The following is a 57,671-nucleotide window of genomic DNA, read 5'->3' on the forward strand; positions in this document are numbered from 1 at the left end:
ATCGCTTTTTCTACATGGGAACGTGCGATTTTTTTATTTTTTTGTTCCTTTGCCATAAAATCAGCTTCGATTGTGATGTCTTTAATCAGACTAAATCGAGTTGTTAACTTATCTTGGTCATCAACAATGCGGCTGCCAAATTCGACAATGGCGGCAATGCCACTCTCATCAAAAGGTAACAGATTTTCGACTTTTGTGCGGGTCGAAATAAATTCAACATAATTGTCAATTGTTTTTTGAGAGCGATCCATTTGTGCATCAAAATCAGCTTTAATTTTAAATATTTTATTAAAATCTTCATCATGCTGATATAGCATGCGATAAATCCAATCCGATCCAATTAAAATGATTTTTACATTGAGAGGAATAGGTTCGGGGCGCAGTCCGCTAGTCGCTAAAATACTGTATTGCTCTCCTAAATCTTCAATAAATAATTTTTGATTTTTCATGACGCGTTTTAAGGTATCCCAAACTTGGGGTGCGCGAAGAATATCAAGAGCATTGAGAACAAGGTAACCACCATTAGCACGAGCTAAGGAGCCTGCTTTGATCATTTTAAAATCAGTTGTGTAAACACCATATTCAATATTTTTTTCAATTTTTCCAAATAAATTATAAAAAGTAGGATTATTTTCGATAATAATGGGAGCGCCTTTTATTTCTGTATTATCGACAAAAACATTAATACGATAAGGTAAATGAGGATCACCTTTTTTCAAATGATATGATGAGGGTGTTACGGAGTCTTCGCCTTCCCCTTCCACATCCTCTTCATCAGGTAAAAAGTCATTTAAATTTTCAAGAAGATGTTTCTTAACTTCATCTAAATATTCAAGCACATTTTTTTGTGATTCATATTCTTTTAAAAACGGAATAAGTGCTTGGCTGACAACATAATCACCTAATTCCGATTGTAATTCTTCTAATTTATTTTTAGTATCATTTTCAATGGAACGCACTTTTCTGGCAAAGTCTAATACCTCAGGTTCAAGTAAATTGCGTTCCGCTTCTATTTTTTCTTTTTGTTCATCACTTAATTCGGAATAGTCTTTTTCACTTAAAGGTTTTCCTTCGACAATAGGAACAGTAACAATTCCCATTCTTGTCGATTTAACGCCGAAGTTTTTTGTTTTTGCTGTTTTTTCCAGTTCGCTGAATAATTTTGCTTTTTTTTCATTACTCGCATTTACGGTCGAATTGACATTGGTTTCATATTCTTCTGATTGAAAAGCATCGACCAGTTCAACTGTGAGCTGCTCCATGAGTTCATCCATTTGCTTTTTAAAACGCTTGGCAATGCCTGTTTTCAGCTCCATGGCATGGGGCGATTCTGGATTTTTAAAATTATAGACGTAAATCCAATCCCCAGGAGTGGGGCAAGTTTCGGCTGTTTTTTTAAGAAAAGATCGAATGACGCTGGTTTTGCCTGTGCCTTGAACACCTGCGACATAAATATTATATCCTGGTTTTTGTATTCCTAAACCGAGATTAATGGCTCTTACAGCTCGGACTTGCGAAATAATGTCGTAATTAGGTTCACTTCTTTTGTGCTTATCTAATTCGACAAGTTTTTGTTCGCAGGTGCGGTAGACTTCTTCGGTATTGAGTCGCCGAAAACGAAGGGCACTTCTTTTTATTTTTAAATTAACAGGAAAGTGTTCGTCTCTTTGCTCAAGGATTTTTTGAGTGAGAGAGGTTGTGGTCGCAGTTGATTTAGTTTTTTTCATTCCATCCTCTTTCTAATACAAATATCACATTGCATGCAACGCCAAATGTTTTTTGTAGCGCCTTGAATAGCACGAGAAGCAAAAAATTCGAAACTGGCTGCAAGTCTACATGTTGTCGATTTAGACAACTTCTCAAGTTCGCGCAAGCTTGCGTGAAAATGATTTCGTGCTGAAATATATTTGGGTATTTCTTTTTGTAAATATATGTAACCATTTTTCAAGATAACTCCATTTTTTGCATCTTCATGACTTATTTTAGCAAAAGAAATATTTTTTTGATCTTGGTAGTGCAAAAAAACTTGTTCACAGCTTTCTGCACCGAGTTCACAAGCATCTTGTAACATTTTTAAAGGAACAGTAATTTGAGCCCCTTTCAATGATAACCATGACTTTTCAACCAGATTGACAATTCCTTCTAAAACTTTGCGTCGTTTTGTTAAGCCTACGGGAAGTTGCCCCAATAAGTCCACAAAACTTTTATTTATTGATAGTCTGATAGAATAATATGTTTCTCCTGCCCGTGTGTCTTCTAGAGCACTGCATATTCTTAAAACAGCAAACATATTTTCAAGTTTGCGAAGTCTGTTTTCAGATTTATTTATTTTTGTTGTGTTTAATAAATCTTGTTTTAATACGAAGCAGCTTTCACCAAAAGAATTTGGCATAAATTTCATATATTGTGCGCATTGTTCTAAAAATAAGGAGGGTTCTGGAAATGTGGCTTTAAATTGATATTCGCGGCGAATGGGATCGGCTCCCGTCCAAAGTAACAAGCCCCGTGAGGATTCCCCCCCGCGTCCGGCGCGTCCTAACATTTGAAAAAACTCTTCTATATTTCCAGGAAATCCAAAGACAACAACCAATTGAATGCCTTGAATGTCTACACCCATTCCAAATGCGGTTGTCGCACAAATAACCGTTTTTTGTGTTGCCTCCTGAACATATTGCTCCGTATTTTTACGTTCATTTTTAGGAAGACCCGCATGATAAACCACAGAATGAATTTTAATTTTTTTTAATTTTCGAGCAGATTCTTCACAAAGTGTTCTCGTTTGAAAATAGACAAGAGTTTTTTTAGATTTGGTTTCTTGGAGAGTTTCAACAAGTTTATCCCATTGTTCCTGATTTGAAAAAACACGGTGACTTTCCACAATAATATTTTCACCTAGAGGATTCGATGTGTATTCATATACATTTGTGTTTTCAGGAAATACTTTTTTTATAATATCCAGGCGGCTATTGCGACTTGCTGTTGCCGTAATTGCTAAAATACGCGGGGGTTGTAACTGTGATAAAAATTTTCCAATTTCAGCATATTCTGGTCTAAAATGATGTCCCCAAGACACGACACAGTGAGCTTCATCAACAACAGCCATACTTAAATTTACTTTAGAAATGGCATTTAAAAAAGAAGGGAGCACAAATCGTTCTGGAGAAGCAAAGATCAATTTTGCTTCTCCCGATTTTAATTTTTTCCAAGCTTGTTTTCTTTCCTCTTCGTTTTGTTCCGAGGTAAAAACGGCGCAGGGAATTTGTGCATTTTCCATGCGACGTTCTTGATCGCGCATGAGAGAAATGAGCGGACTGATTACAAGCACCGGATTGTCGCTAAAAAATAAGGCGGGTAAAGAGTAGAGAAGTGTTTTGCCGCCACCTGTAGGCAAGGTAGCAAGGACAAATTTTTTATTAAAAATTTGGGTTAAAACTTCTTTTTGAGCGGGGCGTAATCCCGATAAAGTAAAGTTTTTTTTGGCATATTCTTCACATTTTAAGACAAAATCAGTTTCCATAAGCTCCACTCTTCATATTCAAAACTTGTTTACGATGGTTTTGCGAAGGAGTACAGTAGCAGAGGAAGATGATTTAAATATTCCAAGGAATCATTTGAGAAATGAAAATTTTTTATAAAATATTTGTTTTTGTTGCCATAGGATCTATTTTAGGAGGTCTTTTTGTCTATTTTATAGCGCAAGGTGCCTCTAAAGTTTCACCGTCCGAAGTGCAAAATTCTAGCAAATTATTGGAAGTGGAATGGTCACAATTACAGACTTTCAATCTGACAACCGGCAATATTCCGAATAATTTGCGTGCGTTTAATGGAGCAAATATAAAAATTCCTGGATTTATAATTCCATTGGAAGACAATCAAGACTTTGTCGATGAATTTTTATTTGTCCCTACACCTATGGCATGTATACACGTTCCTCCTCCCCCTCCTAATCAAATTATTCATGTCAAAATGGCATCGGGTAAGAAGGCAAAAATGTCTTATGGCCCTGTTTGGTTATTTGGAAAATTTGTAATTTCTGAAAATGCTGGCAAAAAAATTAAGACTTCTTTCGAATTACTTGGTTCTTACACAAAACCATACCAATAGTGTATGTGATAATTAATTTCAAAATTATTAAAAAAAAGCGTCATTATTATTAAATATTTTCCGAATGTTTATCATAGAAGGGGTTTAAAAGTGTTTAATAATAAAGGTATAAAATATAAAATTATTCTGAGTAGCCTATTCTCGGTAATGATATTTTCAGTATTCCTAATTTGGCTTTTAAATTTTTATTGGAATCTATTGATTGATGCGAAAAAAGAAAAACTTCAGAGTATTGTGGATGTCGGTGCGACACTTGTAGCGAGTTATATCGACCTTGCTCAAAAAGGCATTTTAAGTAAAGAAGAAGCTCAAAAACGCGCAAAAGAAAATTTAAATGCAATTAGATATTCTGGAAATGAATATATTTTTCTTACCAATTCAAAAGCATATCAGGTGCTTAATCCTGTAAAACCAGAATTGAGTGGGAAAGACATGTCTAATTTTAAAGATCCCACGGGTCTTAAATTATACGTTGAAATTGCACGCGTAGCTACAACATCCGGCAAAGGTTATGTGGAATACATGTTTCCTAAAGCGGGTTCATCTACTCCTATTAAAAAAATTTCTTGCATTAAATATTTTCCTGAATGGGATTGGATTGTTGGTACTGGTTTATACATTGATGATGTAAATAATTCAATGATAAAGTTTATAGAGATATTATTATTTGCTTGTCTATTTTGTATTGTTACCTTTATAGGCGTTGGTATTTACTTTGCAAATTCAGTTGTAAATCCATTAGTAGAAGTTTGTAAATCTCTGCTAAATTCTTCTGATTCTCTTTTACATAAAAGCAATCAGCTAAAAGATTCCAGCAGTAGTGTAAAAAAATATTCCAATGATCAGGCGGCTTCTATTCAAACAACGGCGGCTTCTATTTCCGAAATCACAAGTATGATTGGCAAAACAACCGAGTTAACATCAACGTCAGCAAAATTAGCAAATGACATTTCATCAAAAGCAGCTGATGGTGAAGTGTCTATGAAAAATATGATTTCATCAATGCAAAGTATTCATGAAGCAAGCTCTAAATTAAAAGATATTGAAAGTATTATTACTGAAATAGAAACAAAAACTCAGGTTATTAATAAAATTGTTTCTAAAACAGAGTTATTATCCCTGAATGCATCTATTGAAGCCGCGCGTGCGGGAATGCATGGCAAAGGGTTTGCTGTTGTTGCTGAAGAAGTAGGAAATTTAGCAAGCACCAGTGGGAAATCTTCTAAAGAAATAAATACATTATTACAAAAAAGCCGTGAAGAAATTCAACGAATTTTAGTACAAACAGTTGCAAAAGTAGAAGAAGGTCAAAGTAGAACTCTAAAAGTATCTGAAGCTTTTACAGAAATTGTTGTAGGGATTAAAGAAATTAACAATCAAATGATGCAGGTATCTGATGCGACTAAAGAGCAAGAAATTGGCGTAAAACAAATTGCAACAGCCATGGGGCAGTTAGATCAATTGGCAATTAAAAATACAGGTGAGTCAGAAAATTCTTTAAAAGTAACAGCCGATATATCCTCTGAAAGTAACAATTTAAAAGAAATTGTAAGTAAGACAGAAAAAGTTGTATTCGGTCTGAAAAAATTAAAATCATAGTCAAATCAAATTTAAAAAATAAAATAAATTGAAATTATTGAATATTATTGAATATTATTGAATATTATTGATTAATTTATAAATAGTTGAAAAGAATTACTCTCTTTAAATGCTTCAATTGAGGCAAAAAGTAGTTTAAATTATTTTGAAACTAAAATAGTATAAAAAAATGTAGCAAAAATTAAATCAAGATGAGTGATAATTCCAATAAATAAACTGCGCTCTGAAAGTTCAAACATGGTTCTAAACATGACGAGTCTGACAAAGGGGTTCACAGCATCGCTTCTTTGTGCTCCGATATCTCGCCAAATGCGTGCATTTTCGAATTTAAACAAGTGATCTCTATGATAGCTCGCTGGATAATATTCTTTTTGCATATTTAGCTTTGCAATGAGTCCTTCATTCCAAATGCGGAGGATTTTATTTAAAAACATAAATAAAAAGATGAATACTGCTAAATTATAGCGAGAATAATCATGTCCAATATAATAATGAGTTATAAAAAAGAAAAAAACACAAAAGAGTAAAGCAAAAATACGAATCCAAAATTGCCCAAAAAATTCAGATGGTTTTTCTTGAAAGTTTTCTACAAAAGAGTGTGGTTTGTGATGTAAGTAATAATTCCACATTAAGGCATCGAAAGAGCACCAGGCAATTAAAAAAAATGAAATTAAATCAAGTCTTTGTAAGTGATTTCCATTTTGATATAAATGTTCTCCTACAAAAAGAAGAGATAAAGCAACGTAACATCTAAAGTCAGCTTTAGATATTTCAAATTTATTATTTTGGTTCGGGCGTGCGAGTTTATCAAAAATATTTTTGTCTTGGTTGAAAGTAAATTTAGGATTATTATACAATAGTCCTAATTCAAGCCGCCATTTTTTAATCTTTGGTATTGTCGCTCTCCAGTCATAGGTGGAAGCCAGTCGTGCAATGCCAAAGAAAAATGTTAAAATCCCCGTATAAAATGAGGGCAAATTAAATTTTTCAACAAAAACAAGACTTAAAGTGATGAAAGGGATTTTGTCCGCACCCATTCTCAGTAAATAGAGTATTTTATTTACAAAGTTAACTTGGTAAGGAAAAATAAGTGAGCGCCAATGAAAATAATTAAATAAATAGGCGCTCATAAATGAAATTTTTCCTGAGAAATACACAGCAAAAAGGCATAGTATGATTACGCCAAGAAAGGATTCTAAAAAAAAATTAAGTACTAAATTTGCAATCATAAATAATGTGCTCTGATCCGTCAGGGCTTTTTATAAGGTTTTCATCGCGTGCAAGAACGACGGGAGGGTGATTCGGTTCACTAAAAAGAACCACTCCACAATGAGGACATTTAATTTCAACATTTGTATTATTTTGAGCCCCAGTTTCATAGACTAAGTGAAATCTTCTGCGGCACGTGGCATTATCAATTAAAACTTTTTCATATTTCATGTTGTCTACACTTTTCTCCATAAATTCCTCCTACCAAAAAGGCTATCAGCCGCTTGTTTGTAACGCAAGATGCAAGTAGGCTCAAGATTCGGCGAATTTGTTTTTCGCATTTGAACTTGGGGGAAGAAATGAATAACGCAAAAATTCTTGCGGGCAAACGCGGTATTGTATTTGGCGTCGCAAACAACAAATCTATTGCTTGGGCTTGTGCTCAAATGTGTGCAGAGCAAGGTGCCGAGCTTGCCTTTAACTTTTTAGGTGATGCGCAAGAGAAAAGAGTGCGTGAACTCGTTAAAGATTTACCAAATGCGATCGTCATGCCTTGTGATGTGACAAAAGATGAGCAAATTGAGGCTTTTTATACAGAAATTCAAAAACAATGGGATATGGTTGATTTTATTATACATTCCGTTGCTTTTACAGAAAAAGAAAACTTAAAAGATAAGTTCATGGTTGTGACACGGGAATCTTTTGCATCGACAATGGATATTTCGGCCTATTCTCTTTTGGCAGTCACCAGAGCAGCTCTTCCTCTCATGAAAAAGGGCGGTAGTGTGATTACCATGTCATATTACGGAGCGGAGAAGGTTGTGCCTCGTTATAATGTGATGGGTGTTGCCAAAGCCGCTTTAGAGTCTTGTGCTAAATATTTAGCTTATGATTTGGGTGAAATCGGCATCCGCGTCAATGCCATTAGTGCGGGGCCTATTCGCACGTTATCTTCGAGTGCTATTCCTGGAATTAAAGAAATGCTTGAAAACTCTCAAAAACATTCTCCATTAAAGAGAAATGTGACCACGGAAGATGTGGCACGATCGGCACTCTATTTGCTTTCTGACTTGGGTTCAGGGGTGACAGGGGAAGTGCTTCATGTGGATTGTGGTTATAATACCCTTGGAATGTTTTCATCAGTAGAGTCGTGAATGGCCATTTTGCAAAAATTAGATCGATTGATGGCGAGTGAAATTATATCTTTGACATTTGTTATCACAGCAAGCCTCAGCTCTGTGATGATGATGGCAAAGCTTCCTCGTTATGCTGATTTATTATTTTCAGCACCAGATAGTTCTATCACATTTTTAATGTTGTTATTGTTTATTTTTCCATCAATCATTAAATTTACTGTACCTATTTCCTTACTTTTGGCTTCGTCTATTGTCACCATTCGCATGGCCGCTGATAGGGAGTTGGAAGCTTGGATGGCCAGTGGGGTGAGCATTCTTCGTTTTGCCTTCATGCCTACGTGTATTGGTATTTTTGTGATGCTGATATCACTATTTAGTGCGCTGTTTTTTGAACCCTATTCAAATCGTCAGTTTGATAAATTTAAGTGGTTGCAATCGAGAAGTATTGTTGAAGCTTTTATAAAAAATACTGTTCGTGAAAAATCATTTATTTATGACACGATTCCCGCATCTGATCAGGTCAGTTTGTCTATGTATATGCAAACTGTTTCCAGTGATCGCAGTGAATTTGAGAATGTTTTTTTAGCGCTCAAACCCACCTCCGAAAATTATTTTTCAACAATTGTTTCAAATACGGGGAGTTTAAAAAAATTATCAAATGAGGGATTTCCTGACTATATTTATTCTTTGTATAAGGGAACAGTTTATTCTGGGAAAGTTTCTGAAAACAAGTTACCTTACTACATAGATCAAAATCCGAAAAATTTTATTTTAACCAAAAAAGATCTTTCTACTAAGGATTTACTATTATATCCAACTCCTGTCGATTGGTCTTTAACGCAATTTACGGAAATGAATATTTCTTTAATAAATACCTTTAAAAGTAATTTCAAAGTTGATTCTCTTCAAGACGGTAAAGATTATCAACTTTATCCTAAAGACTATTTTGCTATGCTTCAAAAAGAAAAAGAGAATAATCCAGAATGGCAAAATGATGTTAAAATTATTGAAAAATTAATTTTTATATTTAAGCAAATTTCAGTTCCCATATCTACTATTTTTTTACCAATTATTGGAGTTTGTCTGGGCATTCAAGATCCCAGAAAAAAGCAATTTGGAGTTTATTTAGGTATTGGAATCATTATTTTTGCATTGTATACATCCATATCTTTAGTCCAGCAACTTTCCTTAAACTTTGTTATTTCCCCTTATGTAATGATAGTAGCAACACCATTAACACTTATTCTTATCATTGCACTACTTTTGCGTTGGCGCTTAAGGCATCCTCCTTCTACAGGCTTTATTGCGTTTGTTAGAGATGATTTATTTAAAATAAAAATCTTCTCCAAAAAAGGTTAAAATATGAGAGTATGGTGGTATATTGCTTCGCAATATTTAAAAACGACATTAAGTATTTTATTATTTTCTGTTAGTATTTATTTTATTTTGACTTATATGGAAGACAGTCAACATTATTTTGATGGCCGGGAAGTTACAAGTAAAACTCTGTTTCTTTATTACTTTTGGCAATTGCCTGCGGTAACGATTCAGTTTATGCCATTTACAGTGTTGATTGGGGGAATTATCACAAATTGGCTCCTTGCTAAGCATGGGGAAATTGCGGCCTTACGAGCCGCGGGTTTGTCCATGATGAAAATAGCTATACCACTTATATATGTAGGGATGTTTTTTACGGCAGGGCAATTTTTTATAAGTGAGTTTATCTTACCAACGAGTTCGACGCATTTTTATAAAATACGCCGTGTGGAAGTTGAAGGAAAAAAAAATGAAAACGTTTTTACAGAAAGCACTTGGCTAAAGTCTAAAGGTACGGTATTACATTTTGAGAAATACGATGAACAAAAAGAAGAATTGTTTGGAATTGAATACTTTAAATCAGAGAATGCATCAAGTTTAAAACAGATAGTACATGCAAACTCGGGTTACTTTGATGAAAATATTGGAAACTGGGTACTGCGAGCCGCTGTCGTGACAAATCTCGACACCTCCTCTCAAATTACCAAAACAGAAATTAAGCCCTTATTTGTCACAAATATTGATTTTGCTCCGCCTAAGGTTTTAAAACAAACCAGTGATTCAAATCAACTGAGTTATTGGCAACTTAAAAAAATAATTGAAGATGCTGAAATGGCGGGGACAAATGTATCAGATAGAATTGTTGATCTCTATATTAAGATCAGTAGCCCTTTTGCAAATTTGCTATTTGTTTTTTTAACGATCCCTTTTGCCTTAAGGAAGGAAAGACAGGAAGAGAAATATATCGGCATCATTATTTGCCTTGTCACGGCTCTTATTTATTGTTTTGGAAATATGGCATTAAGAAGTTTTGCTATAAAAGGAAGTATCCATCCTTTGTTTGCAGCTTGGGTTATGAATATATTAGTTGCGTTGTTAAGTTATATGCTTATTCGGAAATTGGATAAAGGACAGTAATTTATGGTTGAATTGGAATCCATCCTAGAGTCAGTCTCGAAAGGAAAAATGAATGTTGAAAAAGCAAAAACATGGATTGAAAAAAATTATGTTTTAAAAAAACAGAAAAAAAATATTTTTCCTGAAAATGTTGCTACTCATTTTCAAAATCAAAAAGAAGAAACTCAGGAAGGTTTGAAAAATGCTTTCGAAAAAATTAAAAAAAGTGTGAATATTGAAGAACTCTTAAAAATCTCAAGTAATATTGTGCATCAAATATCTGAAAACATGCCACAAATTGATAAAATTCAAGAAAATTTATCAAATAATTTTCAACCTATCGGATTTTCTCCAAATATTTCGGGACTTGATTCCAAATTATCTGTTTTTCGTGCTTTTCACGTCAGTGCCGACAGTAATATAAAAGACAATCAAGTTGTCGGCTCTCAATGGTTTGGTGTTGAGTTTACAGAAAGCGCTGAAGTTAAAAATAATAAATTTGCGGCCGTACAATTTTCCGAACTTGCTGTTGTTCGTTCCGATTTTTGTTCATCACATTTTAGTTTGGCGCGTTTAAGCAACGTAACACTCCAAGAAGCACGATTAGAAAATAATAAATTTTCACGAGCAACATTATCTGATGTGAACATTTCTGAGTCCGATTTTACAGAAAATCAAGTTTTAAAAACAGACTTTTCCGAAACAACAATTCGTGGAAGCCGTTTAAACAGAATGTCTTTTACAAATGTTGATTTTCAAGATTGTGAGTTTGAAGATTGTGATATCCAGGGCGTTGAATTTGAAAATTGTAAATTTAAAGAATGTGTTTTTACGAAATTACATCTCATTTTAAAAGAACCTATTAAAATTTCAGGATGCCAGTGTACGGGCAAAAATATTTCAGGATGTCATACCGCACAAGAATTATTAGAAATTTTAAATGAACCTCATCACGACTCTCACAATTAATCCTTGCACAACACATCGTTTTCTCAGATAAATAGTTTGACTTTGAAGTGGCTCTCTTTTTTACAAATGTAATAAGAGGAGCGGCTTTTAAGCCTTTCTTAATATTTTGGAGGTTTCTCATGACGATTAAGGTTGGTATCAATGGATTTGGCCGTATTGGCCGTTGTGTCTTAAGAGCATTAAAAAATGAGCGTGATATTGAAGTGACTCTCATTAATGATTTGACCGATGCAAAAACATTAGCGCATCTTTATAAATACGATTCTGTTCATGGTAAAGCGCAGCAACATGTGGAGTCTAAGGATAATGCGCTTATTCTAGATGGGAAACCCATTCAAATATCAGCAATTCGCAATCCTGCAGAAATTCCTTGGTCTACTCATGGTGTCGATATTGTATTAGAATGTACGGGCTTGTTCACTGAGGGCGAAAAAGCGGCTGCGCATTTAAAAGCGGGCGCTAAAAAAGTTATTCTAAGTGCTCCTGGCAAAGCAATTGATAAAACAATTGTTATTGGTGTGAATGATTCTGAATATGATATTTCTAAACATCAAATTATTAGCAATGGTTCCTGTACAACAAATTGCTTAGCGCCCCTTACAAAAGTCATTCATGAAAAATTTGGAATTCGTAAAGGTTTAATGACGACAATTCACTCCTATACAAATGATCAAAATATATTGGATCTTCCTCATAAAGATTTACGTCGTGCGCGTGCCGCCGCTTTGAGTATGATTCCAACTTCCACAGGTGCCGCAAAAGCAATTTCAGAAGTGATTCCTTCTCTTGCAGGAAAATTAAATGGCTTTGCCGTTCGCGTGCCTACGCCGAACGTTTCTCTTGTTGATGTTACTTTTGAATTAGAAAAATCAGTCACTGTTGATGATATCAATTCCGCATTAAAATCCGCTTCCGAAGGATATTTAAAAGGTATTTTAGGATATTCAGAAGAGCAACTCGTAAGTTCAGATTATAATGGATCTCCCTATAGTTCCACTATAGATGCGGAATACACATCAGTGATTGGTGGAAATATGGTAAAAGTTCTTTCGTGGTATGATAACGAGTGGGGATTTAGTAACAGAATGGTTCAATTGACTCGTCTTGTAGCGACAGGAAAGTTTTAATTCCTTCATTTTATTTATTTTTTAAAAAATCCTGAAAGCATATTTTGCTTTTAGGATTTTTTATTTTTGTATTCTCGATTTTCCATACCAGAGATTTCTGGAATTCGAACGTGATAATGCAGATTCTGCAAGAATGGTAAATAATTCTTGATAATCAATTTCAATATGTTTCGCCATAAGTGGTAAAGGACTGTAATGGTAGGAAAGTCCTGCAAGTGTATTTGCTTCTAAAAAAAAGACGTTGCCTTTTTTATCACATCTCCAATCCATTCTAACAAAATCTTTTAATTTTAGAAAATCAAATAGTTTTACCGTACCATTTCGAATTATATTTTCATTCTTTTTCGAAAGTTTTGGAAAAGTTACTTTTTCACCCATAAATTCTTTTGATTTATTTGAAAGTCCATAAACACCATCAATAACTTCAATTTGCGCAATTGGTAAAAATATTGGTGGTGTCCCAATAATTGCTGAGGTATATTCTTTTCCATCAATAAATTTTTCTATCAGAACACCATCAGGGTATTTTTCTAGAAGTGATTGGGTAATTTTTTCAGTATTCTTTTTTGAATTAGAAATGGAATAGGAAGCATCTATTCCCATGCCAGATCCTTCGCCATCTGGTTTTATAAAATGTGTTTCGTTAAAAAAAACTCTTGGAATATTAGTAAGCTCTTCGATATTTTTGATTATGTAAAATGGAAGAGTTGGAATTTTTAGATGTTGACATAATAATTTGATTTGCGTTTTGCTCATACAAATCGATTGTGCAAATGGCTCAGAGCCAATAAAAGGAATGCCAGATAATTCACATAAAGATGGAATCCAACTTTCACGCGCGAGTGAACCCCAACCTTCAACTAATGAATGAATAATGGAACAGCTCGAACTCAATTCATTCCATTTCTTTAGAAATGTCGAATCAAGCGGAAAAAGAATTACGGAAAACCCAAGTTGTTTCCATGTTTCGATAATCGTGTCAATTGTTTTTTGTGACTCCCACTCTGCATTTGCATCATCAGGAAAAAAGATTTTGTCGGAATTTTCTAGTTTCGTTGGTAAATCATATACAAGACCTAGTATTTGATTTTTAAATTTACTTTCAAAATTTTGTCTCACGATTTTGATCCTTCTTTAAATTCGGAGAAATGGTGTGTTGCGACTTTGACGACAAAGATTCTTGAGAAAAGATATCCTTGTCTTATAAGGCTAAATAAATTCGTAATAAAAATATATAAAAAATGGTATTGCCTCTACCATTTTTTTTGGCATGAGTTAAATTAAGATTGAACCGAGGATGTAAAACCGGTTTACTGATTTTATTATTTGAAAGGAGAATGTTTTATGGCTGAAACTAAGCGTAAGAAAGCTGGATCAAAAAAAGCGGTAGCAAAAAAAGGAACAAAGAAGGTTGCAAAAAAAACTGCTACTAAGAAAAAGAAAGTTGGTACAAAGAAGCCAGTTAAAAAAACTGCTGCTAAGAAAAAAGCTGGAAGAAAGCCAGCAAAAAAAGTAGTAAAAAAGAAAACAGCTAAGAAAACTGTAGGCAAGAAAAAAACGGCAAAACGTGGTCGTCCTGCAAAATCTTCAACAAAGAAACGTGGTCGTCCTGCAAAATCTTCAACAAAGAAACGTGGTCGTCCAAAGAAGGCTGTCGTTAAAACTCCAAAGAAACGCGGTCGTCCTAGCAAACTTGATAAATTAAAACAATCAATGAGACGCGGTCGTCCAAGGAAATCATCTGCAGATAAAGCGTCATCTTCTAGCGAAGTCATGCATGAAGAGGGAGCACTATAATAAACACAAAATAAGCAAAAGCTTTTTTTGTGTTTATTTTTCTTTATGAGCCAATTTTCTCAAGATTTATTAGCTTGGTATAATATTAATAAAAGACACTTTCCTTGGCGTGAGAATATTAACATATATCATACTTGGATTTGTGAGATTATGAGCCAACAGACAGTAATTTCTGTTGTGCTACCGCGATTTAAGGAATTTATTGCGGAATTGCCTGATATACAATCGTTAGCAAATTGCTCAGATGAAAAATTAAGAAAATTATGGGCTGGTCTAGGTTATTATGCGCGTGCTCGTAATTTGCGAAATGGTGCAAAATATATCATAGATGAATTAAATTCTGTTTTTCCAAACAATAAAAATGATTGGTTAAAAGTACCTGGATGTGGTCCTTATACTGCTTCCATTATTTCAAGTATTTGTTTTCACGAGCCTGTAGCATGTGTTGATGGTAATGTCATACGCGTTGTCAGTCGTTTACTTAATTTGCAATCGGGTGTTTGGGAGAAGTCGGGGCAGGATAAAATATCTTGTTACGTTAATGGTGTCATTTCAAATGAAAATCCCGGTGATTTCAATCAGGCAATGATGGATTTGGGTTCTATAGTTTGTAAAAAGCAAAATCCAAATTGCACATTATGTCCTGTTCAAAATTATTGTACTGCTTTTAAAAATAATTCTGTTGAAATGTGTCCTCCTGTAAAACCGCGCAAGAATTTTCAAAACGAAGATGTCTTTGCACTTATTTTTTTAAAAAAGAAATCAGATGAATTTTTTTTGGTAGAGAGAAATAAAGGTTTTTTAAACAAAACAATAGGATTCCCTCTGCTACGTGCGGAAGAAGCTGTTTCGTTAAGTATTTTAATTTCTGAAATTAAAAAATTTGGGTATAACACGAAATATTTACAAGGAAATTTTCGTCACAGTATCACTCATCATAAAATCACAGGGCACACAATTTTAATTGAAACTCCTCATCATGATGATCATTTTTTGAAAATGCTGCGTTTCTTTTCTTTTTCAGAAAAAAATCAGTGGATTTCAAAAACACATTTAAAACAGAATTTGTCATCTTCCCTTGACCATAAGGTATTAAAAATCCTATCCTCAATATAAGTGTTCGCAACGCTTTCTTGAGGGGATTTTTTATGTCTTTGAATTTAAATCTCATTCCTCCTTATATCAACGGTCATTTTCATCCTACGAATAAGTCAGAACGCATTTTTACCGTGAATAATCCTGCCAATCCTTCTGATATTTTAGCTACCGCGGGTTGGAGCAAGGAGCTTGTCGATCCTGTTTTGCAAGGTATGCGTACAGCTCAAAAAAAATTTCGTATGACTTCGCTAGAAGATCGTTTGGGCTATATTAAAAAATTAATTGGATTTTTAAAAGAGAACGCAGAAGAAATTAAAAGTAACATGATGTTAGAGCTGGCTCGCTCCCGAGTTGCCGTGGAAGAAGAATGGGGTCTTTGCGAAAAATTATTTTTTTCATTGCCTGAGTTTTGCAAGCAAGCACTTTCGGTAAAGCGCGATGAAGAGGGGTGGGAATGGCAATATGCACCCTTAGGCCTTGTTTTAGTCTCTTCAAACATAGCCTTGCCCGTTTACACATTGCTATGCAGTGTTTTGCCTTCTTTAGCGGCAGGGAATGCGGTTTGTATGCGCCCCTCTTCCCATTGTTTGTTGTCTGGCTCTCTATTGGCAAGTGGTTTTCATCAGGCTTCCTTTCCTCCCGGGGTTGTGCAAATTGTTTATGGGGATTTTGAAGTATTTCGTCGCTTGGTTTTAACTCATCAATTTGACACAATCCTTTATACCGGTGGCGAAGAAAGCTTGGAGCAAATCCGTCGTGATACTTCGACACAACAAAATGCACGTCTTGTTTTATGCGGTGGCGGAAAAAATGCGGCTTATGTCACAGAGTCGGCAAATATCAATGCGGCCATTTCAAATATTATTTATGGAGCCTGTCTTGATGCAGGACAACGATTAGAATCTACTAATTTGGCATTTATTGACGACAAAATTTTTTCTGAATTCCAAGATAAATTTGTCACCGCCATAAAAGCTATGCCTATTGGGGCACGTGAAGATCTTTCCAAACCTGATGTGCACGTGATGGAGCCTCTTTGCAGTTCCAATTCTTGGGAACGTTTTTTGCGGTTTCAAGGCATTGCGGCTCGCGAATCCGATGAGACGTTACGTTGGGGTAAGCCTATCGATAATCCAGGAAATGGATATTTTGTATCGCCTGGTGTGCATCTTATGAAACCAGAAAAAGTATTAAAGAGCATTTATGCATCCAATGCTTTTTTTGGCCCCGATATTTGTCTTATTCCCATTCAAAACCGTGAGGACATGATTTCTATTCTCGATGATTTGGGGGCAACTCGTTGCTTAGGTGTTCATTCTCAATTTGTCGAAGAGGTTCATGAAATTCGCAAGCGTTCTGGGGTGCCCTCTATTTTATGGAACACATCGACCATTGAGTTGAATCCTTTGTTACCTAGCATCGGACGTGGCAAAGCGGGAAATAGCTACATAACAGGAGTGCGCTTTTTATTGTCTACTGTTTATCCGCAGGTGTTGAATCTTTCAATTCCTTTTGCGGCCGCTGAGAGTGATATTAAAAAAATAAAAAAGACTCAGAATAAATCAAATTCCAATAATATTTAGATATCTAATTAATAAGGTTACAAAATAGGGGAAAGCTTTGCCATTTCTTATTTTACCGCCTACATTCATGATTACGGAAAATCCTGAAATCAGTGTAGAAGTAAAAAATAATGCTTTAGCCTACCAAAATAGCTTATTGAATCAATTGGGTGTTAATAAATCTCAAGAACAATTTGCATTGACAAAAGATGCTTATAGAGGGACACGAGTTTTTTCTTGGAACAAACCCTACGATGCGTATTTGCCTTCATATTTTTTATTTCCAGCAGGCCAATCTCAATTAAAAGAATTTGTGCATACAGCTTCCCTTGTTCGTTATCAAGATTGTTTGCAAATGGGCTCTGTTTGGAATTTCACTCAAAACGTGGCTCCTTTTGCTATTACAAATTCAACTGAGAGCTTAGAAACCATAGCAAATCGCAAATTTGTTGATTTATCTCCTGTTAAAATCAATTCATTTTATGATTTTCGCACTCAGGATCGTATTAGTAATATATTAGATATTTTTTTGGGTGAAAAATTAGCACAAAAAGGAATATTGAATATTACAAATTTATCCCGTATTGTTTGCAAGGGGAACTATTCTGTAAATTTAAAAAGCCCAACACAGACTTCTTATCCGGCGCGTGCTCATCGTCTTGTTAACGTGCAAATGTTTTCTGAATTAGCGCAAAAAAAAATCACATGGCCTAACGTAACATTTAAATCTTGGCTCGACTCCGGTGTTTTTGCAGAAAAAAATAAAGATTTTTTTGATGAAAAAACTCCTACTCCTTTTCATCCTGAAAAAACGGCCGATCAGATTGTAAATAAATTACTTCCTGAATTGCATGATTTAAAAAATGAAGAGTTTAAAATCATTCGCAGATACCGGGGATGGGTTTACATAAATAGAGGTCGTGCTTTTGGTTTGCAAATGGGAATGCGTTTGATCGGTCCCGCAGAATCGCGATTGCATATCATCCGATTATTACCTGAGGTCAATGGGGAAATAGATTCTTCCATTGCATTTATAAGATATGAAGATGAAAAACGTCCCCTCGTTGTCGGTGATATTTTAAAACTTGATCCTACTCTCTTTCCAAAATCTAGAAATTCAGATAATAAAATGAGTAAGTGATCAACTGCTCATTAGTGAGGAAAGAGAATATGAATCAATGGAAAGAAAAGATTTTATCTCGTCCAAAATCTGTAAAAGTTTTTTTTGGAATTTTATTTTTCTGTTTTCTTGTTGTTGCGATTATAGGGATCTCAACCTACGGTAAAGAAACAACTGATGATTCTCAAGTAACAGGACATATTGTCAGTGTTTCAGCCCGTATTGCGGGACAAGTAGCAAAAATTTATGTTGAAAATAATCAAAATGTAAAAAAAGAGGAGCCCCTTGTTGAGTTAGACAGCGCTCAAGAAAAAGCCGAAGTGGTTTCTGCTCAAGCAGATTACGAAGCTGCGAAAGCGGCGTATGAGCAGGCGCAAGCCCAACACGCTCAAATTGATAAAGGTTACAGTGCTTCCTTGACACAGGCCGAGGGAGGATTGGCTCAGGCTTCCTCAGGTGTTGTGGCCAGTGTGGAAGCGGTTAAGCAAGCGCGTGCGAATTTGTCATCAACTCAGAGCGCCATGGATTTAGCAAAGAAAAATTTAGACCGCTTTATTTACTTAAAAAACCAAGGTGCTGTTACTCAATTCGATTTAGATAATCAGCAAAATCAGTATACCCAAGCCAAAGCGGCTCATGATGTGGCTAAAGCGCAATTGGCCAGTATGATGGCTTCGCAAAAACAATCTTCAGGAAGCCTGCAACAAGCAAAAGGACAAATGCTTTCTGCTAAATCACTTGCCAATCAAGTGAAGGCTTATGAAGCGGCGATTTCTCTAGCCTATGCTAAAATGAAAAAATCAGAAGCCGGTTTAGAACAGGCTAAATTACGTTTGAGTTATACTGTCATTAAAGCTCCTTTTGATGGATTTACTTCAAATAAAATGGTGGAATTAGGGCAAATGGTAGATTCTGCTACGCCTTTATTGTCTATAGTTTCTTTAAATGACACTTGGCTTATTGCTAATTTTAAAGAAGATCAATTACAAAAAATGAAACCGGGTCAGCCCGTTAAAATTAAAGTAGATTCCTATCCCGGGAAATCACTTCGTGGGATTGTCAAAAGTGTTTCCGGTGCTTCGGGAGCAACTTTCGCTTTATTACCTCCTGATAATTCAACAGGTAATTTTGTTAAGGTCACACAAAGATTTCCTGTGGAAATTTCTATTGAACCCCGCCCCCTAGATATCGTTTTACGGCCTGGAATGAGTACCGTTGTTACTGTTGTTACCCGATAATAAGAGGTAAATAAACATTATGGTTACAAGGGAAAAATTCACACCTACTGCGGTGGAAGGTTCGAAATTATTCATTACCATTGCGGCTATGTTGTCCTCATTAATGGCTGTTTTAGATATCAGTATTGTCAATGTGGCCTTGAACGATATTCGAGCCAGTTTTGGTGTGCAGATGGATCAAATTGCTTGGGTCTCAACGGGATATATGATGGCCAATATCGTTGTAATTCCTATGACGGGATGGTTTCAAAGGCGCTTTGGGCTGAAAAATTATTTTCTTTTTTCACTCTGTATATTCACAATTTCTTCACTTCTCTGTGCACTTTCTTGGAATTTAATTTCTCTCGTTTTTTTTAGAATATTGCAAGGTATGGGGGGAGGAGCCATTATACCTACGGCAAGCACTATCATGCTTTCTCGATATCCTAAGGAAGAACAAGGCATGGCGCAGGCCTTTATTGGTTTAGGTGCTATTACGGGGCCTTTATTGGGACCTACTGTGGGTGGTTATTTAATAGATTTTTCTTCTTGGCATTTGATTTTTTTAATTAACTTACCCATTGGTCTTTTATGCTTATTTGTTGCTATGATGAGTATTAAAGTACCAAACTTTATACCATCGCAACAACAATTGGATAGATACGGTTTTCTTTTATTAGCTGTCGGACTGTCTTGTCTGCAATATGTTTTGGAAGAAGGGAACAGAGATGATTGGTTTGAAAGTCATATTATTACTTTTTTAAGCATTATAAGTTTAACATGTTTGGTTACATTGATTTTTCAGCAATTGGAATCAAAGGAACCTATGATTGATTTTCGCGTGTTTATAAACCGAAATTATGCCTTATGTACATTTATTAATTTTATTTTAGGCACCACTCTATTTGGTGGTTCTTTTTTATTTTCACTTTATTGTGGCAATGTCATGAATTATGCCCCTCTCGATATTGGTCTGCTTTTTTTAAAAGGGACATGTATTCAAATTATAATGATGCCTTTGGTTGGTAAACTTGTAAACGTTATAGATAAGAGAATATTAATTGCTTTTGGGGTTATAGTGGTATTTTTTAGTTTATGGAAAAATTCACATTTAACTGCAAATTCTTCTGAAGGAGCTTTAATATTTGTTTTATTTTTACGTGCGTTAGGTTTGGGTTGTTTATTTATTCCTTTATCCATAACAGCAATTGCATTTGTAAAGCCTAAAGAATTAGGAAATGCCTTAGGGTTATTTAATTTGACTCGTGAATTAGGAGGATCTATTGGGTTAGCATGGATGAGCTCACAACTTGTAAATCATGTTAAAGAGTACAATGTTACTTTAGGTTCCCATATCGTAAATGGTTTGCCTGTAGTCGATCAGCAATTAAGATTAATGCAGTTTTTATTTTACGGAAAAACAGAGCATCCGCAGCAAGCCGCTTACCAACTTATGCAAAACCGAATAAATTTACAGGCCACAGTGGAATCTTTTAATAAAGGATTTTTAATTTTATCCCTTGTTTTTTTAACCTCACTCATATTACTGATATTAATTGAGAAACCTAAAAAAGGTGCAACGCCTGTGGAAGGAATGCACTAAGTTAAAAAATGTTTTAATTTATTGCAAATTATTCATTTTTTCTGTTTTGTTTGATGTTCGACTATTTTGATGATTAGATAGAGTTGTGTTTGATACTCAAATTAAGGAGAAATGTATGGCAAAAGAAATTCGCAGCTTTAAACACTTACTCGGTAAGTTAGATGGTATTAGCGATCCTCAATTGGAAGCGCATTTTGGACTTTATGAAGGCTATGTCAAAAAACTAAATGAAATTGAAGAAAAACTTGAAAAGACGGACAAAGGACTGACAAACTATAGTTTTGGTGAATTTTCAGAACTCAAAAGACGCCATTGTGTTCCTTACAATGGGACTTATTTACATGAAATGTATTTTGAAAATTTAATTTCTACGGAAAGTCCTTCCCCCCAATTTGAAAACTTAGCAAAAGCGGCTTTTGGCAGTGTTGATAATTGGAAAGCGGATGTGAAAGCGACAGGACTTGCGGTTCCAGGTTGGGTTGTAACCTGTGTGGAAACCACCACAGGTAAATTAAAAAATGTGCAAATTATGGAACACCATATTGGATTCCCCTTAAATCATGTGCCTGTTTTAGTGATGGATACATGGGAACACGCCTTTTTCCTAGATTTTAAAGCGAATCGTGGAGCTTATATTGATGTTTTCTTTAAAAATATCAATTGGTCTGTTGTGAATGCACGTGTTACTCAATGTGCAAAGTAACATCTCAGACTTTATGAATTGATCGCTTATAAACTTTCTTAAAAATTATAATAAATAAAATAGAATACCCGCATAGCCATAAAAGTGGAATTGCGGAGTTTATTGTGGGATTAATATGTGCTAAAGAGAGCTGAGCCCATTGATATGTAGGAATTAAATTTCTTAATGTACCAAAAATTCCTTCTCCTGGTAAAGCAAAAGAACCAAATAATAATAATAAATTTAAAAGTGTAAAAATACTGCGTGATGATTCTGGATTGGCGGCATATCCTATTGTCATACCCAATAAGGCCATGGGAATGCCCCCAGCTAAGGCAATAAATGCAAAATAGAGCAATTGCGACGTTTCAATCTGAATATTTAAAAGAAATAGAGCAACAAATGTTAAAGAAATTAAATTAATAATTGATAAAAAGAGGGTGTGTAATAATCGCCCAAATATCATAGGCAATATTCCGATGGGCATGGTTCTTAAATATTTAGACCAATCGGAGTTTTTTTCTTGAGTTACCCCCATTCCTAAAAGCATAAGAGCGACCGTTTGAACGGAGTAATTAAAAAATACAATAAGGGCGCCTAATAAATTTTTACCCTCCCACTGATTAGCAAATAATAAAAGCATGAGTGGTGGAAAAATAAGAGTGAAAAATAAGGCAGGAATATTTCTCACAGTGCTTAAAAAAAATACTTTAAAATAAAAAAATGTTAACTTCACAAATTATTTTCCTTTAGATAAATTTAAAAATGCGGATTCTAAATTTTCTCTTATTATTTGTAAATTATGGAAGGGAACATTATTCTGCACGAGTTCATAAATTAGGGCATCGGGGTTGGTTGTCATTAATGTATAATTGTCATTATCATTTTGAAATGATCTCATATTTTTAAATTGTTCCCAATTGATTTTTGAATTGCATTGAAAAGTCACTTTTGTATTTGAAGTATTTGCTAAGGATTTTATGTGTGAAACCGATCCATCCGCAATAATTTTTCCATTTTGTAAAAATAAAATCCGTGTTGCAATTTGTTCAATTTCTTCGAGATAATGAGTCGTTAAAAAGATGCTTTTACCCATTTTAGAATAATCTTGAATCGCATTTAAAAGAATTTTGCGCGATTCTACATCCAGACCTGTTGTGGGCTCATCCAAAAAAATAATTTGAGGATTGCCGATAAACGCTAAAGCAAGAGCCAATCTTCTCTTTTGTCCCCCTGACAGTTTTGAGGCTTTGGCATTTAAAAAGGATTGCAATCCAAATTTTTCAATCATGTTTTCAAGGGGTAGAGGATGGGGATAATGTGCATGTATAAATTGCAAAGTTTCAATAGTTTTTAAACCATCAGGGAATTCTACATTTTGTGGCGTGGATCCTACAGAAACTCGTGATTGGGGATCTTGTGGTTCTTTACCAAAAAGTTTGATCTCTCCCGAGGTTGGCAATTCTTGACCCAGCATTAATTTGATTGTTGTTGTTTTTCCTGCTCCATTCACACCCAAAAGTGCGATGATTTCATTTTGAGTAATGCTAAAGTTTATGTCGCAAACAACTTTTTTATTGCCATAATTTTTACTTACATTCGTAAATTCTAAAATTGGACTTAAACCCATAGTTCTCTCCTCATTCCCATGAACATGTATTTCTTTTTCGCTTTGGGTGCAAGGGTTTGCGAATCGGGGCTTATGTCAAGTATTTAAGTTGTTAAAAAATTTTATCTTGGAGAATGAAAGCTCCATTTTTTTGTCACATGAGAATTTAACAATTGATTGGTTCTATCTTCAATTAGTTTTAATCTATCCTTAGATCTCTTTATTCCTTTTAAAATAATTTTTGTATTGAGGCAAAAATGAGAAAGATTTTTGTAATAACTTCCATATTATTGGTTTTACTTAACATTATATCTATTTTTGTTTTTCCTTGGTTTTTAATTTCTTTAATCATAGTGATTCCTTTTATTACTATTGGCATTCGAGATATGATCCAAACCAGCCAAACTCTTCGCAGAAATTTTCCTATTATTGCTCACTTTCGTTATATCTTTGAGATGATTCGTCCTGAAATCAATCAGTATTTTGTGGAATCGGATACGGATGGAGTGCCCTTCAATAGAGAACAGCGTTCTGTTGTTTACCAAAGAGCTAAGGGAGTGCGCGATTCAGTGCCTTTTGGAACAAAAAAGAATGTCTATCAAGTAGGTTATGAATGGGTCAATCACTCTCTACGGCCAACTCAATTGAATCATCATAATTTACGGGTCATGATTGGAGGAACGGATTGTTTACAGCCATATAGTGCAAATTTATTAAATATTTCTGCAATGAGTTATGGTTCTTTAAGTAAAAATGCGGTTCTTGCTCTCAATGGGGGGGCAAAAGATGGTGGGTTTGCCCATAATACCGGCGAAGGAGGTTTAACACCCTATCATTTGGAAAATGGGGGCGACATTATTTGGCAAATTGGAACAGGCTATTTTGGTTGTCGTAATTTGGATGGCTCTTTTAATGAATTAGAGTTTGTTAAGAAAGCCGCACATACTCCTCAGGTTAAAATGATCGAAATAAAACTTTCTCAAGGAGCAAAGCCAGGTCATGGAGGCATTTTGCCATCAAAAAAAGTGACTCCAGAAATTGCAGCGATTCGTGGTGTTCCTCTTGGTAAAGATGTGATTTCTCCTCCTTCCCATTCCGTTTTTTCCACTCCTACGGAAATGATGTATTTTATTGGTAAATTAAGAAAATTATCGGGTGGAAAACCCATTGGAATTAAAATGTGTCTTGGCAATAAATGGGAGTTTATCGCAATGTGTAAGGCGATGAAACTGACAAATATTACACCAGATTACATATCAGTCGACGGCGCCGAAGGCGGGACGGGTGCCGCTCCCCTTGAGTTTACCAACTCCGTAGGGACTCCCGGTATCGATGCTCTTATGTTTGTTCATAACAGCCTCGTGGGGTTTGGCTTGCGGAAAAGGATCCGTATTATGTCTTCAGGTAAGGTAACAACTGGATTTGAAATGATAAAGCTTATGGCTTTGGGGGCCGATTTAGTTTATTCCGCACGCGGGATGATGATGGCGTTAGGTTGTATTCAGGCCTTAAAATGCAATTCAAATGAATGTCCCACAGGTGTGGCAACACAAGATCCCACATTGATGAATGGTTTGGTTGTCAAAGATAAACGAAAAAGAGTTGCTCATTTTCAAATTGAAACAATAAAAAGTATGGTTGAAATTATCGAAGCTATGGGATTAGAAGGGACTCATGAATTACGGCCGTGGCATGTAATGCGCCGCGTCAGTGATACAGAAAGCAAGAGTTATGCGGACTTATTTGAATATATTCCGGAAGGATCTTTACTCGAAAATAATGTGCCTCTTTCCTTTGAGAGCGCAGTGAAGCTCGCCAGTCCTGAAAGCTTTAAACCCCTGTTTTTTTAAAGAAACATATTTTATAGATAAAATGCAAAGAAAACATATTATTATATATGAATTAACATTCTGTTATTTTTAATTTTTTTTATATGAATGAATAAAAACGAAAAGTTTAATTTTCAATCTTCTCCTTATACTGTATTGTTCAAATTCAACAGTTTTTTGGGAGAGGAATTTAAATGGAATTAAAACGCGGTATATCAACATCAGGCATCCTCTTTGCCTCTGTGAGCGCAACCATTGGTTCAGGTTGGTTGTTTGGCTCACTTTACGCGTCTAAAATGGCAGGCCCTTCTGCCATTCTTGCCTGGCTCATAGGTGCTGCTGCTATTATTATTATTGCACTTTGTTTTTCTGAATTGTCTACCATGTTTCCTGTTTCGGGCGGTATGAGTATTTTCCCTTTATTTACCCATGGTACGGCTGTTTCTTTTATGTTGGGATGGATTTCCTGGCTTGCCTTTATCGTTATTGTCCCCATTGAGGTTTTAGCTGTTATTCAGTATGGAGCTAATTTTTTTCCACATTTGATGGAAAAAGATAAATTAACAGGTTCTGGATATACTGTTGCTGTTATGTTAACTGCTGTATTATTATTAGTTAATGTGGCAAGTGCAAAAATAATGTCTAAAACAAGTTTTTACATTACAATCTGGAAAATATTAATTCCTTGTTTACTTATCGTATTGTTTTTTTATAAATCACATCATTTTGAAAATTTAACATCACATGGATTTGCACCACAAGGTATGCATGGTCTTTTTGCCTCTCTCTCTGTTGGTGGAATTATTCTTGCCTATAATGGGTTTCAACCTGGAGTTGCTTTAGCTGGTGAAACAAAAAATCCACAAAAAAGTATTCCTATTGCTATTATTGGTTCCATGCTGATTTGTATGGTTATTTATTGCTCATTACAAATTGCTTTTATATTGGCACTTCCTCCTGAATCTCTAGCACAAGGTTGGGAAAATTTAAGTTTTGCAGGAGAGGCGGGTCCTTTTGCGGGTCTTGCCACTATCATTGGTTTGGCATGGTTTGGCATGATTCTTTATTCCGATGCTCTTATTTCTCCTTTTGGAAGCGGGATTGTCTTTATGGCGGCTTCTGCGCGCGCTTCCTATTGTATGAGTAAAACAGGTCATATGCCTAAATTTTTTCAAAAACTTTCACAAAGTCGTGTTCCTGTTTTAGGACTCATCGTGAGTTTTGCTGTTTCCTTAGTTCTTTATTTATTTTTAGAAAACTGGCAAGAAATGGCTGCTTTTTATGCGGCCGCTATTTGTTTATGTAATGCTGTTATTCCAGTTACTTTATTTATTATGCGTAAAGATTTCCCAGATTTACAAAGACCCTTTAAAGTTTATTCTTATAAAATTATTTCCATGGTTGCGTTTTATATCAGCAGTATGTTGTTATTCTGGTGCGGTTGGGAAATTATGTGGAAGCTAAGTATTATCATTGCTATTGGTTTTATTGCTTTATTTTCTTTAAAAAGAAATAACGGTGAGTTTTCATTAGATGCGAAGGCATTTACATGGCTCTTATTTTACATGCTCTCATTTGGAGCTGTTTCTTTTCTGGGTTCCTATGGCAATGGCTTAGGCGTCATTCAAAACGGATACGATTTTGCTATAATTGGAGTTATCTGTTTTATATCGGTAATTCTTGCTGATAAATTTAAAATAAGTCGTGAAAAATCCTTAGAATTAATTGAAAATACTTTAAAAACATTGCGTGAAGAACGTGAGAAAAATAGAAATCAACAGGTAGCTTAGTCCTATTCCCTAATACAAATTTTCACTCTTCGCCAAAATTTTATCAGCCGTAATGAATTCATAAAAATAAAATATAAAAGATATAGAAGTATAATTATTATTTTATATTTGAAGGTTTTTCATGCGGCATCTCTTCGTTCTTTTTTTAATTTTCATGCTTATAGGTTGTAACTATATCAATACGGGCTCGTTATCTGTTTCTGTAGAGCATCAGGGACAACCTGTTGCAAACACGTTAGTTACATTATTTTCATTTGAAAATTCTAATAAAAACTGGATAAAGATAGGTGAACAAAAAACAGATCGGTATGGTAAAGTAAAATGGAATTTAAATTTTTATAAGATCCAGAGTATTAAAATTACGGCACAAAATATGGACTTAGAAAATATTTATTTTCCTAGTATTAAATATACTAAAAATCCACAATGGTGGCAGGATCATGAATTAAGCTTAAAAATGAATTTAGAAAAATTTCAAGCAAAACTTAGAGTAAAATCAAAATCTAACATGGAAAACCAAATAGGTGAGCAAAATTCAGGTGCTTTGTTAGACTTTCCAGATGATCCTTTAAGCCAAAGTATTTCTATTGGTCAAATTGAATCTAATTTGCCGCCTGAAAAAAATATTGAAAATAATAAATTTGCATTTCATTTGGCAACTCCCACATTATTAGAAAAATCATTCCTTCCTGATTCCCTGCAAAGTAAAAGTCCCCCCAAGTCTTCTTTGATTACCATAACCGAAAATAAAAATGTTCTTTTTGAAGACAATTTAACTCTTGAAGTCTTTTTTCAAGGAAAACCACAGGACAATGTCCATGTATTTTCAGGACGAAATGCTACTCAATATATTTCATATATTGGCGTAACAGATTCTAAAGGAATCCTTTCCTTTAGTATGCCCCATCAAAGTCGTTCCGATACTCTTATTATTAAAAAAGCCTCTTTCTTAACTCAGGTGAGGCCTTTGACTCCAGGTAGTGGAAAACAAAATTTACGCATCGATTTATTAGAAGGAAAAAGTACCGATTTTATTTTGCAAAGTTATGCTTATGGTGTGGGAAGAGGAATGGATAAAACCGAGTTAAAATCAAACTCTCTTCGCGTTGATATTGCGGGGATGACAGGTTTTGTTACAACTAATAAAGCTTTAGATGAGAAAGTTATTTTATCTTTGGAACAAAAAAATGCTTTTCCTAATGTTATCGACTTTAAAGTTTTAAAAAAATGTCTTGAACTTCATACTTTCGTCAATCAAATTCCGACGCTTTATGTTTCAAGTCTTTTGCCCTATAAACCCTCTGTAGGTTTGATTGAACCTTCTTTGAATTCTCAATTACAAACCAATGCGGTCTGGAGAAGGGTGAGAAGAGAGTTTTTTTCCCGATTTATGAATGAGCCACTTATGCGGGGCATCATTCCCGATGACATTGTGCGCATGTCAAATAAAATCGGCGTTTCCCCCTTAGAAATGGCAACAACAGGTTGGAAAAATTCAATTTTTTCAGAGGATTTAGATATGCTGCTTCAGATTCAATATGTTGAATCTGAAGAGGGTAAGGGCTTTTCCCTTGCAGGAAAAGTATTTGATAAAACTGGAAAAATTATAATGGAAAGAGTTCTTCCTGTGGTACCAGAAGAAGCCGAAAAAATTTCTGCTAAAATGTACTCCAGTTTGGTTTCGAGTTTGCCCGTGGAAGGGAATGTGGTGAAAAAGAATAAAAATGAAGTGACAATCAATTTAGGAAAAAATTTTGGTATTTCGGAAGGCGATAAATTTGTAACATTTATTCAAAAATATCCTTTTTCGCCACCAGAAAAACCTATTGGCATATTAAAAGTAAAATCAGTAGGAGATAAAGAAAGTATTGCTGAAATTGAACTTGGAAAAGAAAAAATAAATACAGTGGATGTGATTCGGGTCACAAGATATCCTGATAAAATGATTCAGCAAGATTTGCAAAGTCAAATTGCGAATTCATTATAAATAAAAATTTATGATTAATATAAACTATAGTGAAAGAAATTTTGGGAGATTAAATTGAAATTTTGTAATATATTATTGACCTCATTTTTATTTACCGGTTGTTATACTCTTGAGCAAGGAGTAGGGCAAATTAATTTATTTGTAAATCAAAAACCCATTGATGAAGTCATACAAAAAAACCAAGAACCACAAGAAAGACTTGATAAATTAAAGGTTGTGCAACCTGTTCTTGAATATGCAAAGTCTGAAATTGGATTAACACCCGGCAAAAGTTATCAAAAGTATGTTCCTTTAAAAGATCCTTACGTAACATGGATTGTACAAGCCGCAGATAAACGATCTCTTAATTTAAAAACGTGGTGGTTTCCCATTGTTGGAAGTCAGCCCTATCTTGGTTTTTTTAATAAAGAAAGTGCTTTAAAAGAAAGGGAAAAGCTCTTAAAAGAGAATTATGATACTTTAGTTGGTGGTGTATCCGCATTTTCTTTATTAGGTTATTTTCCCGATCCTCTTTATTCGTCCATGCTCGATCATTATACCATGCCTCAATTTATTGAAACTCTGATTCATGAGTCTTTGCATAGAACGCTTTATATTCCAAACTATTATTCATTTAATGAGAATTTAGCCGATTTTATTGCTAAAAAAGCCACTAAACAATATTTAGATTTACACCCTGAATTAAATCAGGATTCAAAAAAATATGTTGAAGAATATCAAAAAAATTTAGTAGCACAGAAAAAATTTCAAGAGTATTTAGTTAAAATAAAAATCGAATTAAATCAGTTTTATGAAAATGCAAAAGAAAATCGTGAGTTTAAAAATGAACAAATATTTTTAGCAGAAAGAGAAATAAAATTTAATAAAATTGCGGCTGAATATAAGGCATTTATGAATGGAGTTGAAATAGGAACTTCATACGAAAATTCATTTCAAAATGGTAAAATAAATAATGCTGTTATATTAGGATATTCTATTTATGAAGCAAAGCAAGAACCCCTTGAAATTGCTTTTAAAAACTCGGGAGGAACGCTTAAGACAATGCTGAAAAATCTTGAGGTTTGTCTGTCTTCTTCTCCGAAAGATGAGGAGGATTTATGGCAGAGAGTTGAGGACTGCCAGAAGCCTGTTTCTTTGGGTGAGCATAAAGAATAAACAAAGGAACAGCTGCAATTAAAATGATACCTATAAAGGCATATGATGTGTGGTTAGCATATGAATTATTCATAATACCACTAAAACCAGGGCCTGTTATCATACCTAAGGAATAAATAAGATTTAGAAAACCATAGGCTATATGGTAAAGTCCCTTCATTTCAGTTTTGTCAATTTCATCTGCAAAGGCAGAAAGCACAGGGCTCACTGAAAAGGCACAAGCGGCACCCAAAACAGCCATGAGTATAAAATATGCGGTTAAATTTTGCATATAAGACATTAGTATAAAGATAACACCACTGCCAAAAATTCCAAAAGGGATGATTTTTATTTTACCATATTTATCTGCAATTTTTCCTGCTATAGGTGAAAAAATTCCTAAAGCTAAAACCTGGATACCAAATAAAAGACCAATTGTTTCACTTGATGCATTTAGATTTCTTGATGCATAAATAGATAAATTAGGTTCTAAAAAGGATAGCATAAAAGACTCAAGCAAAACAATTCCTGATAATGCTAACAATCTGTTACTTTGTGCTGTGTGAAGGATAAAATCAATATTTTTATACGATCTTTTTTCTTTAAAAATTTCGTTTTCATTTGGCAAGATAATAATAAGGACTAAGCTAATAACTCCAAAGAGAGCAACTCCTAAAAAGGGGTACTCAATGCCTCCTAATTGGTATAAGAATCCCGCAAAGGGAGCTCCAATTAAGTGTCCTACAGAAACCCCCACCATAGCCGTTGCCAAGGCCGTAGAGCGATGTTGCGGATGCACACTCTGTGCAACTAAGCTCAATCCACAAGTCCATGTGATTGCAGCAGAAGCACCTTGTAAAAAGCGGGCAAAGAGTAAAAATTCATAGGAATTTCCAAATGGAAAAATAACCGAAGATAATATCAGTAAGATACCACCTGTTATCAATGCATTTTTATTTCCAATATGTTTGGATATTAAGTTAACAAAAGGAACGCATATCAATAAACCAATGGCATATGTTGCCACGAATAAATTTGTTTCGTAATTGGATAGATTTAAAATCTTATCAGAAAATATAGGTAATAAAGGAACAACAATACCATAATTCATAGCATCTACAAACATAGATATAGCAACAGCAATTACAATTACAAATTTTTGATTTTTTAGTTTTTCAATAGCCGATAACATGACAGCACCTGTATATATTTAGACCTAACTTTGTACAGATATTTTTTATATCTGCATTCAATTTTTAATTTTTATTAAATTGAATTTTACTTTTTCACTGCTTGACCAACATTCCTTGGACAAGTCAGTCGACTTTTAGGTTAGACCGGTCCAGGGCTAGTGGGGAGCAAGCTAGTGCCGTTTGATATGAACTTCATGAGCACCTCGCAGCTTATTTGTCACAATATATATAATATCACAAAAGATACATAAAAACAACATCTCAAAAACGCCATAAATTTAATTTAAATATATCCGACACTTCAAGAGAATCCTATGGAGTCTTTGGTGACTTCGCCTAAGTATTCGGTAGGTTCCTTGTAATTTTTAAATATTTTGGTAAGTATTGTGATGTTAAAAAACAATTGTAGCAGATTCAAAATTCTCATGACTTAGCGTTAAGTTTTTGAAAGTCGTGATTTTTATATTTTTTGGAGAGAGCAATCCCTTTTAGAGGAGCACAGGATGAAGCTATTTTCTCGTATAGAATCGTTGGGGCATGAGCAGGTTGTAGTTTGTCATGATCCCGCTTCCAAATTAAGAGCCATCATTGCCATTCATGATACGACTCTGGGTCCCTCTTTAGGGGGCACTCGTCTCCTCCCCTATGAAAATGAGGATGATGCCTTAACTGATGTTCTGCGCTTGAGCCGTGGTATGACCTATAAGGCAGCCTGTGCTGGTTTGTCTTTGGGGGGAGGAAAGGCCGTTATCATTGCTGATCCGAAACAAAAAACAGAGCAGATGTTTCGTGCTTTTGGTCGCTTTATAGATTCTTTGGGGGGGCGTTATATCACAGCTGAAGATATGAATACCAACGTAACAAATATGGATCATATTCGCCTTGAAACACGTTATGTAACAGGAGTTTCAACTGGTTTAGGAGGAAGTGGCGACCCTAGCATCATGACAGCTAAAGGAATATTTTATGGGATACAAGAAGCGGTAAATCATCGCCTTGGAAAACGTGATTTAAATGGGGTAAAAATATCCTTACAAGGCGTTGGTTCTGTAGGGAAGCATTTGTGTAAAATGCTTTATGAAAAAGGGGTAAAATTATTTGTTACAGATATTGATGATAAGAAACTAAAAGAGATTCATTCTTTATATAATGCAACTATTGTTGCTGAAAAAGATTTTTATTCCCTCGATGTTGATCTTTATGCACCTTGTGCCCGCGGAGCAACATTAAATTCAAATAATATTCAAATTTTAAAGGCAAAAATAGTGGCAGGTTGTGCGAATAACCAGCTTGAAGATGAAGACAAACATTCAAAGATGTTGAAGGATATGAAAATCCTTTATGCACCTGATTATGTGATCAATGCCGGAGGTTTAATTAACGTTGCTAACGAAATTACGGGCTATGATCCTGAAAAAGTAGAAAATGAGGTTGCTCGTATTGCAAATACTTTAGATTCCATTTTTAATGAATCGGATAAGCAAGGGGTTTCTACCCATGAAGCGGCAAAGCGATTTGCTGAAAACCGAATTCAAAATGTTGCAAATTTAAAAAATATGACTAAGTTTGCAAGTTCAGCTATAGGAAACTTAAAAAAGTAATTTATGCAAAAACCTCTCATAGACTATTTGCCCTCCCGGTTTTGGTTAATGAAAACAGAGCCGGACGTCTTTTCATTTTCTGATTTAGAACAACGATTAGGACAATGTGAACAATGGGATGGCGTGCGCAATTATCAAGCACGCAATTTCATGATGCAGGAAATGAAGGTGGGAGATAAAATATTATTTTATCATTCCAATGCCCAACCTTCTGGAATTGCAGGTCTTGCCGAAGTGGTGGAAGCAGCTAAACCCGATTTAACAGCACTTAATCCGAAATCAGAATATTACGATCCCAAAGCAACTCCTGAAAATCCAAGATGGTATGCTGTTACCGTAGGAAAACCCAAAAAACTTCACCGATTTGTTTCTTTAGCAGAGTTACGCGAATATGAGCCCTTAAAAGAAATGCTCCTTTTAAGAAAGGGGCAGAGACTTTCCATTTTACCTGTTTCACAAACAGAATTTAATCACATTTTGCAATTGGCTATTCTTCATAAATAAAGGAATTTAGTATGAAAAATGTTTATATTGTCGCTGCTAAAAGAACCCCTATTGGACGTTTTCAAGGTGCTTTAAAAAATGTATCTGCCGCAAAATTAGGAGCCACAGCTGTAAAAGCTGTTATGGAGGCATCTCAGGTAAATAAGGATCTTATAGATGAAATCATCATGGGTGAGGTTCTTACCGCAGGAGTAGGGCAAGCTCCTGCGCGGCAAGCTGCTTTATATGCTGAATTACCGCACTCAGCTCAGGCTCTGACAGTAGGAAAAGTCTGTGGCAGTGGATTGAAATCTGTGATTTTGGGAGCTCAATCCATATTGGTAGGTGACGCACATTTGGTAATTGCAGGAGGACAGGAAAGTATGAGCAACGCTCCTTATCTTCTTCCTCAAGCACGAGAAGGGATGCGCATGGGGCATAAAGAAATCGTAGATTCTATGATTTTAGACGGCCTGTGGGATCCTTACAATAATTTACATATGGGTAGCTGTGCGGAATCTTGTGCGAAGGAATATCAATTTACTCGCACCGAACAAGACTCTTTTGCTGTTGAAAGTTATACAAGGGCACGTAAGGCAATTGAAACGGGAATGTTTAAAAATGAAATTTGTCCTGTTACGGTGACAAACTTTAAAGTAACAACTGTAGTGGATACAGATGAAGAACCCATGGCATCGGATTTGTCTAAAATTGGCAATTTAAAACCTGCCTTTGAAAAAGACGGTTCTATTACAGCCGCTAATGCTTCTAAAATTAATGATGGTGCAGCTGCTTTATTACTGGCATCTGAAGATGCCATTCAAAATCATAAAATAAAACCCTTAGCTAAAATTGTCAGTTGGGCAGGGCATGCACAAGATCCCAAGTGGTTTACCACGGCTCCTGTGGCGGCAATTGAAAAGGTCTTAAAAAAAGCAAATTTATCTATTAAAGATATTGATCTATTTGAAATAAATGAAGCCTTTGCTGTTGTTACTTTAGCTGCTATGAAAAAACTTGAAATACCTCATGCTAAAGTTAATATTCAAGGTGGTGCCTGTGCTTTAGGGCATCCTATTGGAGCAAGTGGGGCTCGCATATTGACAACTTTAATTCACGCTCTCATGTACCAAAAAAAGAAATATGGTTTAGCAACACTTTGCATTGGCGGTGGTGAGGGAATTGCTTTGGTTGTTGAAATATTATAGAACCATAAAACAAATAATTTATTATTTTATAAATAAATAAAAAATTTTTAAATTCAATTAATAAATTGTCATTTATACATTTAAGTATATATGGGTTTAAATTAATAATTTTAAGCCATTGCAAATATTGCTGATACCAATTTAAATTTAACTAGAGATTTAACCATTAAAAATCATTATTTATACGGTATTACTTTAATGGCGACATACGAAGTGGTGCAAAATGTAGGACTTGGTTTAGGATTTACGTTCAATAAACACAATATCAAATTTCAAAATTCTATCGATGTTCAAGCTTCGCATATGACCCATTTTAACGAAATGTCTGCAAATCTTACCGCCACATACAGCCTCTAAAAATATTATTTTTAAAATCTCAACCATCGCAAAACAGTAGTGGTTTTTTGTATCAAAATAAAATTTAATAAATTATTTGTGTATTTTTATTTTTTAAACTACAAGATTTCTTGTTTTTGTTTTTTTAATAAATAAATTTACTTTGGGGGTAGATAATGAAAATAAATAAATACTTAAGTTTGCTATCAGTTGCTTTGCTTTCAAATTCAGCATTTGCTGAAGAAAGTCTTACAAATAAAAATGAATATAAAAATAATATAGATGTTTTGGGTGGCATAGGATATACAAACTATAGTGATTTTCAGATTGATGGAAATAAACTCCCTTCAAACTACAATATGAATGGATTAAATATGAATGCCGCCGCATTGTATTCCATTTATCCTTCCTCTTTTGGTTCTCCGGTTTTAGGTCTTGGGTTAAATTATACCTATGCCGATGTGACATTTAAATCTGATGGAGGTTCTCAAATTAAGTTTGGAATCTCGTCTTTGTCATCAACAGCTCATGCGGGTTATAAATTTCTTCCTATAGATGATGTTTCGATATATGCTTTAGCCAATTTTGGCTATGGTATTTATACTAGACAAACTAGTGATATAAGTTCAGGTTCATATACTTCTAGTTCAGATAATACAGGGCATGCTCATTTTATTTATGGAGGAACTGTTGCTGCAAGTTACTCCCTAGATAAAAACTGGGCTGTTGGTTTGGGCGCGACATGGCAACAACACTACATGACAATATTAAATAGTTCAGAAAAGTTTAATGAAATTTCTGCAAATTTGATAGCATCATATAGTCTTTAAATTTAAAAAAATTTAAAAAGCCTCTTGAACTTCATTTTCATTGGGGCTTTTTTTTATACTTTAAGGTATGATCCCCACTGAGCAGTTGCTGCGTCGTATTGTTTGGAGGAGCATTTGAAGAAAAAAAGTCACTCTCGTAAGGAGTCTATGGAAAACGTTGCCAATGGTAGGGAGAGTTTTAAAAGATCGCAAAATCCCAAAAAAAATTCTTCACAGGGAGATCGAAATCCCAATAAAGAAAATCATGCGGAACAAGGTAAATTCGATCGGAAAAAAAAATTTCGCAATGACAAATGGGAGCCGCGTACTTTTAAAGATCCCCTCCATGCCTTTGATTCTTACTTAGAAACAAAATTTGGCGCAGAAAATCTGCAAAAATATGCGGAACAAGCTAAAAAGAAAATCAACTCTTTAGTTTTAGGTGAACTGAGTGCTGCGGAAATGGGTTTAGCTACAACGCATCATGGAGAAAAAAATAATCATTTAAATGCTCATAAATCTGAAGAATCAAATACATTTCAACCAAAATTTCAGCCTAATAAATCTTATATTAGAAATAAAAAAGAATATATTGATAAAAATAAAGTTGAAATAAAACCAGAACAAGTTATTGAACAAGAATATGTTCCTACCAGAGGATTTGCGTTAGCAAAATATAAAGAAAAAAATTCTCATTTAGAAATTCAAAGTTCTAAACCAAGTTTAAGTAAAATAAATCAAGAAAATGAAATAAAAAGTCAACTTAAAACTCCGGGTGGTCTTTTACTTGATGAGTGGCAATACAATGCGCTGCAAGCTTTATTAGCTGGTAAACATGTTATAGTTGATGCTCCAACATCTGCTGGTAAAACACGCGTAATTGAAGCTTTATTAGAATATCGTATGAAAGAAGGCGGCAAGCTTATTTATACCAGTCCTGTAAAAAGCTTAAGTAACGATAAATATCGTGAATTTAGTGAAAAATATGGACGTGATAATGTTGGTATTAATACAGGAGATTTTAAAGAAAATTTAAATGCTCCTATTATGCTTGCCACTCTTGAAACTTACCGTAACAGTTTGCTGGGTATTGAGCCAAACATGAATCGCCGGGTTGTAGTTTATGATGAGTATCATTTTTTACAAGATGAAAGTCGTGGCAGTGCTTGGGAAGAGTCACTTATTCTAACGCCTAAAGGCAGCCAGCTCGTGTTACTTTCAGCAAGTGTTCCAAATAGTGACGAGTTTGCTTCCTGGATTGAAAGTTTAACGGGTAAGGAAACAGAAGTTGTAAAAGTAACAAAGCGTCCTGTTCCTTTAGTCCATGTTATTTATACCAAATATGGTTGGATTTTTGCAGAAGATCTCAAATTAAAATCTGATGATTATATGCATTTATCAAAGTTATGCAAAATGCAACGCCGAGAAAATAGAAGATTTCGTGGTCGAGATGTCTATAATTCTTTTGTGCAACCCATTGTCTCTGCTCTTGATCTGAATATGGGTCCTATTGTTATTTATGCTGGCAGACGAGGAGATGTTGAAGGAATTGCTCTCAGCTTTGCAAAACATTTCAAAAAAGATTATGAAGGCAAAGAAGCTGACAAATTAAGAGAAAGATTAAAAACATTATCTGGTTTTGAATATGTACCTGCTGAATTACAAAAACTTGTGACACGTTATGGCGTAGCTTATCATCACAGCGGGATGATTCCTCCCGGCCGTGTTGCAATTGAATCTTTATTAAAAGAAGGATTGCTGCGTGTATGTTCAGGAACTATGGGAATAAGTCTTGGAGTAAATTTCGCAGTACGCAGTGCCTTTATTTCCGATGAATCACGACCTAGTGAAGGTGGCGAAACTCTTTATTCCAATACCGAAGTTATGCAAATGCTGGGACGAGCGGGGCGTCGTGGTCACGATAAGCAGGGGTTTTCGTTGTGGTTTCATGCGGGTCGCTATGCTTCGCAAAGACCTAAAGACAGAGAACCTTGTCGTAGTTCTCTTAAATTCGACCCCACAACTGTTATTGGTATTTTGGGGCAGCATCAAAGTATTGCTTATTTATCAAGCTTTTACCAAAAATCATTTTTTATGAGATCACGCGATTCTTCGCAAGTTTTTGTTGCCGATCATGACCTTCTTTCTGCTACTTTATATCAAAAAGTAGGAATAGATAAAATTGCCTGTCAAGATATTCCAAATACCTTCCAGGAATTTCACAAAGGTAAAAAGCGATCTGATGTGGCTTGTAACCATTGCCCTGCAAAAAAACATTGCCACTCGATGATGACAACTGCAAATACCAGTATGCTAAATAAAATTATTCAGCATTTGCAAGAAGTAGGTGCCCTGGAAGGATCTGTTCCTACAAAAATGGGTCAATTAGCAAGACACTTTCCGCAAGCAGGTGGTTTACTTATTGCCAATTGGCTTGCCCAAGGCTATTTAAATAAAGATACTTTTTTTGATTATTTGCAAGCTATGGCGGCATTTGGTGCGGCGCATTTTAAAGAAATTCCTGATAATCATGCCGATATGGAATTTTTAAATGATTTAAATATTCCTACTCTTATTGATAAATATTATCCTAACTCTCTTTTTCCCGAATTATACGATGAATTAAAGCCAAAAAGAAGAGAAGAATCTGAAGAAACTATAACTGTATTTAGAGAATTTAATTTAGGTGCCGCTTCTATTGTAAGGCATTGGTTAAATCCACGGACACAATGGGAAGATTTAGTTGAAGATCACTCTTCAAAATACTTTTCCGCCGGTGATTGTATGAATGTGCTTTTTCGTTTCTCTACCTTCTTACAAAGTTGCGGCCGTTTGGGTGAATTTGATCCTGCTATTGCCGCTGAAGCCAAGCGTTTGCAACGCATATTATTAAGAGAACCTTTAGATGCACGCAATCGCATGCTTGTGGAAGAAGTGGATGAATTTGAAAATGTACCTGTGAGCGAAGCGGAAGTTTAGGAATATTTTTTGCGATCAACATTTAACGGATATTGATAAAATGAATCGAAAGCAGACAACTCAGAGTAATAAACCTTTAACACGTAATGAAATTAAAACTTTTAGTATTTCTGCCTTAGGGGGTGCCCTCGAATTTTATGATTTCGTGGTCTATGTTTATTTTGCGACCATAATGTCGACACTTTTTTTTGATAATAGTTCACCTCTGGCAAGTTTAATTTTAACCTATTCTGTTTTTGCCAGTGGCTACTTGGCTCGTATATTGGGAGGGCTTATTTTTAGTCATTTTGGTGATAAAAATGGCAGAAAAAATTCTTTTGCACTCACAGTATTTTTAATGGCAGCCCCCACATTTGTTATCGGCTTGCTCCCTACTTATTCTCAGGTAGGAATATTAGCATCTATTTTGCTGTTTCTTTGTCGTTTTGCACAGGGGCTTGCCATAGGGGGAGAAATTCCTTGTTCTCTCACATTTATTTATGAACATGCTCACAAATCGCGAAGAGGTTTTGCTTGCGGTTTATTATTTTCGGGAATTATTATTGGCATATTTTTAGGTTCTATGGCTGGATTTTTATTAACTAAATTTATGTCCCAAGAAACTCTTTATCAATGGGGATGGCGCATTCCCTTTTTGGTGGGTGGTTTGCTCGGACTCATTGGTGTTTATTTACGTAAATTTTTAAAAGAGACACCTGTTTTCAAACAAATGAAAAAGGAAAATATTAAAATTCCTGTGAATCTTGTTTTAAAAGAATATAAATTTTCTTTATTACAAACGGCGTCAGCAATTTGGGTCGTCGCAGTGGCTGTTACTTTATATTTGCTGTATTTGCCAAATTATTTTAAAACATATTATAATTTTAAATCTGAAGATATTCTTGCTATCAATTCTGTTGCTGTTTTATTATTCGCATTTTTCATAATTATATTTGGATTATTATGTGATAAATTTGGTGCTAAAAAAATATTAAATTTCTCACTTTTTATTTTTATATTTTCGTCATATCCTATTTTTTTATCATTCAGTGAAAATAATTTTACATCAATTTATTTGTGTTATGTCATTATTTGTGTTGCTACAGCGGCATCAACGGCGGCAGCTATGCTTTTATTGGCAGAATCATTTCCAACAAAAATTAGATACTCAGGTTCGTCTTTAAGTTACAATCTTGCTTTTGGAATATTTGGAGGATTCACTCCACTGATTGCAACAACTTTAATTCAGCAAACAGGTTCAAAATCTTCACCTGCCATTTATATGATTTTGGTATCTGCTGTTGCATTGGTATTCAGCATGTATAAAAATCACACTGTCCACGATTGAGTTCATAGTAAATTTCATTTAATACTTAAAATAAGTAAAATTATGAAATTGTTATATTTCATAATTTTATATATAAATTATTAAGTTTCAAATGGTTATCTTAAGTTACTAAAATGTTACTTAAAACTAAATAATTACTTATAAGTTACGATATGAGTGAAGTCTGATTAAGCCATTTTAATTTCAGATTTGCTTCTGATTATTAAAATTTTAAATATTTTTAATGACTTAAATGAGTCCTCTTTTATTTGGAGTTCGGGATGTCCTCAAAAACACCACTTTCACGTGAAGAATTTAAAACCTTTACTATTTCTGCCTTGGGTGGTTCCTTAGAGTTTTATGATTTTGTGGTTTATGTTTACTTTGCAACAATTATGTCTAAGTTGTTTTTTGATACATCATCGCAATTAGCGGGTCTTATTTTGACTTATTCTGTATTTGCAAGTGGTTATTTAGCACGCGTCATTGGTGGCTTAGTTTTTAGTCACTTTGGTGATAAAAATGGGCGAAAAAATTCATTTGCATTGACTGTATTTTTAATGGCTGCTCCCACATTTATAATTGGTTTATTACCTACTTATGCGCAAGCAGGAATTATATCTTCTGTATTACTTTTTATTTGCCGTTGTGCCCAAGGTCTAGCTATAGGGGGAGAAATTCCTTGCTCAGTGACTTTTATTTATGAACATGCACATAAATCACGTCGTGCTTTTGCTTGTGGAATTTTATTCTGCGGTATTATTTTTGGGATATTTTTGGGTTCTTCAGCTGGGTACCTAACAACAAGGTTTTTTTCAGAAGAGACTTTAATGGATTGGGGCTGGCGAGTTCCTTTTCTAGTTGGTGGTGTTCTTGGCTTAATTGGTGTTTATTTAAGAAGATATTTAAGAGAAACACCTGTTTTTAAGAAGATGAAAAAAGAAAATATCAAATTGCCTTTTGCGGTTGTCATTAAAAAGCATAAATTTACAGTTTTACAAACAGCTTCTGCTATTTGGGTTATGGCGGTTTCTATTACTTTATTCTTACTTTATTTACCAAATTATTTTAAGACATATTTTGGTTATCAATCCAAAGATATTCTTGAAGTGAATTCTATTGCTGTGTTAATTTATTCCTTTTTAATTATCGCTTTTGGAAAATTATGTGATAGAATTGGATCTCGTAAGATATTAAATGCTTCTTGCTTATCTTTTATTATATTTACCTATCCCATATTTTATCTTTTCAGTGAAAATAATTTTGCATCAATTTATTTTTGCTACTTCATTGTCTCTATTTCCACAGCAGCGGCAACGGCTTCAGGTATTGTTTTATTAGCAGAGTCTTTTCCAGCAAAAATTAGATATTCTGGTGCATCATTAAGCTATAATTTAGCTTTTGGTGTATTTGGTGGTTTTACCCCACTCATCGCAACGACTTTAATTGATCAAACGGGTTCTAAAGTATCACCTGCGTTTTATATGATTTTAGTTGCTGTTGTTGCTTTAATTTTTAGTGTTTCAAAAGATCATGTTTCACACGATTAATTTTAAAAAATAAAAGTCACATTCATATCCATTTGAAATTAATTTCGAGGTGGATATTTTTTTAATTTTCTTTGCAGACTTTGTCTGTGAAGCCCCAGTTTTTTTGCTGCATTCGTAATATTACCACCGCATTCTTCTAATATATATTCAATATATTCTCTTTCATGTCTTGCCAGGCTAGGTGTGAGTGGGGTAAACTCTTGTTGTTTTTTTTCTTGAGTTAAATTTTCTGTTAATTCTTCGTTAAAAAGAGCTTGCTCTAATTGATTTATGTTTACAGGTTTTGTTAAATAATTAATAGCTCCTTTTTTAATTGCTTTAACTGCAGTTGCAAGGCTGGGGTAGCCTGTCAGCATGACGATGCGGCATTTTGGAGAATATTCATGAATCAATTCAACACAGTTTATGCCGTTGTCATTTTTAAGTCTTAAATCTACAATGGCATAGTCTACATTTATTTTTGGAATTTTTGACATGCATTCAATTGCAATGACTTCATATCCTCTGTCTTCAAATTCAATTGCTAAAGAAGATCGGAGGTCTTCATTATCTTCAAGAATTACTATATTTTTTTTATTCATACAAATTGCCTTTTTTGAAAACGGGAATTAGAAATTGAGCCGTGGCACCGCCGTATTTATTATGACTCAACAGCAACTGTCCTCCGACGGCTGAGGCAAAGGTAAATCCGTTGTATAAACCTAAACCAACTCCTCCTTCTTTTGTTGTGACAAAAGGTTCTCCTGCATACTTTTTAACAATATCTGGCCATCCTAAGCCTTGATCTTCAACTGATAAGGAAAGAAATGAATTTTCCAAATTTAAATAAACACTCATTTTATTGTCATTAAAGCTTTTCATGGCATTTGCTTGTTCAGCATTGTCTAAAATATCAATAAATGCTTTTGTGAAAGCAAGAACCGGAATAGAGCAAACAATTTTTTTTGCTTTTTCATCAATATTTAATGAGACCCTGCGCTCATTTGTTTGCCAGCTTTCTAAAATTTTATGTATTAAGTCATTAATATTTTTCTCTTCAAAATAATTATCTTGATCTGTTAAATTGCTGTAATTCATTTTTTTAATTGCATTTTCACATTGCTGAATTGCTTTTAAAATAGTTTTTATATCTTCATTATCTTCAAAATTATTTTTTCTTGTAAAACGTGATACTCTCAGTTTAATTGTGTTTAAAGGTGTTGCAAATTCATGAGAAAATCCTGCTGATAAGGCTCCTAATGCTCTTAATTTATCAATGCGATTTTTTTCATTTTGTAGCCTGTCCGAGAATTTTTTCTGTAAGCGAAGCGAATAGGAAAGCCAATGAGTAAACACAAATATTGCCGAACAAACAATAATTTGTGCTGGTAAAAGAATTTGACTTGTCATAGGAAATGTGGAAATAGCAGGAGGAATTAATGAGGGTGAATGCAAAAATAAGACACAAGAAATAGTAAATAAATAAAATAAAAATGCCATTTTTCCTTTTAAAAGCAAAGCTCCTAAGGAAACATTTAAAAATATGATTTGAACAAAAGGATTCCACACTCCTCCTGTCAAAAGGAGTAAAAATGTGATAGCACTTAAATCACAGAGTAGTTGAAAGAGAATAATATAATCTGATATATTTGAAAATTTATTAGATAAATATTGAGAGCATATATTTAAAATTCCGAGATTACAGATTGTTATAATATATAAAGAAACATAAGGTGGATGGATCCACTCCATTTTCAAGGCAAAATACAGCGCAATAAATTGCGCGGTTATAGCCATCCAGCGAAGACGTATGAGCCAAGTCATTTTCGCCTTATTTTCATCAGGAAGTCCATGACATAAAAAGACTTGAATTACATTTTTATATAAATTTTTTATTGACATAACCTTGAAAAATCTCAGTTCTAGGTCAACATTATCGTTGACTCATTTTTAATTAGCTTAGATTTTCATGATTACCAAGTTATTAAAGTTATTTTTAAAGTGATTTGCAGCAATAAATTGTTGCGGTATCATTTTTCCGTAAGGCTTTCCTTTTTCAGTTTTGCTGGTTACATAGAGGGGGATGAATTTTTTATCTTTTAACTTTCTCAGGGGGAAATGATGTCAAAATTTCCAAAAATTATATTAATTTTCGGTATTTTTGTTTTAATTATTGGTGCTATTTTTATATCTATAAAAAAGCAAGAAAAGCCAGTAGATTTTGAGTATTCTATGAAGACGGGTGATTATGATAAGGCGACAGGAAAAGTCACCCATCAAGATTCCGTAGATCCTTCCAAATATCTTGGCATGCTTCAATTTAATGCAAAGCCAGATTCAAAAAATATGGCAACGGCATTAGTTTGCGCAGAGCAAGTTGCTAAGATTGAAAAAGTTGATCTTTATATGCCCGATATGGGACATGGCAGTCAGCCTCCTACAGTGGCAAAAGGAAATATTCCCTCTAATTTGCAAAGCCAAGCAGGATCGGGAATTGGTTTTGGCTGTCTAAATATCAGTAATATGCAGCTTTTTATGCCTGGGTTATGGCAGGTTCGTCTGTTTTATTCTGATGGCAAGGTCGGTTTATTTAATGTTGAAATCGGAGATTAAATATTATTTTATTTAATATTTATTTTTTCTGAAGTTTTGCAATGGCAACATACATAGCAATAGAAACAGTATTAGATAAATTTAAACTTCGAACTCCGCGGTTGAACATGGGAATTGTTACTTTGTGAGCGCGGTTTTTTTGAATTTCTTTTTCCATGACTTCTAAAGGAATTCCAAATGTTTCAGCGCCAAAAACAAGCAAATCTCCTGGTTCAAAATCAAAATCTAGGGGGGCTTGATGACCCCCTGTTTCTATAAAAATCATTCTTCGCTCAGGGCGTGTTTGTAAAAAACTTTCCCAATTTTTATGCAGATAAACATTAACATGTTCCCAATAATCAAGGCCAGCGCGCCTCAGGGCTTTTTCCGTAATTTCAAAACCCATGGGTTCAATTAAATGCAGAGTACAAGAAAAAGCGGCGCACATTCGTGCTACAGTTCCTGTATTGGGAGGAATTTGCGGACAAAATAAAACCACTTCAGGGTGGAATTTAAGCAATTCATCGCGACTTTCGGGTTCTAAATATCCAGCTTTATTATAATTTAATTTTGGTTTTTCTTTTATGACTTCATCAATTTTATGAAGAAGATCTTCTCCTAAATGATAAATGAATTTGCCTGTATAGTTATCGGGGATCTTCGGAGTCATTTTCCAAATCCTCTAAATCTTTATCTAAAGAGTCAAGTAATCCCGACATCATTCGCAGGATTTCTGCTAAGCCTATTTTTTTATCAGAGCTTGTGGTGATTATTTGACTGGGGTGTAAAGCAAGTTTTTTAGCATGAATTTCTCTTATACCATGCCACTTACTTTTATGAATTTTGTCACATTTTGTTTGAATGGCAATGACTTTTAAGCCAAGTCCTTGAAGCCATCTGGAAAGAGCTTCATCCTCAGGTTGGACATCGCGTCTGATGTCAATTAATATGAAAATGGCAAATAATCCTTCACGCTCTTCAAAAAACTTCTGCATGCCGGTTTCCCAGTGGGCTTGTGTGGCGTGGGAAGATTCTGCATAACCATAACCTGGCAAATCAACAAGAAAAAATTCTCCTTTTTCGGCTGAAAAGAGGTTAATTGTCTGCGTCCTTCCGGGTGTATTGCTCACGCGGGCAAGTTGCTTTTGACCTGCAAGGTAGTTTAATAACGAGCTTTTTCCAACATTACTTCTTCCTACAAGGGCAAACTCAGGAGCCGCAGAAGAAGGTAAGTCTGAGTTTTTCAATCCTGAACAAACAAAATCTACCCTAAGGGGGGTTTTCTTTTCAGAGAGAGACAATATAAAATCTTGTTTTGGTAGCTTAATCTCGCGCATGGGGAGTTTTCCCTTTCCCAAGGTTGCGTTTTACGAAGGGCAAGACTACATACAAACAGCGGGTGATTCCAAGTCTCTTTTAGGATATTTTTAAAATTAATGTCACGGGAGGATAATTTTTAATGTCTACAAATTTCGATCTCATTGTTATTGGAAGCGGCCCGGCTGGTTATGAAGGTGCAATTTATGCAAGCCAGCTCGGGATGAAAGTTGCTTTAATAGAGAAAGACCCAACACTTGGCGGTACTTGTTTAAATGTAGGATGTATTCCTGCTAAATCTATGCTTCAATCGGCATTAATGCTCGATAAAGCGAAAAAATTTGCAAGTTATGGTGTGAAAATCGCGGGATCAGACAATCCTGAACTCGATTTTCCTCAAGTTAACAAACGCCGTGATGAAATTGTGAAAACCATGACGAACGGTGTTAGCTTTTTAATGAAAAAAAATAAAGTTGAAATAATTCGCGGTTTTGGTTCAATCTCTGGAAAAGGACAAGTTGACGTAACAAGTGATGGAAAAAAAACAACTTACACTTGTAAAAATATTCTTGTTGCTACGGGAAGTCGCGCACGTCATTTGCCCCACATCAAAGTGGACGGCAAAAGCATTGTGACCTCTGAGGAAATTTGGGCATGGGATAAAGTCCCTGAAACCATGGCCGTACTTGGTGGTGGTGTGATTGGTTGTGAATTTGCTTCAGCTTACGGACGTTATGGCTCTAAAGTAACAATTATTGAAATGGCTGATCAAATTTGTCCAACAGAAGATCATGAAACCGCTGCTGAACTTACAAAAGCTCTCAAAAAACAAAATTGCGAAGTTTTAACAAGTGTAAAAACAAAATCTGTCACCGCTAAAGGTAACAAAGTTGAAGTTGTTCTTGAAGGCGAAAACTCCCCCCGTGTTTTTGAAAAAGTTTTATTAAGTGTAGGTCGTGCTCCCAATGTTGAAAATATTGGACTCGAAAAAGTAGGCATTAAACTCAATGATCGTGGATTTATTGATGTTGATCTCAAGACATACCAAACAAATATTCCTGGAATTTATGCTGTTGGAGACGTTATTCCTACGCCACAACTTGCGCATACAGGTTCTTCAGAAGCACTTTATGCTGTTGATATTATCGCAGGTAAAAAACGCCATCCGATAAATTATTTAACAAACCCTGCTGCTATTTATACTTATCCAGAAATTGCAAGTATTGGTTATACTGAAAATCAACTTAAAAAAGCAGGACGTAATTATAAATCCGCTAAGTTCCCATTTACCGCCATTGCAAAAGCGCGCATAGATGACATTGCCGACGGATTTGTTAAAATACTTATCGATCCTAAATACGGTGAAGTTCTTGGTGTTCATATTGTAAATACTAAGGCAAGTGAGATGATCGCGGAATTTGCTTTAGGTAACAATCTTGAAATGACTATAGAAGATCTTGCACACACCATTCACCCGCATCCTACTGTTTCAGAAATCATCAAAGAAGCAGCACATGCAGTAATGGGTCATCCAATTAACATGTGATATGTTAACTTAGAACTCTGTGAGACTAAAAAAGGATACGTGAAATATGGCAACTCAAAATGTACTTATGCCACAAATGGGTGAATCGATTCAAGAAGGCACATTGACCCGCTGGCATAAAAAACTAGGTGATAAAGTTCAACGTGAGGAAATTTTATTTGAAATTTCCACAGACAAAGTTGATACCGAAATTCCCTCACCTGTAAGCGGTGTGCTCGTTCAAATTTTTGCTAAAGAAGGTGAGACTGTAAGTGTAAATACAGTTGTTGCTGTTATCGATGACGCGGCCGCACCAGGATCTGTGGCTCAAGCGCCTGCTGAAAAACCAGCAGCTCCTGCGCCTGCATCAGTATCTGCCGAGGTAGCATCTGCATCATCTAGTTCGGATTCTTCTTCGAGAGTGCTGGCAAGTCCTTTGGCACGCAAAATGGCAGAAGAACACTCTGTCGATCTCTCCAAAGTTCAAGGTTCGGGAGAAGGCAATAAAATTGTAAAAAATGACGTACTTGCTGCTCTAGAAACGGGAAAATCCGTTTCTCCTCTTGTGGCTTCGGCAGCAGCAGCGGTCGTTTCTCCTGCGGCGAAATCGTCCTCTGAGCATATGAAAGCAACGGGCGGCGGTGCTGAAGGCATTGTCGATGGCGTTCGCGTCAGCCGTGTTCCTATGACAGGCATGCGTAAAAAAATCGCTGATCATATGGTTATGAGCAAGCGCACAAGTCCACATGTGACATCTGTTATTGAAATTGATCTGCAAAAAATTGTTGATGTGCGTGCTAAATTCAAGGATAAATTCGAAGCTGTTCATGGCTTTAAGTTAACATTTATGCCTTTCTTTTTACATGCAGTTATTGAAGCAATTAAGGCTGTTCCTGTCGTCAATGCGAGCATTGATGGTGATGCCATTCTTTACAAAAAGGACATCAACCTCGGATGTGCTGTGGCACTCGATTGGGGTCTTATCGTTCCTGTAATTAAAAACTCCAGTGAGCGCAGTTTTGTAGGCTTAGGCCGTGAACTCAATAACTTAGCTGAAAAAGCGCGTAATAAAAAATTAGCCCCAGAAGATGTTCGTGGTGGTACGTTTTCAATTAGCAATTACGGTGGATTTGGTACGGTCATTGGGCAACCTATTATTAATCAACCTCAGGTTGCTATTTTTGGCATAGGAGCTATGCAAAAGAAACCTGTTGTGATCAATGATGCCATTGCTATTCGCACCATGTGCTATTGTGTTCTTTCTTTCGATCACCGCGTGATCGATGGTTCAGATAGTGGTAAGTTCTTAAGCACTGTGAAATCGGTTTTGGAAAATTGGAATGTTCCCGTAGTATAATTTCTCTATTCCAATATGATTTGTAAACCCAAAGGTTTCCCTTTGGGTTTTTATTTGGAAAAAAGGAGTTCAATATGTGTGTGAAAGCTATATGAAATTAAAAATAATATCTATCACGAGTTTGTTACTTTATTTTCCTGCTTATTCTGCGGAACGTATTTGCATGGTTTTAGACAGAGGCGGGAAAGAAGATAAATCATTTAATCAATCTGCTGTTGAAGGCTTTCAACAGGCAAAAGAAAGCTTAAAAATATCAGACGATAGTAAATTTTTAGAAACGCGTTCCGATGAACAAATTCAACATTTTTTACGCACTTTTTCAGTCGATAAAACTTGTAACTTAATTATATCTGTAGGATTTAATCCTTCAAGTTACGTTAAAGCTTTAGCAGAAAAATATCCTGACAAAAAATATTTAGCCATTGATAATCAGGTTATTTCATCCAAAAATAATGTGCGTTCCGCTTTGTTTCGTGAAGATGAAGGTGCTTTTTTAATAGGTAGTATTGCTGCCATGAAATCAAAATCCAAAAAAATAGGGATGATTGGTGGTATGGACATTCCCATGATGAAACGTTTTGCTCTCGCATTTGAAGCCGGTGCCAAACATGTTTCCCCAAAAATTGAAGTAAGACAAAGTATCATTGGCACAACACCGGAGGCATGGAACAATCCTTCTAAAGCAAAAGAAATTGCTTTGTCGCAATATAACAATGGGGTTGATATTATATTTCAAGTAGCGGGACCATCTGGGTTAGGTGTGTTTGATGCTGCGACACAATTAAATAAAATAAATGTAAAAGAGAAAAAGCATTTTGCTATTGGGGTGGATTCAAATCAAAATGGCATGGCTCCCGGAATTGTTCTTACCAGTATGGTGAAACATGTTGACATCGCTGTTTATATGGCTATTAAAGATTTGGTTGAAAAAAAATTTACAGCAGAAATAAAACAATATGACTTACGCAATGGTGGTATAGATTGGGCATTTGATAAATACAATCGTTCCTTAATTAGTGGTTTTGAAATGCGTAAAATAAATAAAATACGATCCGAAATTATTGATGGTAAAATAAAAGTGCCCGATTACTATGAAATAACAAAGAAATCAGGCAAAAAAACTTAAATTATATTCTTAATATAATTTTAAATAGGTTTTCCATCGAGCGGCAATATCCTTTGATTTAAAATACTTTCAACACACTCATTTTGCCCCACTCCTACAGGACCAGGGATTATTGCGCCGCTTGGAATGGTCATCGGGGCTTTAATAATATTTAATATTTGTGGATTAAATCCCCCATTTGTCACTTCATAATAAAAGGTAATATTTCCATCAGGGAAGTGTTCAATTTGATCTTCCTGCGTCTTTGGTGCCCAAGTGTTCAGATTTTTTGATCCACCATAATCCTTATAATTTCGCTGGCAGGAAAAAGTAACGACAACTCTGCCACAACGATCATCTGGGCATATACTGTCAGAGGTAATTGAACTTACGAAAGAGGTATTACTGATATAAATATAATCTTGCTTAGAGTGATAATCGGAATAAATAACTTTTTCAGGAATTCCTAACCATGGTATAGCTGGTGATCTTTGTTCAACATAATCATTGTAAGAGGTTTGCCAGCCCTTATTTACAGAGACATGGGGAGGAAGTTTATTGATTATTTCTTGTTGAATTGGTGTGTAATTGGCATATATGGGTGAAGTGTACGAAATTGTACTTATACTTAAGACAGCAAGAATATTTAAAGAAATTTTCATATGACACTCCTTATAATTGTTTTGTAGCCATTACCAATCATGGGTAACTATAGTAATAAATATAATATTCTTAAAAATATATCAATGAAATAAATAAAATTAAGATGCATTATATACTAATTAATTCAATTTATTTATTAAGATTTTTTTTGTTTAGATATTTAAGATATTACGACAAAAATTAGTAAATTATTAAAATGAATGAATTTTTATTGAGTGTTCTTTTGATAAAAAATTTGTTATTTTATTCTGTAAAAGTAAGAAAACATGTTAACTTACTTTTACATTTTATGAGGTGCAGGAATACCTAATAATTTTAATCCTTCAAAAATAATTTCTTTTGTGCATTCTACTAAACATAGACGAGTTTCTCTAATGTTTTCTTCGGCATTTTTAATAGAGCAATTTTCATAAAAGCGATTAAAACTCTTTGCTAAATCATATAAGTAATTTGCAATTAAAGAAGGTCTATTTTGTACAGCACCTTGTAATGCAAAATCGTTAAAGCGTGAAATTAAGAAGATCAATTCTTGTTCGTATTGCTCTGTTACTTTAAATTCCGAATTTTGTTTTGGGCTACCAATTTTCTCAAGAATACTGCAGCAGCGGGCATGCACATACTGCAAGTAAGGACCTGTATCCCCATCTAATTTTAACCATTCTTCAAGAGAAAAATTAATTTGTGTGGTGTTATCTACGCGTAGCATTCCATATTTTAAAGCGCCTATTGTGATATTTTTAGCGGTGAGTTCAATATCGGAATCTGTCCATTGGCCGCGGTAACGTTCTAAGTAATCTTTTGTTACTTTTTCTTCCATTTTGTAGCGCAAGTCTGTTAATTGCAAACCATTTAATTGTCTTGAGCTAAAGGGTTTCCCGTCTTCTGTATTTACTGTTTCATAGGACAAGTGAACCGATTTCGCGGCTTGAGGATAACCCATAAGTTCTGCTGTTTTAAACAATTGCTGAAAATGCAATTTTTGTCTGGAGTCCACAATATAAATTGATTTTGTGACTTCGGGATCGGAAAATTTACGCATAATAAGGTCAATATCTTTAGTTAAATAAAGACCATTGCCGTCAGATTTTAAAAACATAGCGAAACCTAATTTCCACTGACTTAAATCAATACCAATAGCGCCATTGTCTTTTACAAAAAATCCTTCTTCATATTTCTTTTTGACAATTTCTTTTGAAGGGGCTTCGCATTCGCTTTCAAAATACCAAACATCAAAATGCGAATTAAGCCAGGAATATATTCTTCTTAATTCCTCTAGGCTCCATTCCCGTGTTTCTTTCCAGAGTTCATAATATTTGCCAGAAGAATTATTTAATTGTCTTAATATTTCAGAAATATCTTTTTTAACTTCAACTTCATTTGCTGTTCCTTTAAGCGCTTTAAAGGCTTCGTCCGCTTCGGCATACATCTGACCCAGCCAACGGGTTTTATCTGTTGCGGGAAATTGTTTATTTGTAGGATGTGTAAGGTACCAAATAATTTTAGCCACGTGATTGCCTACATCACCGGGATAAGTGGCACGTACAATTTTATTTCCTGCATATTCTAGCAAATTACACACAGCATCACCTAAAACCAAACAACGAAGGTGTCCCACGTGCATAGCTTTATGTGTATTAGGTTGAGAATATTCAACAACAATTTTATCTTTTTCAGAATCTTCTAATAATTTTCTATTAAAAAATTCCTTTGAATTTATATTTTGTGAAATATTTTTTGCGAGTTCATTAAAGTCACAATAGAAATTTAAATAGGCGTTAACACAATTCACTTTAGAAATAAGCAATTTATTTTGTTTATTTAATTTTTCTGCAAGTTCAGAAGCAATTTTATTTGGCGCTTGTTTAAATGATTTTGCAAAGGGAAAGCAAGGTAATGCGGCTTGACCCAGGGAAAAATCGGGTGGAACTGTGAGTAAATTGTAAATTTCATGTTCTTTTAAAGAAAAAGCTATACTGAAATTTTGGCTTATATTCATTAATTCTTGATAAACAATTTTAGCAATTTCATTTTTAAAAGGGTCGTGAGAAGTCGTCATAATACACCAAATGCAGAAATTTATGAAAATAGAATAAGTACCCTCCCCTAAGAGGCGCTCTGTTCTAAGCAAGAGGAATACGTAATGGCAGGTACGCTATTTCAAAATATTCTTGATGTCTATCATTTATCAACTATAAAGGTAGGAAATATATCAGTAAATTTATGGTGGCAAAGCTAAGAATTGTAGAAATTACAATGACATTGGATTGAGTTTCGCCAATCAGTTCATAATTATCAGCAATAATATAATTATGTGTTGCTGTAGCTCTTACGCACATCAGGATGAGGGACATCTTGAGCTCATTGGGGCTAAGAATAATGAGCGGAACAGCGAAGAAAACAGGTTGGAGACGATAAGTTTTGATAATTTCAGAAGAAAAACGTCAAATTGGGCTTTTTTCTTTTTGAGGCTATGATTTATAGCTACAGAACAGGGCATTTCTGTGGGAATAAGAGTTGCGGAAGAGGAAAACTCATCAAAGAAAGGGAAGAATTTTTCAGCTCTTTCACTTCATGATAAAATGTCTTATGTGGACATTTATCTGATATTACTAAATTCAAAATTAAGTTTTATTTATTTAATTTCAAAAAATATTTCTACAAAAAATAAGAAATAATAATAACCAAAATATTGGCACTATAGTAAATTATTTTAATTGTGTACTATTTATTGAAATTTTATGGATGATTTTTTAAAAATAGAAAGGATATTGAAGTGTATTCTTTAAATAAAAGAATATCCATTATTGTGTGTATGTTGTTACTTATCATAGGATGTAATAAAAATATTGAGATAACCGCTGGTAATAATTCTATAGGAAATATAATTTTTAAAGAAGTCAATGTTGCAGTTATAAATGGAACAAAATTGATTCAAAGTAACAAAATGGCTGATAATAATTCATATACACAAATGAAAATAAACATGCAATGCAATTCCGTTTATCCTGATGGAACAAATTTAACTCAAACTGATATTGTGGTTTTAAGTACAACAAATACTTTTGATCTTGTCAAAGGTAAAACGTGTCAAATTTTCTTAAAGGAAATTATAATCGGCGGGGTTATATTTAGCTCTGTAAATTCAAATATGTTAAATTTAACAATTTCACCTACAATAATGTCACCAAATTCGAGCGCATTGGCTTATGTTGATTCTAATAATAATCAATATTATATTGCTGCCAATGCCGATGGAACACAAATTAATATTCAGTATGCAACATTACAAGCTGATGCCGAAAATATTCCAAAAAATATAATACAATCAAATCCTGTTACTGTTGCTGTTTCCGGAGTTTCTGTTCCTGTCCTCAGCAATTTAAATTTATTTGGTTTAGCTTCCATTAATGGTTCAAGTCCTACTCTTACATTATATGGCTCTGCAAATGGTTTTACCTCTTGCAAAATTATTTTAAGTAGCTCGCTGACAACTCCCATTTCTGCTAATTGGAGTATTGTAGATACAATTTATAAGGCAGCCACTGTAGATAATAAAAATGTATTTGATTGCACAAATTTTGTCTATGGCATGGTAAATAACTTTGTTCAATATGCAAACAATTCATGGGCCATGATTTACGAAAATCATTTAACAAACAATTTGCTTTCTTCTTATGCTTATAAAAATTTAAATACTAATTTAGATAAAAAATATTCATTTAGTTTAGACACTTCATTTGGGAATAATGGATTTTTTAGTAAAGATTTTCCCACTTCAGGGATGATGAATAATACTATAACATTAAATTCAAATAATGAACCTATCATTTCTGCTATATATAGTGTTGGAAAAAAAGGTACTTTTGAGTTTGGAAAATTAGATCTCAGCAATCCTCAATCAAGTTCTATTAAAAATGTGACACAGTTAGGAATTCAAAATTACGATATGAATGTCATGACTCATATTACTCTTAGTGATAATTCTACAATAATCGCTTATGCGTACTATTTCCCTGCATTGTATTTAGTAAAATATAAAGCTTCCGGAGAAATAGATACTTCATTTGGAATTCAGGGAACTGTTACATATCCCTTGGATAAGCAATATATACTTACATTGAATATGAAAAAAATGGCAAATGATAATTTTATAGTACAAATAGGTTCATACAATGGAGCAATAGATTCTACATTAAAAGGATTTTATATAAAATTTTTAGCAAATGGAAACGTAGACAGTACATTTGGTTCAAGTGGTATTGCAAAAACTATTGTATTGCCCTTTGCAAACTCAATGATTAATAATTTTATTATATTAAAAGATTCTTCTTTGGCAAATATTTCTTATACAAATCTCAATAAAAATCAGCTGATTATCACAAAAACTAAAGCCGATGGTTCCATAGATACTTCGTTTGCTAATAATGGGATTTATACAGAAAATTTAACACTTCCTATGTCGGTTGACAACAAATTTTATTCAACTGATATAGCAGAGGGTCCGAATTCTTCTCTTTTTTATTTTATTAATTCAGATAAATGTGCTTATATATCAAAATTAAATAAATTAGGATCGTATGATGCGGCATATAAAACAAATATTCAAAATTCATATATATGCGATGACGATAATTATTATTTTTTCTCAATAAAATCTTTATCTGATGGCACTCTCTATGGTGTTGGAGGAGCAGTTAAAATTAATAAAATGAGCGTTATGGTAGCTAAAATAAAACCAGATGGAAATTTTGATCAAGCGTTCGCAGAAAATGGTATTTATTTTGATAATATTGTGAACAAAAATGAATATGGGTTTGACTTTGAATTTACAAATGATAATAAAATATATGTCATTGGAATGGATTTTATTTCAAATAAATTATTAGTTTCTAAGTATAAATTATAAATTTAATATAATTTTTAATTTGGTATTTTGATTTTTTTATTTAAAATGAAAGACAGATTTTATTATTAAAGTATATTTTACTTTTTGAGTTATGAATTTATTTTTTATACTATATTCTTTAAATTAAAAGGGTGATTAATGATTGAATTAATTAAAAAAATAGGATTTGTTTTATTAGCATTTGTTTTTGCAATAAGTTGCAATAAAAAAACTGAATTTATTAGAGGAAATAATTCAATAGAAAGTATGACTTATAAAGAAGTAAAGGTAGCCGTTATTAATGGAACAAAATCCACTCAAAATAATAAATTAAATTCGGATAGTTCTTTTACGCAAATGAAAATAAATATGCAATGTAATTCTGTTTATCCCGATGGAACAAATTTAAATCAAAATGATATTATGATTTCAAATCAAAAAAATACTTTTGATCTTGTCAAAGGGAAATCTTGTCAAATTTCGTTAAAAGAAATTACCATCGGCGGGGTTGTATTTAACTCTGTAAATTCGAGTATGTTAAATTTTACAATTTCACCTACGATAATATCACCAAATACGAAAGCATTGGCTTATGTTGATTCTAATAATAATCAATATTATATTGCTGCCAATGCCGATGGAACACAAATTAATATTCAATATGCAACATTACAAGCCGATGCCGAAAATATTCCAATAAATATAATACAAGCAAATCCTGTTACTGTTTCTGTTTCAGGAGTTTCCGTTCCCGTCCTCAATAATTTAAATTTATTTGGTTTAGCTTCCATCAATGGCTCAAGTCCTACTCTTACTTTATATGGTACTGCAAATGGTTTTACCTCTTGTAAAATGATTTTAAGTAGCTCGTTGAATACACCTATTTCTTCTAATTGGAATATTGTCGATACAATTTATAAAGCTGCTACTGTAGATAATAAAACTGTATTTGATTGTACAAATTTTGTTTATGGCGTAATGAATAACTTTATTCAATATGCCAACAATTCATGGGTCATGATTTTTGAAAATCATTTAACAAATAATTTGCTTTCTTCTTATGTATATAAAAATTTAAATGCAAATTTAGATAAAAAATACTCTTTTGGTTTGGATACTTCATTTGGTAATAATGGGTTTTTTAGTATCGATATTCCAACTTTAGTCGTCTTTGATGCTCGCATTATATTAAATTCAAATAATGAGCTAAGTATATCAAATACATATATAGATAAAAAAGTTTTTAATTTTAATTTAGGAAAATTAGATCCGAATAATCCGCAAGCAAGTATAATTAAAATTTTAGCAAAATTAGGCGATGCGAATTTAGAAATTAAGGGTATGCAGTCTATTATGCTTAGCGACAATTCTACAATACTTGCCTACGCTTACAATAGATCTCCTTTATATTTAGTAAAATATAAAGCTTCCGGGGAAATTGATACTTCATTTGGAACTCAAGGAACTATCACTTATTCTTTAAATCAAGATCAATATATGTATATAGACTCACTTCAGATTAAAAAACTAGCTAATGATAATTTTATTATACAAGTTGCAGCGTATAATGGTAGGAATTACGATATACTAATGGGCTACTATATTAAATTTTTAGCAAATGGAGCTGTCGACATTTCTTTTGGGAAAAACGGAGTGACCAATACGATTTCATTACCCCATAAAAATTCATCTATTTCTGATTTTATTATTTTAAAAGACTCTTCATTAGCAAATATTTCATATTCTACTTTGTCTCATAATCATCAAGTTATTATTGTAAAAAATAAGGCAGATGGTTCCTTAGATACGGCATTTGCTAAAAATGGAGTTTTTACAGAAATTTTAACAACTGCTAGCTCAGATGATGATTCTTATGATTCTAATATTGTAGAAGGAACAAATGGTTCTCTTATTTATGCTGTTGATTCTGAAAAGTGTCCTTATATCTCAAAATTAAATAATTTAGGAGCATATGATAAAACTTATAAATCAAATATTCAAAATTCTTTGATATGTAATACTTTACTTGGTTTACTTAGAATAAAAACTTTATCCGATGGAACTTTGAACGGGACAGGTGCTATTATGGATAGTACAAATCCCGATATATTTAAACTTATTTTAATTAAAATTAAACCAGACGGTACTTTTGATCAATCATTTGCTGAAAATGGAATTTATATTGACAATATAAGTAAGAATAAGGAATATGGGTTAGATTTTGTTCTTACTAGTGATAATAAAATGTATTTAATTGGAGCGGATAGCGTTTCAAGTAAAATTTTAGTGTCTAGATATAATTTATAAAATAATTTAATTTTAGTATTTTTATTTTTTGAAATGAGAGGTGAATTAAGGTTAAATCGTTTTTTATATGCCAATTAATTCTTAATTAATGGGTTATTTATGTTTAATTTATTTAATAAAATATAATTTAAAATTTTACTTGATATTTTATTAAAAAATCTAATAACTTCCCATTTAAAAAATAATACAAAAATTTGTGAAAAAAATTTCTAGATGTATAATCTCTTTTTCTATATTGTAATGACCACATAAGTTATGCTCTTAAAAATTGCAATTTTTGTCGAAATTTTTTAATATTACAAATTATTTAAAAGATTATTAAATCCTCAATTATAAAGGGATAAATATGGAAAGAAAATTTTATATTATTTTAATTTTTATTCTTAATATAATTTTTTGTATTAAGTTATACGCAAGAGAAAAAACTTATATAATTTGTACAAATATATATAAGCATTGGTATTGGCTAAA

46 protein-coding genes and 1 pseudogene (2 of these 47 cut by a window edge) are annotated in these 57,671 nt (G+C 34.0%); 33 read left to right on the plus strand and 14 right to left on the minus strand.

All coding sequences use genetic code 11. The features are described from left to right. A protein-coding gene (locus tag AXG55_RS06035; RefSeq protein ID WP_148697230.1) for a Lon protease family protein crosses the window boundary here: on the minus strand, positions 1-1,727 show its 5' portion. The gene continues 850 nt to the left of window position 1, outside the view; the window shows 1,727 of its 2,577 coding nt (coding positions 1-1,727); it begins with the start codon at positions 1,725-1,727; its stop codon lies beyond the left edge, outside the window. Further along, the gene (locus AXG55_RS06040; RefSeq protein ID WP_148697231.1) at positions 1,724-3,517 is read right to left on the minus strand and encodes a RecQ family ATP-dependent DNA helicase; all 1,794 of its coding nucleotides are present in this window, start codon (positions 3,515-3,517) and stop codon (positions 1,724-1,726) included. Before AXG55_RS06040 ends, AXG55_RS06035 begins: the two co-directional genes overlap by 4 nt. Positions 3,518-3,618: 101 nt before the next feature. Between AXG55_RS06040 and AXG55_RS06045 the strand changes: the two genes are divergently transcribed. Next, complete coding sequence (locus tag AXG55_RS06045) at positions 3,619-4,104, plus strand: DUF3299 domain-containing protein (RefSeq protein ID WP_148697232.1); 486 nt, start codon at positions 3,619-3,621, stop codon at positions 4,102-4,104. Between the two features lie 147 nt (positions 4,105-4,251). After that, a complete protein-coding gene (locus tag AXG55_RS06050) occupies positions 4,252-5,703 on the plus strand; it encodes a methyl-accepting chemotaxis protein (protein WP_272866921.1) in 1,452 nt (483 codons plus the stop codon). A gap of 140 nt (positions 5,704-5,843) precedes the next feature. Here the strand turns inward: AXG55_RS06050 and AXG55_RS06055 are convergent, their stop codons facing one another. After that, positions 5,844-6,833 (minus strand): hypothetical protein, encoded by a 990-nt coding sequence (locus tag AXG55_RS06055; RefSeq protein ID WP_148697234.1) that lies wholly within the window; start codon positions 6,831-6,833, stop codon positions 5,844-5,846. 76 nt (positions 6,834-6,909) lie between these two features. Continuing rightward, a complete protein-coding gene (locus AXG55_RS06060; protein ID WP_148697235.1) occupies positions 6,910-7,164 on the minus strand; it encodes a hypothetical protein in 255 nt (84 codons plus the stop codon). Between the two features lie 107 nt (positions 7,165-7,271). On the opposite strand from AXG55_RS06060, the gene AXG55_RS06065 reads away from it, so the two are divergent. The 5 genes from AXG55_RS06065 to gap all read left to right on the plus strand — a co-directional run bounded on the left by AXG55_RS06065 (position 7,272) and on the right by gap (position 12,577). Continuing rightward, positions 7,272-8,066: an enoyl-ACP reductase FabI gene (locus AXG55_RS06065; RefSeq protein WP_148697236.1), complete on the plus strand. Its 795-nt coding sequence runs from the start codon at positions 7,272-7,274 to the stop codon at positions 8,064-8,066. Then, positions 8,067-9,407 (plus strand): LptF/LptG family permease, encoded by a 1,341-nt coding sequence (locus tag AXG55_RS06070; RefSeq protein WP_148697237.1) that lies wholly within the window; start codon positions 8,067-8,069, stop codon positions 9,405-9,407. A gap of 3 nt (positions 9,408-9,410) precedes the next feature. After that, positions 9,411-10,502 (plus strand): LptF/LptG family permease, encoded by a 1,092-nt coding sequence (locus tag AXG55_RS06075; protein ID WP_148697238.1) that lies wholly within the window; start codon positions 9,411-9,413, stop codon positions 10,500-10,502. Positions 10,503-10,505: 3 nt separating this feature from the next. Beyond that, positions 10,506-11,450: a pentapeptide repeat-containing protein gene (locus AXG55_RS06080; RefSeq protein WP_148697239.1), complete on the plus strand. Its 945-nt coding sequence runs from the start codon at positions 10,506-10,508 to the stop codon at positions 11,448-11,450. 119 nt (positions 11,451-11,569) lie between these two features. Then, positions 11,570-12,577 carry a type I glyceraldehyde-3-phosphate dehydrogenase gene (gap, locus tag AXG55_RS06085; RefSeq protein ID WP_148697240.1) on the plus strand — a complete coding sequence of 336 codons (1,008 nt, stop codon included), beginning with the start codon at positions 11,570-11,572 and terminating at the stop codon, positions 12,575-12,577. Between the two features lie 60 nt (positions 12,578-12,637). On the opposite strand, the gene AXG55_RS06090 is transcribed toward gap, so the two are convergent. Continuing rightward, a complete protein-coding gene (locus tag AXG55_RS06090) occupies positions 12,638-13,696 on the minus strand; it encodes a D-alanine--D-alanine ligase family protein (RefSeq protein ID WP_148697241.1) in 1,059 nt (352 codons plus the stop codon). A gap of 225 nt (positions 13,697-13,921) precedes the next feature. Here AXG55_RS06090 and AXG55_RS14825 point away from each other — a divergent pair, with 225 nt between their 5' ends. The 7 genes from AXG55_RS14825 (at position 13,922) to AXG55_RS06125 (ending at position 21,677) form a co-directional block, all read left to right on the plus strand. Continuing rightward, on the plus strand, positions 13,922-14,374 hold the full coding sequence (locus tag AXG55_RS14825) for a hypothetical protein (RefSeq protein WP_233231417.1): 453 nt from the start codon (positions 13,922-13,924) through the stop codon (positions 14,372-14,374). 150 nt (positions 14,375-14,524) lie between these two features. Continuing rightward, positions 14,525-15,490, plus strand: a complete 966-nt coding sequence (locus tag AXG55_RS06100) for an A/G-specific adenine glycosylase (RefSeq protein WP_148697243.1) — start codon at positions 14,525-14,527, stop codon at positions 15,488-15,490. Between the two features lie 32 nt (positions 15,491-15,522). Further along, the gene (locus tag AXG55_RS06105; protein ID WP_148697244.1) at positions 15,523-17,055 is read left to right on the plus strand and encodes an aldehyde dehydrogenase family protein; all 1,533 of its coding nucleotides are present in this window, start codon (positions 15,523-15,525) and stop codon (positions 17,053-17,055) included. 37 nt (positions 17,056-17,092) lie between these two features. Next, positions 17,093-18,175: a hypothetical protein gene (locus AXG55_RS06110; RefSeq protein ID WP_148697245.1), complete on the plus strand. Its 1,083-nt coding sequence runs from the start codon at positions 17,093-17,095 to the stop codon at positions 18,173-18,175. A 29-nt stretch (positions 18,176-18,204) separates the two neighbouring features. After that, positions 18,205-19,392: an HlyD family secretion protein gene (locus tag AXG55_RS06115; RefSeq protein WP_148697246.1), complete on the plus strand. Its 1,188-nt coding sequence runs from the start codon at positions 18,205-18,207 to the stop codon at positions 19,390-19,392. 19 nt (positions 19,393-19,411) lie between these two features. Continuing rightward, positions 19,412-20,974, plus strand: a complete 1,563-nt coding sequence (locus AXG55_RS06120) for a DHA2 family efflux MFS transporter permease subunit (protein WP_148697247.1) — start codon at positions 19,412-19,414, stop codon at positions 20,972-20,974. 115 nt (positions 20,975-21,089) lie between these two features. Then, positions 21,090-21,677 (plus strand): superoxide dismutase, encoded by a 588-nt coding sequence (locus AXG55_RS06125; protein ID WP_148697248.1) that lies wholly within the window; start codon positions 21,090-21,092, stop codon positions 21,675-21,677. Between the two features lie 4 nt (positions 21,678-21,681). Here AXG55_RS06125 and AXG55_RS06130 read toward each other — a convergent pair whose 3' ends face one another. Continuing rightward, entirely contained in the window at positions 21,682-22,392 is a 711-nt protein-coding gene (locus AXG55_RS06130; RefSeq protein ID WP_148697249.1) for a hypothetical protein, read from the minus strand. A 3-nt stretch (positions 22,393-22,395) separates the two neighbouring features. Then, positions 22,396-23,286, minus strand: a complete 891-nt coding sequence (locus tag AXG55_RS06135; protein WP_148697250.1) for an ABC transporter ATP-binding protein — start codon at positions 23,284-23,286, stop codon at positions 22,396-22,398. Between the two features lie 236 nt (positions 23,287-23,522). On the opposite strand from AXG55_RS06135, the gene AXG55_RS06140 reads away from it, so the two are divergent. From AXG55_RS06140 to AXG55_RS14965, 4 genes are all read left to right on the plus strand, one after another. Continuing rightward, positions 23,523-25,115 (plus strand): FMN-binding glutamate synthase family protein, encoded by a 1,593-nt coding sequence (locus AXG55_RS06140; RefSeq protein ID WP_148697251.1) that lies wholly within the window; start codon positions 23,523-23,525, stop codon positions 25,113-25,115. Between the two features lie 173 nt (positions 25,116-25,288). Next, a complete protein-coding gene (locus tag AXG55_RS06145; protein WP_148697252.1) occupies positions 25,289-26,884 on the plus strand; it encodes an APC family permease in 1,596 nt (531 codons plus the stop codon). Positions 26,885-27,005: 121 nt separating this feature from the next. Next, positions 27,006-28,871, plus strand: coding sequence for a hypothetical protein (locus AXG55_RS06150; RefSeq protein WP_148697253.1), 1,866 nt, complete (start codon positions 27,006-27,008; stop codon positions 28,869-28,871). Positions 28,872-28,925: 54 nt separating this feature from the next. Further along, positions 28,926-30,026, plus strand: a complete 1,101-nt coding sequence (locus tag AXG55_RS14965; RefSeq protein WP_272866913.1) for an aminopeptidase — start codon at positions 28,926-28,928, stop codon at positions 30,024-30,026. Between the two features lie 28 nt (positions 30,027-30,054). On the opposite strand, the pseudogene AXG55_RS06160 reads toward AXG55_RS14965, so the two are convergent. Then, positions 30,055-31,197, minus strand: a pseudogene (locus AXG55_RS06160) (MFS transporter); the annotation flags it as partial. 504 nt (positions 31,198-31,701) lie between these two features. Here AXG55_RS06160 and AXG55_RS06165 point away from each other — a divergent pair. From AXG55_RS06165 to AXG55_RS06195, 8 genes are all read left to right on the plus strand, one after another. Next, on the plus strand, positions 31,702-32,799 hold the full coding sequence (locus tag AXG55_RS06165) for a Glu/Leu/Phe/Val dehydrogenase dimerization domain-containing protein (protein WP_148697256.1): 1,098 nt from the start codon (positions 31,702-31,704) through the stop codon (positions 32,797-32,799). 48 nt (positions 32,800-32,847) lie between these two features. Then, positions 32,848-33,303, plus strand: coding sequence for an EVE domain-containing protein (locus tag AXG55_RS06170; RefSeq protein WP_233231418.1), 456 nt, complete (start codon positions 32,848-32,850; stop codon positions 33,301-33,303). Between the two features lie 11 nt (positions 33,304-33,314). Continuing rightward, on the plus strand, positions 33,315-34,490 hold the full coding sequence (locus tag AXG55_RS06175) for a thiolase family protein (RefSeq protein ID WP_148697258.1): 1,176 nt from the start codon (positions 33,315-33,317) through the stop codon (positions 34,488-34,490). Between the two features lie 198 nt (positions 34,491-34,688). Beyond that, complete coding sequence (locus tag AXG55_RS14830) at positions 34,689-34,847, plus strand: hypothetical protein (protein WP_233231419.1); 159 nt, start codon at positions 34,689-34,691, stop codon at positions 34,845-34,847. A 155-nt stretch (positions 34,848-35,002) separates the two neighbouring features. Next, positions 35,003-35,656, plus strand: coding sequence for an outer membrane protein (locus AXG55_RS06180; RefSeq protein WP_148697259.1), 654 nt, complete (start codon positions 35,003-35,005; stop codon positions 35,654-35,656). Positions 35,657-35,770: 114 nt separating this feature from the next. Further along, positions 35,771-38,614 (plus strand): DEAD/DEAH box helicase, encoded by a 2,844-nt coding sequence (locus tag AXG55_RS06185; RefSeq protein WP_148697260.1) that lies wholly within the window; start codon positions 35,771-35,773, stop codon positions 38,612-38,614. Positions 38,615-38,654: 40 nt separating this feature from the next. Further along, entirely contained in the window at positions 38,655-39,941 is a 1,287-nt protein-coding gene (locus tag AXG55_RS06190; RefSeq protein ID WP_148697261.1) for an MFS transporter, read from the plus strand. A gap of 260 nt (positions 39,942-40,201) precedes the next feature. After that, positions 40,202-41,470 (plus strand): MFS transporter, encoded by a 1,269-nt coding sequence (locus AXG55_RS06195; RefSeq protein ID WP_148697262.1) that lies wholly within the window; start codon positions 40,202-40,204, stop codon positions 41,468-41,470. A gap of 38 nt (positions 41,471-41,508) precedes the next feature. Here AXG55_RS06195 and AXG55_RS06200 read toward each other — a convergent pair whose 3' ends face one another. After that, positions 41,509-42,051, minus strand: a complete 543-nt coding sequence (locus tag AXG55_RS06200; RefSeq protein ID WP_148697263.1) for a response regulator transcription factor — start codon at positions 42,049-42,051, stop codon at positions 41,509-41,511. Continuing rightward, complete coding sequence (locus AXG55_RS06205; protein WP_148697264.1) at positions 42,044-43,351, minus strand: ATP-binding protein; 1,308 nt, start codon at positions 43,349-43,351, stop codon at positions 42,044-42,046. Before AXG55_RS06205 ends, AXG55_RS06200 begins: the two co-directional genes overlap by 8 nt. A 219-nt stretch (positions 43,352-43,570) precedes the next feature. On the opposite strand from AXG55_RS06205, the gene AXG55_RS06210 reads away from it, so the two are divergent. Beyond that, positions 43,571-44,062: a hypothetical protein gene (locus AXG55_RS06210; protein WP_148697265.1), complete on the plus strand. Its 492-nt coding sequence runs from the start codon at positions 43,571-43,573 to the stop codon at positions 44,060-44,062. Between the two features lie 19 nt (positions 44,063-44,081). Here the strand turns inward: AXG55_RS06210 and AXG55_RS06215 are convergent, their stop codons facing one another. Both AXG55_RS06215 and yihA read right to left on the minus strand, forming a co-directional pair. After that, positions 44,082-44,711, minus strand: a complete 630-nt coding sequence (locus tag AXG55_RS06215; RefSeq protein ID WP_148697266.1) for a tRNA (cytidine(34)-2'-O)-methyltransferase — start codon at positions 44,709-44,711, stop codon at positions 44,082-44,084. Beyond that, a complete protein-coding gene (gene yihA / locus AXG55_RS06220; RefSeq protein WP_148697267.1) occupies positions 44,689-45,378 on the minus strand; it encodes a ribosome biogenesis GTP-binding protein YihA/YsxC in 690 nt (229 codons plus the stop codon). The genes AXG55_RS06215 and yihA overlap by 23 nt, the downstream gene beginning before the upstream one ends. 122 nt (positions 45,379-45,500) lie before the next feature. Between yihA and lpdA the strand changes: the two genes are divergently transcribed. The 3 genes from lpdA (at position 45,501) to AXG55_RS06235 (ending at position 49,366) form a co-directional block, all read left to right on the plus strand. Next, entirely contained in the window at positions 45,501-46,904 is a 1,404-nt protein-coding gene (gene lpdA / locus AXG55_RS06225) for a dihydrolipoyl dehydrogenase (RefSeq protein ID WP_148697268.1), read from the plus strand. A 46-nt stretch (positions 46,905-46,950) separates the two neighbouring features. Next, the gene (locus tag AXG55_RS06230; protein ID WP_148697269.1) at positions 46,951-48,240 is read left to right on the plus strand and encodes a dihydrolipoamide acetyltransferase family protein; all 1,290 of its coding nucleotides are present in this window, start codon (positions 46,951-46,953) and stop codon (positions 48,238-48,240) included. A gap of 91 nt (positions 48,241-48,331) precedes the next feature. After that, positions 48,332-49,366, plus strand: a complete 1,035-nt coding sequence (locus tag AXG55_RS06235) for a BMP family lipoprotein (RefSeq protein WP_148697270.1) — start codon at positions 48,332-48,334, stop codon at positions 49,364-49,366. A gap of 20 nt (positions 49,367-49,386) precedes the next feature. On the opposite strand, the gene AXG55_RS06240 is transcribed toward AXG55_RS06235, so the two are convergent. Continuing rightward, the gene (locus tag AXG55_RS06240; protein ID WP_148697271.1) at positions 49,387-50,007 is read right to left on the minus strand and encodes a hypothetical protein; all 621 of its coding nucleotides are present in this window, start codon (positions 50,005-50,007) and stop codon (positions 49,387-49,389) included. Between the two features lie 281 nt (positions 50,008-50,288). Next, entirely contained in the window at positions 50,289-52,064 is a 1,776-nt protein-coding gene (gene argS, locus AXG55_RS06245; RefSeq protein ID WP_148697272.1) for an arginine--tRNA ligase, read from the minus strand. A 717-nt stretch (positions 52,065-52,781) separates the two neighbouring features. Here argS and AXG55_RS06250 point away from each other — a divergent pair. The 3 genes from AXG55_RS06250 to AXG55_RS06260 form a co-directional block, all read left to right on the plus strand. Further along, on the plus strand, positions 52,782-54,914 hold the full coding sequence (locus AXG55_RS06250) for a hypothetical protein (RefSeq protein WP_148697273.1): 2,133 nt from the start codon (positions 52,782-52,784) through the stop codon (positions 54,912-54,914). 138 nt (positions 54,915-55,052) lie between these two features. Further along, positions 55,053-57,200, plus strand: a complete 2,148-nt coding sequence (locus AXG55_RS06255; RefSeq protein ID WP_148697274.1) for a hypothetical protein — start codon at positions 55,053-55,055, stop codon at positions 57,198-57,200. A 346-nt stretch (positions 57,201-57,546) separates the two neighbouring features. Beyond that, positions 57,547-57,671 carry the start of a hypothetical protein gene (locus AXG55_RS06260; RefSeq protein WP_148697275.1) on the plus strand. 412 nt of this gene lie beyond the right edge of the window, so 125 of the gene's 537 nt are visible here — the first part of the coding sequence; it begins with the start codon at positions 57,547-57,549; its stop codon lies off the right edge, out of view.

The organism is Silvanigrella aquatica (assembly GCF_001907975.1).
Lineage (GTDB): Bacteria > Bdellovibrionota_B > Oligoflexia > Silvanigrellales > Silvanigrellaceae > Silvanigrella > Silvanigrella aquatica.

Excerpts from the sequence above, each read along its gene's own strand:
- yihA (WP_148697267.1), bottom strand. The coding sequence starts at position 45,378 with ATGCGCGAGATTAAGCTACCAAAACAAGATTTTATATTGTCTCTCTCT.
- AXG55_RS06140 (WP_148697251.1), top strand. The coding sequence starts at position 23,523 with ATGAGAAAGATTTTTGTAATAACTTCCATATTATTGGTTTTACTTAAC.
- AXG55_RS06170 (WP_233231418.1), top strand. The coding sequence starts at position 32,848 with ATGAAAACAGAGCCGGACGTCTTTTCATTTTCTGATTTAGAACAACGA.
- AXG55_RS06255 (WP_148697274.1), top strand. The coding sequence starts at position 55,053 with ATGATTGAATTAATTAAAAAAATAGGATTTGTTTTATTAGCATTTGTT.
- AXG55_RS06175 (WP_148697258.1), top strand. The coding sequence starts at position 33,315 with ATGAAAAATGTTTATATTGTCGCTGCTAAAAGAACCCCTATTGGACGT.
- AXG55_RS06125 (WP_148697248.1), top strand. The coding sequence starts at position 21,090 with ATGGCAAAAGAAATTCGCAGCTTTAAACACTTACTCGGTAAGTTAGAT.
- argS (WP_148697272.1), bottom strand. The coding sequence starts at position 52,064 with ATGACGACTTCTCACGACCCTTTTAAAAATGAAATTGCTAAAATTGTT.
- AXG55_RS06075 (WP_148697238.1), top strand. The coding sequence starts at position 9,411 with ATGAGAGTATGGTGGTATATTGCTTCGCAATATTTAAAAACGACATTA.
- AXG55_RS06190 (WP_148697261.1), top strand. The coding sequence starts at position 38,655 with ATGAATCGAAAGCAGACAACTCAGAGTAATAAACCTTTAACACGTAAT.
- AXG55_RS06100 (WP_148697243.1), top strand. The coding sequence starts at position 14,525 with ATGAGCCAACAGACAGTAATTTCTGTTGTGCTACCGCGATTTAAGGAA.
- AXG55_RS06070 (WP_148697237.1), top strand. The coding sequence starts at position 8,067 with ATGGCCATTTTGCAAAAATTAGATCGATTGATGGCGAGTGAAATTATA.
- gap (WP_148697240.1), top strand. The coding sequence starts at position 11,570 with ATGACGATTAAGGTTGGTATCAATGGATTTGGCCGTATTGGCCGTTGT.
- AXG55_RS06235 (WP_148697270.1), top strand. The coding sequence starts at position 48,332 with ATGAAATTAAAAATAATATCTATCACGAGTTTGTTACTTTATTTTCCT.
- AXG55_RS06065 (WP_148697236.1), top strand. The coding sequence starts at position 7,272 with ATGAATAACGCAAAAATTCTTGCGGGCAAACGCGGTATTGTATTTGGC.
- AXG55_RS06080 (WP_148697239.1), top strand. The coding sequence starts at position 10,506 with ATGGTTGAATTGGAATCCATCCTAGAGTCAGTCTCGAAAGGAAAAATG.
- AXG55_RS06040 (WP_148697231.1), bottom strand. The coding sequence starts at position 3,517 with ATGGAAACTGATTTTGTCTTAAAATGTGAAGAATATGCCAAAAAAAAC.
- AXG55_RS06135 (WP_148697250.1), bottom strand. The coding sequence starts at position 23,286 with ATGGGTTTAAGTCCAATTTTAGAATTTACGAATGTAAGTAAAAATTAT.
- AXG55_RS06150 (WP_148697253.1), top strand. The coding sequence starts at position 27,006 with ATGCGGCATCTCTTCGTTCTTTTTTTAATTTTCATGCTTATAGGTTGT.
- AXG55_RS14830 (WP_233231419.1), top strand. The coding sequence starts at position 34,689 with ATGGCGACATACGAAGTGGTGCAAAATGTAGGACTTGGTTTAGGATTT.
- AXG55_RS06105 (WP_148697244.1), top strand. The coding sequence starts at position 15,523 with ATGTCTTTGAATTTAAATCTCATTCCTCCTTATATCAACGGTCATTTT.
- AXG55_RS06205 (WP_148697264.1), bottom strand. The coding sequence starts at position 43,351 with ATGTCAATAAAAAATTTATATAAAAATGTAATTCAAGTCTTTTTATGT.
- AXG55_RS14825 (WP_233231417.1), top strand. The coding sequence starts at position 13,922 with ATGGCTGAAACTAAGCGTAAGAAAGCTGGATCAAAAAAAGCGGTAGCA.
- AXG55_RS06055 (WP_148697234.1), bottom strand. The coding sequence starts at position 6,833 with ATGAGCGCCTATTTATTTAATTATTTTCATTGGCGCTCACTTATTTTT.
- AXG55_RS06145 (WP_148697252.1), top strand. The coding sequence starts at position 25,289 with ATGGAATTAAAACGCGGTATATCAACATCAGGCATCCTCTTTGCCTCT.
- lpdA (WP_148697268.1), top strand. The coding sequence starts at position 45,501 with ATGTCTACAAATTTCGATCTCATTGTTATTGGAAGCGGCCCGGCTGGT.
- AXG55_RS06230 (WP_148697269.1), top strand. The coding sequence starts at position 46,951 with ATGGCAACTCAAAATGTACTTATGCCACAAATGGGTGAATCGATTCAA.
- AXG55_RS06060 (WP_148697235.1), bottom strand. The coding sequence starts at position 7,164 with ATGGAGAAAAGTGTAGACAACATGAAATATGAAAAAGTTTTAATTGAT.
- AXG55_RS06180 (WP_148697259.1), top strand. The coding sequence starts at position 35,003 with ATGAAAATAAATAAATACTTAAGTTTGCTATCAGTTGCTTTGCTTTCA.
- AXG55_RS06210 (WP_148697265.1), top strand. The coding sequence starts at position 43,571 with ATGTCAAAATTTCCAAAAATTATATTAATTTTCGGTATTTTTGTTTTA.
- AXG55_RS06200 (WP_148697263.1), bottom strand. The coding sequence starts at position 42,051 with ATGAATAAAAAAAATATAGTAATTCTTGAAGATAATGAAGACCTCCGA.
- AXG55_RS06115 (WP_148697246.1), top strand. The coding sequence starts at position 18,205 with ATGAATCAATGGAAAGAAAAGATTTTATCTCGTCCAAAATCTGTAAAA.
- AXG55_RS06240 (WP_148697271.1), bottom strand. The coding sequence starts at position 50,007 with ATGAAAATTTCTTTAAATATTCTTGCTGTCTTAAGTATAAGTACAATT.
- AXG55_RS06195 (WP_148697262.1), top strand. The coding sequence starts at position 40,202 with ATGTCCTCAAAAACACCACTTTCACGTGAAGAATTTAAAACCTTTACT.
- AXG55_RS06050 (WP_272866921.1), top strand. The coding sequence starts at position 4,252 with ATGATATTTTCAGTATTCCTAATTTGGCTTTTAAATTTTTATTGGAAT.
- AXG55_RS06215 (WP_148697266.1), bottom strand. The coding sequence starts at position 44,711 with ATGACTCCGAAGATCCCCGATAACTATACAGGCAAATTCATTTATCAT.
- AXG55_RS06165 (WP_148697256.1), top strand. The coding sequence starts at position 31,702 with ATGAAGCTATTTTCTCGTATAGAATCGTTGGGGCATGAGCAGGTTGTA.
- AXG55_RS06045 (WP_148697232.1), top strand. The coding sequence starts at position 3,619 with ATGAAAATTTTTTATAAAATATTTGTTTTTGTTGCCATAGGATCTATT.
- AXG55_RS06120 (WP_148697247.1), top strand. The coding sequence starts at position 19,412 with ATGGTTACAAGGGAAAAATTCACACCTACTGCGGTGGAAGGTTCGAAA.